Consider the following 52,756-nt stretch of genomic DNA (forward strand, 5'->3'; position numbering starts at 1 on the left):
GATTGGCGAGGCCGATACCCTGGAAAAGCTCGAAGCCCTGCTGCCATGGAACGTCCCGCTGGAGCCGATTGCAAAAAAAGTGGCGCAATACGGTAAAGGCAAGTAGGTCGATTTAACGGCGCTTACAACATCATGGCCGGGAAGCATGTTGGCGTTGTGGATGGGCGTCAGCACCCGGGATCCTGTGGTTTGGCATCGATGAAGTGGCGGGCGGGAACGGTTTGGGGCGTGCAGGCAGCGGTCGGAAGATGGGGTGACGAAGAGAGGAGGGCAGAGAGCCAGCCCTGGGCCGGCTCCCTCTTCGCTGCACTCAAACGGGGTCTGAGGAGAGATACTGGCTCAGCCAGGGCAGCGCCTCTTTCTTGCGGCTGACGGCACCAGCCAGATGGGTTGGCTGCTCGGGCAGTATGCCGTTGCTGGCGAAGTAGAGCAGGCTGCCGCCCTTGGCCAGATCGGTCAGCATCAGCACATAGGCATCCAGCTCATCTTGCTCCAGCCGGTCTTGCATAGCCTGCGCCAGCTCGGGCTGGCGGGTGTGGATCAGCGCCGGGTCCATCACGCAGATCTGGCTGACATAGAGCTTGTAGCCGGCGATCTGGTACGCCTTCTCATCGGCGACGAGCAGTTCTGTCATAGGGGCGTCACCAATCTGGGTACGCTGCTCCAGCAGGGTCTGGGCGAAGGGTTCCAGCGCCAGATCGGCCAGGGGCAACAGCGCATTGACGGCGGCTCGGTCACGGGCCGTGGTGGTCGGCGAGGTGAGGTTGAAGGTATCGCTGATGATAGCCCCCAGCAGCAGCCGAGCCTGGGGGCGGGAGAGGGTGTCATAGCCCATCAGCTCAAGCAGGACGGTGGCGCTGCACCCCACTGCGCGGATCCAGGCATCGAGCGGGCCCCGGGTGATGAGCGTGCCGATTCTGTGGTGATCGATCAGCCCCTGCACGTCGGCCTCAGCCAGCCCCTCAGGTCCCTGCTCCAGCTCGCTGAAATCCACCAGAAACACAGATTTGTTGGCCACGCTGCCCTGCAACAGGGGAGGGGCATCGACCCCGGCGGTTTCAAGAATGAAGCGGGTTTCGGCAATGGGTTCACCCAGGGCATAGGCCTGGGCCTGTCGGCCCTGACGATTGAGCCAGTCAGCGGTGACCAGAGCAGTGCAGATGCTGTCGCTATCGGGGTTCTTGTGGCCAAATACATGGAGCATGCAGACATTCCTGATGTTGGAGACTTGGCCGAGATCGCGATGACGCAAGTCGGGCAGGAGACGTGGATAAGATGGCGAACAGGAGTGCGATCGTGCCCCCCAGTCGGGTGACACTCTATGCGCCTATGCTGCTTGTGGCAACCAGGCTGGCCCGATCGCTCCTGCTGTGTGGAGCAGGCCAGGCGAGCACCATGTTGCAGCCCAGACCCAGGAACCGGGCTGTGGCTCCGGTGTTGCTTGGTTCACCGCTGGCGCCAGTGCCCGAACCGGGTCAGAGAGGCTCCTCTGATGTTGGCTGGCCAGGGGGCTGGGTGAGAAAAAGAGCATGGGCAATGAGGGGGAGCAATAAAAAGAAGAAGCACCCAACCCTGTGGGTCTGACCCTCCCTTTTGTTGCTTGCCCGGACATGGTTGATCAGGTGGCCAGCAGCTCGCGGGCGTTGGCCAGGGTATTGTCCGTGATATGGTCGCCGCCCAGTAGGCGAGCCAGCTCCTTGAGGCGGGATCCCTGATCCAGCGCTTGCATCTGGGTCTCCGTGGTCTTGCCATCAGTGTGCTTACTCACCACCATATGCTGGTGACCCTTGCCCGCCACCTGCGGCAGGTGAGTCACCACCATCACCTGAGTGGATTCACCGAGCTGGCGCAGCAGACGACCCACCACGGCGGCAGTGGGGCCGCTGATCCCCACATCCACCTCATCGAAAATCAGGGTGGGAGTGGAGACCTTACGGGCGCTGATCACCACGATGGCGAGGCTGATCCGCGACAACTCACCGCCGGAGGCCACCTTGCCCAGCGGCTGGATAGGTTGCCCCGGGTTGGTGGTGACCATAAATTCCACTCTATCTATGCCAAGGGGCGAGAGGCTGCTCTGGGCATCCGGTCGCACCTCGATGGCGAAGCGGCCATCGGGCATCGCCAGCTCGTGCATGCTGGCGGTCACCTTGGTGCCTAGCTCCTGGGCGTAACGTTGACGGCTCTGGCTCAGGGCTTCGGCGGCCTGGACGAAGGCGAGGCGGGCCTCGGCCAGTTCATCTTCCATGCCTTCTAGGCGCTCTTCGTCGGAGTTGAGGCGGGCGAGATCACTGGCAAGATCCTGATGGTGCAGGGCCAGCTCGGCCGGTTTGACATGGTGCTTGCGGGCCAGATTGATGGCTTTGGAGAGGCGGGATTCGAGCTCGTTGAAACGCTCGGGATCCAGCTCCAGCCGATCGAGGTAACTGCGCAGCTCGCTGTGGCTCTCCTGCACGCCTATCATCGCCTCGTTCAGCATCTGCAGCACAGGGGTGAGCCGGCTGTCCATGCCCACCAGGCTCTCGGCCTTGTCGACGGCGACCTGCAACAAGCCGGCGATGGTGGTCTCTTCGTTGTCATAGAGCAGATCGAGACAGGCGCCGCACTCTTGCATCAGCTCTGTGCCGTTGGCGAGCCGCTGGTGTTCCTCTTCGATCGCCTCGAACTCTCCCGGTTGCAGGGCAAATTCGTCCAGCTCCTGTACCTGATATTCGATGAGCTGACGGCGAGCCTCCCGCTGTTGCTGTTCAGCCTTGAGGCGGTTGAGTTCATTTTGCAGCTGGCGCCATAACTGATAGTGCTGGCGCACTTCGTCCAGCAGCAGGTGATGGCCGGCATAGCCATCCAGCAAGTTGAGTTGATAGTCGGGTTTGAGCAGAAGCTGATGGGCGTGCTGGCCGTGGACGTTGACCAGCAGTTGGCCCAGGTTCTTGAGTTGGGTCAGGGGGACGGGCACGCCGTTGATGTAGCTGCGGGAGCGCCCTTCGGCAGAGAGTACCCGCCGCACTATGCATTCGCCTTCGTTGTCCAGCTCGTTGGCAGCAAGCCAGGCGCGGGCGGCGGGGTTGCCGTCCAGCAGGAAACGGGCGCTGACCTCTGTCTTGTCGCTATCGGGGCGCACCATGCTGGCTTCGGCCCGCTCGCCGAGGCAGAGGCCGAGCGCGTCGATGGCGATGGATTTACCGGCGCCCGTCTCACCCGTGATGCAGGTCATGCCGGGTTGCAGATCGAGTTCGAGAAACTTGACGATGGCGAAGTTGTTGACGGTCAGCTGGGTCAGCATGGTCTCATCCTGTATGGGCCAACATTACTGTGTATGCATCCAGTATATACTGGTCTTATATACAGTAAAGAGGGCGCCGCCATTTTTAACGAATAGAGGCCACCAGAGCGGTGGCCTGCGGGATTGCAACAAGGAGCATGTCAGTGAAAGGCCGACATCAGATCCGGATGGGCGGCAATCACCTCGTCCAGCGCCTGTTCCAGCCGACTGCCGCTGGTGATGAGCGGGTTGAGCACCAGGGCACGCCAGGCGGTATGGCGGCTGCCGGTGATGGCGGCCTCGATGGTGAGCTGCTCGAACTCCTTCATCAGCTGCAGCAGCCGCAGGGTGTCTTGCGGGAAGGGGGCTACGTTGAGCGGGAGCGGGCCCGACTTGGTGATGAGGGCGCTGACCTCCACGGCGCATTCGTCCGGCAGACCGTTGATGGCGCCGTTGTTGCGGGTGTTGACGTGCATGATGATGCGCTTGTCGTTGTGGATGGCGCTCATCAGCTCGCATGCCGCTTCCGAATAGTACTGGCCGCCGCGTCCTTCCAGCGCCTTGGGTTTCTCGGCGAGATCCGGGTTGCGATAGAGATCGAACAGTTGCTGTTCGATGGCCTTGACCACCTCGCCCCGGGTTCCTTCGCCACTGGCCTCACCGAGCTCCTGCTTGAGGATATCGTCGCTCATGTAGTAGTAGCGCAGATAAGCACAGGGGATCATGCCCAGATTGGCCAGCAGATCCTTGGGCCAGGCAAAGGGGGGAATATTGCGCGGCACCAGCGGATCATGCCCTTGCGCGAGCCGGGCAATCACCTCGCCAAGCTTATCCTCGCCCTGATGCTGGATCTGGCGCACGAAGATAAAGTGGTTGAGTCCGGCTACCTGCATGATGAACGCCTGCTCATCGCGGGTCTCCAGCAGGGTGGCGACCCCTTTTTGCATGATCACCGGCACGTTGCACAGCCCCACCACCTTGATCTTGCTGTGACGCAACACGGCTTCGGTCACCATGCCCGACGGATTGGTGAAGTTGAGCAGCCAGGCATCGGGGCAGAGACGCTCCATGTCGGCGGCGATCTGCAGGGCGATGGGGATGGTCCGGCAGGCGTTGGCAAAGCCGCCCAGTCCGTTGGTCTCCTGACCGATCAGACCATATTTCAATGAGATCCGCTCATCGCTGATGCGGGCTTCCAGACAACCGGCGCGGAACTGGGAGCAGACGTAGTCGGCGTCGCACAGTGCCTCTTCCCGTTCCAGCCGGGTTTCAACCTGTACCGCCAGCCCGGCTTTGGCAAGCATGCGGCGGGTGAGGGCGGCGATGATCGCCATCTTTTCGCGGCCATCGTCGATGTCGACCAGCCAGAGTTCACGCAGTGGCAACTCGTGCTGACGCTGGATCAGCCCCTCAATGAGCTCCGGGGTGTAACTGGAGCCTGCGCCGATGACCACAATCTTGAGTCCGTTTTTCATTGTCCACCTCATGAACAGGGATAGGGATTGACCCTATTAAAGGGGGGGCGTCGCGGGCAGACAAACGAAATAAGAGGGGGTATGGATTAGCCTGTTTAATGCATGAGGGGAAATGGCATACTGATGACCCGCACCGTAATGAGCGTTATAACGAGGTTATCCATGCTGGTACAACAAAATACCCTGGCCCTGCTGCATACCTTCGAGAGCACGGCCCGTCACCTCAGCTTTACTCGCGCCGCCGAGGAGATGAACCTTACCCAAGGGGCCATCAGCCACCGTATTCGCCATCTGGAAGGGCTGCTGGGTTTTCGTCTGTTTATTCGCCTGACTCGCAAGCTGGCATTGACGGAAGAGGGGGGGCGACTGCTGGCAACCCTGAGCCACTCCCTGCGCCAGATCAACGAGGAGATTGAAGATATCCGGGCTCAGGATCTGCGAGGCACGCTCCATGTGGGGGCTGCACCGACGCTGGGGCTCAACTGGTTGATGCCAAGACTGCCCCGCTTCCAGCAACGCTGGCCCGGGTTGAACGTGATGATGCGGGTACGGGCAGGGGCGGTGGATTTCAACGAAGAGCGGGTGGATCTTGCCATCTACTACGGCGCGACTCGCTGCAGTGATCTGCACCGGGAGCTGTTGATGGAGGAGCGTCTACTGCCTGTCTGCTCCCCGGCCTATGCCGAGCGGCTGGGATTGCTACAGGAGCCGGCCCGGCTGGCGGAGGCCTGTTTTATCCATGCCTCGGAATCGACCGATGTCCAGCAGCTCTTCTCTGAGTGGCGCCTCTGGTGCGATGGTGCTGGCATGACATTGCCCCATGAACAGCGTCACTATGGCTTCAATCACTATCAGATGGCCCTGCAAGCGGCTCAAGGGGGCATGGGGGTTGCGATGGGGCGGGAGGTGCTGGTGCGTAACTTGCTGGAGCAGGGAGCGCTGGTGGCGGTGGGAGGCCCAGCGGTGGCGGCCGGGCGCAATTACGAGCTGATCTCACCGCGGGAGAACCGTGAGCGGCCGCGCTTTCGTGCCTTTAGCGACTGGCTGCGCAGCGAGGTGGCGCTCAGCCAGTCCGGCACTGTTCTTGTCCTTTAGAACAGTTTGCTGCCCCAACCGAGCTTATTGCGCAGCACGTGAAAGTAGCTGTAATCGAGCGGGTGTACCAGGTGCAGCTTGTGGCTGCTCTTCTTGATGAGGATCTCGTCCCCCGGATGCACCGCCAGGGTTACCTGACCGTCGCAGCTGACCTGTATGGCGTCATCCTGATTGTCTGGCGAGACCAGCAGCCGCACCTCGCTGTCCGCATCCAGCACGATGGGGCGGCTGCTGAGGGTGTGCGGAAACATAGGCACCAGCGTGATGGCGTTGAGCTTGGGGGTGAGGATGGGGCCGCCTGCTGACAGCGAGTAGGCGGTGGAGCCGGTCGGGGTGGCCACTATGATGCCGTCTGATCGCTGACTGTACATAAAACTGCCATCGATGTAGACCTCAAACTCGATCATGTGAGCGATCTTGCCCGGGTGCAGCACGGCTTCGTTCACCGCCAGATTGCGCGATTTGCGCTCCCCATGGCGATAGACGGCGGCTTCCAGCAGGAAGCGGTGTTCACTCTTGTAGTGGCCGGAGAGCACCTGCTCCAGTGGCAGCAGGTAATCCTGCGGCGACAGGTCGGTTAAAAAGCCGAGATTGCCCCGGTTCACGCCGATCACCGCCACATCAAACCGTGACAGCACCCGGGCCGCCCCCAGCATGTTGCCATCCCCGCCGACGACGATGGCCAGATCCGCCAGCTCACCGAGTTGGACCAGATCCATCACGTTCTCATCCATGATGCCGAGGGTGTGGGCCACCCGGCTCTCTACCAGCACCCGAAAACCTCGGGTAGTGAGATATTGATGCAAGCCGGTCAGGGTCTGGTTAGCCCCTTCGTGGTGGGGTTTGCCAATCAGGGCAATGGTATTGAACGGAGAATCCATATGCTGTCGGGTCTGGGATGAGTATTGGGGGAGTATACCGCGCTTTGTGGGGGATTTGTCTGCTGCCAGCGTATCCTGGTGGGCATAGCGCCATGAAAAGTGGCAATTTACCCGTTAGCTCGGCTCATTGGCGACGATAGCGCCCTTTTCCCCTTGAAAGCCGAGGCTGCGTCCCCATAATAGCGCCATTACAGGGTCTGTTATCGACTTGTCGCGCACCCGGATGTCAACAGACCCTAACAAGCAACCCTGAAATTGGAGATGTCATGAACCACGAAGAACAAAAAGTTGAAGCGATGGAGCAAGTGGAAGTCCAGCCAGTCGAGCCGACCGATGTAGACAGTGAAGTGACAGCCGAGCAGGCCCGCATTGCCGAACTGGAAGCGCAGCTGGAAGCTGCCCAGCAGGCCTCCCTCGAAGAGCGTGAGCGCGCCATTCGCGCCGTCGCCGAGATGGAAAACCTGCGTCGCCGTGCCGCTCAGGACGTGGAGAAGGCTCACAAGTTCGCGCTGGAGAAATTCGCTGGCGAACTGCTGCCGGTGCTGGACAACCTGGAGCGCGCCATCGAGTTGGCCGACAAAGAGAACGATGCCCTCAAGCCCATGATCGAAGGGGTTGAGCTGACCCTCAAGTCCATGCAGAGCTCGGTGGGCAAGTTTGGTCTGAATCCGCTGGATCCGCTCAATCAGCCGTTCGATCCCAACGCCCATCAGGCGATGAGCATGGTGCCGAGTGCCGATGTGGCACCGAACACCGTCATCGCTGTGATGCAGAAGGGCTACGACCTCAACGGTCGGGTGATCCGTCCGGCCATGGTGATGGTCTCCAAGGCACCGGCCTGAGTACCATTGCTGTGCTGAGCCCGCCGCTCGGCGGGCTTTTTATTCGTCTCGGCGCCATTATGCGTATTAAATGGCGCCATTTGGCAAGCATTTGCCCGTAAACAGGGCAAGAATGCGTGGTTTTTTGAGGGCGGGGCTTGAAGCGTCAACTTGAGACCCCATATAGGTTGCAAGGTCGCGGCGGCACAAAAAATTTGATGCCGGGAGCTTGAAAGCCACACTGGCTGCCCCCACCTAGCCGTTAACGCATTAAGGCGAGTACCTCGCCAGTTTATTCAAAGTATTTGGAGATTCGTCAAATGGGTAAAATCATCGGTATTGACCTGGGTACTACCAACTCCTGCGTCGCTATTCTGGATGGCGACACTGCTCGCGTGATCGAGAACGCAGAAGGCGATCGTACTACTCCGTCCATCATTGCCTATGCCGATGATGGCGAGATCCTGGTTGGTCAGCCGGCCAAGCGTCAGGCCATCACCAACCCGAAGAACACCCTGTTCGCCATCAAGCGTCTGATCGGTCGCCGTTTCGAAGATGAAGAAGTTCAGCGTGACCTGAAGATCATGCCGTACGCCATCGCCAAAGCTGACAACGGCGACGCTTGGGTTGAAGTAAAGGGCAAGAAAATGGCACCGCCGCAGATCTCTGCCGAAGTGCTGAAGAAGATGAAGAAGACCGCCGAGGATTACCTGGGCGAGCCTGTGACCGAAGCCGTTATCACAGTGCCAGCCTACTTCAACGATGCCCAGCGTCAGGCGACCAAAGATGCCGGTCGCATCGCGGGTCTGGATGTAAAACGCATCATCAACGAACCGACTGCTGCTGCTTTTGCTTACGGCGTGAACAAGGTCAAGGGCGAGCGCAAGGTTGCCGTATATGACTTAGGTGGCGGTACTTTCGATATCTCCATCATCGAGATCGACGAAGTCGAAGGCGAGACCACCTTCGAAGTCCTGGCGACCAACGGTAACACCCACCTGGGTGGTGAAGACTTCGACAACCGTGTCATCAACTATCTGGTCGACGAGTTCAAGCGTGAGCAGGGCATCGACCTGCGCAACGACCAGCTGGCTCTGCAGCGTCTGAAAGATGCCGCCGAGAAAGCCAAGATTGAGCTCTCTTCTGCCCAGCAGACCGACGTGAACCTGCCGTATATCACTGCAGATGCCACAGGTCCCAAGCACATGAACATCAAGGTGACCCGCGCCAAGCTGGAATCCCTGGTGGAAGATATGGTGAGAGACTCGCTCGAGCCGGTTCGTACCGCCCTGAAAGACTCAGGTCTGGCCGTTGGCGATATTGACGACGTTATCCTGGTAGGCGGTCAGACCCGCATGCCGATGGTGCAAAAGACCGTTGCCGAGTTCTTTGGCAAAGAGCCGCGTAAAGACGTCAACCCGGACGAAGCCGTGGCCATGGGTGCTGCCATCCAGGGTGCCGTACTGTCCGGTGAGAAGACCGACGTACTGCTGCTGGACGTGACCCCGCTCTCTCTGGGTATTGAAACCATGGGCAGCGTGATGACGGCGCTGATCGAGAAGAACACCACTATCCCGACCAAGAAGTCCCAGGTGTTCTCCACTGCCGAAGACAACCAGTCTGCCGTGACCATTCACGTGCTGCAGGGTGAGCGCAAGCGCGCCAGCGACAACAAGTCCCTGGGCCAGTTCAACCTGGAAGGTATCCGTCCCGCTCAGCGTGGCCTGCCGCAGATCGAAGTGACCTTCGACATCGATGCCAACGGCATCCTGCACGTCTCTGCCAAAGACAAGGAGACCAACAAGGAGCAGAAGATCACCATCCAGGCTTCCTCCGGTCTGTCTGATGAAGAGATCGAACGCATGGTACGCGAGGCGGAAGCCAACGCGGCTGAAGACAAGAAGTTTGAAGAGCTGGTGCAGACCCGCAACCAGGCTGACGGTCTGGTCCACTCGGTCCGCAAGCAGGTAACCGAAGCCGGTGACGCCCTGCCTGCCGACGACAAGACCAAGATCGAGACTGCATTGAGCGAGCTGGAAGCCGTCATCAAGGGTGACGACAAGGCAGTCATCGAAGCCAAGCAACAGGCGCTGATGGAAGCCTCCCAGAAGCTGATGGAAATTGCCCAGCAGCAAGCCCAGGCTCAGGGTGCTGGCGCCGATGCCGGCCAGTCCTCTTCTTCTGCCAAGGCTGACGACGACGTGGTCGACGCCGAGTTCGAAGAAGTGAAAGACGAGAAGAAATAAGCCACACCCAGATGGGTAGAGCTCGCTCTACCCATCGGCTTGAACGATGAATTTACGGGCGTTGGGTGACCAACGCCCGTCTGCATAACTGTTTACGTAGCAACAGGATCAGTATGTCAAAGCGCGATTTCTATGAAGTGCTCGGGGTATCGAAAGATGCCGATGAGCGCGAGATCAAGAAGGCGTACAAGCGTCTGGCGATGAAGTTTCACCCGGATCGCAACCAGGGTGATGCCGTATCCGAAGAGAAGTTTAAAGAGGTCAAGGAAGCCTATGAGGTCCTGACCGACGAAAATCTGCGGGCCCGTTATGACCAGTACGGTCATGCTGGCGTGGATCAGAGCCAGGGTGGCGGTGGCCACGGTGGCTTTGGCGGTGGAGCCGATTTCGGTGATGCGTTCGGCGACATTTTTGGCGACATCTTTGGTGGCCGCAACGGCGGTGGTCGTCGTGGTCCTGCCCGGGGTTCAGACCTGCGCTACACCATGGAGCTGACCCTGGAAGAAGCGGTGCGCGGTGTCTCCAAGGAGATCAAGGTACCGACTCTGGTCCACTGCGAGGTCTGCAACGGCTCGGGTGCTCACACCGGCAGCCATGCCCAGACGTGCCCGACCTGCCACGGTGCCGGTCAGGTGCAGATGCGTCAGGGCTTCTTTGCGGTGCAGCAAGCCTGTCCGCACTGTCACGGTCGCGGCAAGATCATCAAGGATCCGTGCCGCAAGTGCCATGGCGATGGTCGCTACCAGAAGACCAAGACACTGTCAGTGAAAATTCCGGCGGGCGTCGATACCGGTGATCGCATCCGTCTCTCCGGCGAAGGAGAGGCGGGGGAAGCTGGCGCACCGGCCGGGGATCTCTACGTTCAGGTACACGTCAAGGAGCACGAGATCTTCGTGCGTGACGGTAACAACCTTTACTGCGAAGTGCCCATCAGCTTCACCGCCGCCGCGCTCGGCGGCGAGATTGAAGTGCCGACCCTGGATGGTCGCGTCAAGCTGAAGGTCACTCCCGAGACCCAGACCGGCAAGATGTTCCGCATGCGGGGCAAGGGCGTCAAGTCCGTGCGCTCCGGCCAGGTGGGGGATCTGATGTGCAAGGTGGTGGTCGAGACCCCGGTCAAGCTGACCGAGTCCCAAAAAGAGCTGCTGCGCCAGCTGGACGAGTCGTTCAGCGGTGCCGCTGCCAAGACCCACAAGCCGAAATCGGAAGGTTTCTTTGAAGGGGTGAAACGCTTCTTCGACGATCTGACCCGCTGATCTCAGCGCATTCCAGCAAAGCCGGCCTCTGTGCCGGCTTTTTTTGCGCCTCCTTACGGCGCGCCTCATTGTTCAATCCGTGGTGCTGGCGCGCCAGAACACCTGCTTGATATGGGGATGAATGGCCAGTTTCACCATCAGGGCATCCAGCTCATTGCCGTCGATGGAGGTGGCCAGCAGCACAGCGGAGATCTCCAGATCCTGTTCACCGAACGGCTCTATGTCCAGCTCGCTCAAGGGGTAGTTGGCCTGTTCCATCATCTCTTCGAGCCAGTGCAGCACCTCCTTCTGATACCCGCGCTCGGCGAGGGCCGTGACCCTGTAAGTCACCTCTGTATCGGTATTGTCCACCGGACGGCGGTTGATCTGGTTGACCAGGGGGCTCAGCAGGGTGTTGGCGGCCAGCACGAAGAGGGCGCCGAGCACTGCCTCCATCGCAAGCCCGGCCCCGCTGGCTGCCCCCACAGCCGCCACGCCCCACAGGGTGGCTGCTGTGTTGATGCCGCGGATATTGCCCGACTCACGCATGATGACACCGGCGCCGAGAAAACCGATGCCGGAGACGATATAGGCCACCACATGGACCACGTTGTAGCTGCCGCCGTACAGGTCATAGATGCGCTGGGCCAGACTGACGAACAGGGCTGCCCCCACGGCGACCAGCACGTTGGTGCGAAGGCCCGCGGTACGTTGGCGGTACTGACGTTCCAGCCCGACCAGGCAGCCCAGCACAAAGGCCAGCACAAAGGCCAGCAGGAGGCTGGCCAGGGTGTCGAGCAGGGAAATCATGTCAAGTTGCTGCCACATTCTCATGGCGTACTCCTTCTGGTTTGAGATGGCCTTCGGCATGCAGGATAGGAGGCCCAATGGGCATGCCTGATGAATCGCAGAGGTGCGCGCGGTGAAGGCCATCATGGGAAATGACAACGGGCGCACGGTCAAACAGGCCCGCGCACTCTGAATGGCGTGCAGATAGCCGGGTCAGATGTAAAGGGGCCAGCATGGCTGGCCCCGATATACCCCATCCCGGTTAGTTGAGCAGGGGCTCGGCGTCGTGACGGGGATGCAGCTCCCAGCGCACCGGATGGGCGACCCCGACCTGGTGCACGAACTGCACCAGGTAACGGCGCTGGGGCGGTGTGCAGTACAGATTGAGCACCAGCTCCCTACCCCCGCTGCGCCCTGGCCTCAGGGACTGCATGGGACGCAGCCCGGCCGGTTGCAGGGTATGAGTCACCATGTCGAGCACTCGCTCCATGTCGGCGCGATCCTGACAACGGATCTGCAACCTGTAGTGGTGCTGATCCGGTTTGGGGCGCAGCCAGAGTGGCCACAAACCACGGCCGAGCTTGCTCAGCAGGGGACGAGTCTGAGTAGATCCAGATTTGGTTGAAATAAAACGCATAGCAGCCTCCTTGTGGGAAGCAGAAACTATGCAGGCAAGGTGTCCAGGCCTGGGCTTGGGTCACCTGACGTCAAGTGTAAAAAGAGAAGAGGGGAGTGGATTTCCGCTTCTCGCAGGGTTGCGAGAGCGCGGCAGAGGAAGACCTGCGGCTATCTCGCGACCAGGGTGCCGACTGATTGGGTCGGTCTACAACTGTCACTTGATGAATTGCCCACTGATGGTCTCCGCTGTTGATGAACGGCCAAATGGTACTCATCCAGAGCAATGAGGTAAAGCCTTATCCACGTTCAGCAATATTTAGATACAAGTTTGTCAATAATCTGAGTCGCTTGGCTACCTCCATACCTGCCCGGCCAAGGTCTTAACCACCCCAGGAGTCAGCCATGATCCAGGGCCATGCCGACGGTTCACGCCCTTATAAAATTAGATGTTGCTAATTTAGATTTTATTTATAGAATGAAGCTTAATATAAGCAACTGCTAATTTATGCCAATGCACACTGTCGATGAGATGACTCGGTATGCCAGCGAGGCGGTGAATGTGCTGGCCCTGTTGCGCACCCATTTTTGCCACCCCCAAGACGACGAGGTGTCCTGATGTATGAAACCCAATGGTTGCTTGCCCTGGCCGGGGGCATGCTGGTGGGGCTCTCCGCCCTGATGCTGATGCTGTTCAACGGCAAGGTGGCCGGGATCAGCGGCATGCTGGCGGCAGCCATGGAACACAGGCACGCCTGGTGCTGGCTGTTTCTGCTGGGATTGGGGGCGGGTGCCTGGCTGGCGTTTCGCCTGAACTGGGCCCGGCTGCCGAGCCTCGATATCCTGCCGGCCTGGCCGCTGGTGTTGCTGGCGGGGCTGCTGGTCGGGGTCGGTACCCGTCTTGGCAATGGTTGCACCAGTGGTCATGGCATCTGTGGCATGGGGCGGCTCTCGGTGCGATCCATCCTTGCCACCCTCACCTTCATGGCAACCGGTGCCCTCACCGTGTTTGTCACCCTGCATCTGTTGTAACGAGGCGATGAGATGAAACTCTTTATCAGTCTGTTGGCCGGTCTGCTGTTCGGGCTCGGCCTTGCCATCTCCGGCATGGTGGATCCGGTGCGGGTCATCGGCTTTCTCGACGTGGCGGGCACTTGGGATCCCAGCCTGGCCTTCGTGATGGGGGGCGCCCTGCTGGTGTTCATGCCTGGCTACTTTCTGCTGGTCAAACCGAGCCGCCAGAGCCTGCTTGGTGAGCCATATTCGTTCAGCCTGGCTCGGCAGGTGGACAGTCGCCTGATAGGTGGCTCGGCCCTGTTCGGCATCGGATGGGGCTTGGCGGGCATCTGTCCCGGGCCAGCCTTGAGTCTCATTTCCAGCGGGCAGCCCATGATATTGTTGTTTGTGGCGGCCATGGTGAGCGGGATCCTGCTGGTGGACAGGGTATGGATCACGCTGCGGCAAGCCCGCAGCACCTGATCCCTCGGCGCCATGATCCCGCCGTCCCGGCACCCGTGCAGGGGTCAGGAAGGCGCAATCGCGAGAGGGCCACCCGGGTGGCCCTCTACTGTCACACCTTCAGGTGGTGGGCGCGCTGAGTCCGCGTCCTTTCATCAGTGGGAAGTAGCGTCGGTCGGCCTGGCTCATGTGGCCGACAACCAGCTCCTGAATGATGAAGTTGAGCAATTCGTCGTTGCCAAGCTCGCCTGCCCTGGCGGCGGTCATCAGCTGGCTTGCTCTGTGCAGCAGCCGCTGGTGGTCCTGCTGGTGGCTGGCCAGCTCGGCATAGTCCAGCTCGGCCAGCACCTGCTCCTCGAAGGCGAAGTGGTGGCGCGCCATCTCAAACAACCCTTCCAGACTTTCCAGATAGAGGGCGGGGTGCTCGCAGTTGTCTTTCATGCGCTCCAGCAGCCGGTTGGTCAGCACGAAGAGCTGGCGATGCTCGGCATCGATGCGGGGATGGCCACACTCGTGGCTGTTTTGCCACAGCAGTGAACCCAGTTCGGGATCCAGCCCGGCGGTAAACAGGCAGACCCGGCCACGGCCCCGTCCCTTGGCCTGATACATGGCCTGATCGGCATGGTGCATCAGGGTCTTCGGATCCGTGCCATGTTCCGGGTAGAGCGCCACCCCTATGCTGCTGGAGATCCGCAACTCCTGCTCTTCATCCATCCGGAACGGATGACGCAGGCTCTGATGCAGATGATCCGCCACCGCCAGCGCCTCGTCACGGGTATCGGGCAGCAGGATCACGAACTCATCTCCCCCGAGACGGGCCACCAGATCCTGTTCCCGCACGCAGTGGCGCATGCGTTCGGCCACCATGTTGAGCAGCACATCCCCGGTCTCATGACCAAAGGTGTCATTGATCGGTTTGAAGTGATCCAGATCGATGAACATCAGCGCCAGCTCTCTCCCCTCATCGGCCATGGCCTCTGTCAGCCGCAGTTGCAACAGGCGACGGTTGGGCAGGTTGGTGAGCGGATCATAGAAGGCGAGACGATGCATCATCTCCTCGCTGGCGGCGCGTTCCGTGATGTCGCGGGTGACCCCCAGGATGGCATCGGGCTGGCCTTGCTCGTTGCCGTGCAAGGTGGTGATGGTCTCGGTCGCCACCAGATGTCCCTCCTTGTGCCTCACCTGGGTGCGGATCACGCAGCGGGTCTGCTCGTGGTCGCCCCGTTGCCAGGCGGCGAGGGAGTCACTGAGCTCATCGCGCAGCTGTTTTCTGGAGGTTTCCGGGATCAGCAGCTTGAGGGGCAGGCCGAGGATGTCGAGCGCCTCATAGCCGCTCAGGGGCTGGATGGCCGGGCTGACATAGCGAAGGCGCAGAGTGGCGGTATCCATGGTCCAGATAACGTCTGCGCTGTTCTCCGCCACGAACCGGTAGTGCTCTTCGCTCTGGGCCAGTTCACGGGTGAGCCGCAGCCGATCCCGGGCCTCCTGACGCAGACGCAGATAGAGATGGCAGAAGATGCCGAGCAGAGTCAGCAGGGTGAAGGTGATCAGCATGGCGACGGCCACGCTCTTGTCGAACAGCAGCCGCAGCTGGCGCATGCGCTCCCGGTCCGGGTTGTAGAGGAAGCGCTCCAGATCGGGCAGGGAGCTGAGCAAGCCCGCCTCCAGATAGGTCCTGGCGATCTGCTGCCATCGCTCGGGTTGCATGTAGCCGGGCGCGATAAGATCTGGCTGCATCAGCTCCCTGGTTTCACGGGCTTCGAACTCCAGCTGCTCACGGCCGTAACCGCTGGGATAGTTCTCCATGATCCAGTTGATCATCTCCTCCGGGTTTTCCATGGCGTAACGCCATCCCTTGAGGCTGGCCTGCTGGAACGCATAGACCCGCTCCGGCCTGCTCGTCAGCTCATGCTCCGAGGTAAACAGATTGTCGCCGTAGAAGTCAACGTCGATATCGCGGGGGGAGAACACCCGGTAGGAGAGCCCCATCTGGGCTAGCTGGAAGGGCTCTGTGGTGCTGTAGGCGCTGATGGCATCCACCTTTCCGGTCAGCAAGGCCTGCAGCCCCTGTTCATAGGGCAGTTTGGTCCAGCTGTGTGGCTGGGCATGGCGGCTGAGATAGACCAGCAACTCCTTGGATCCAGGCTCCAGCATCAGGCGTTTGCCCGCGAGCGCCGAGGGTTGCAATATGTCGGGCCGTTCCAGGGAGATCAGGACCAGCGGCGAGTGTTGCAGCATGGCCGCCAGTACCACGACCGGACGACCTGCGGCACGGGCGAGCAGCAAGTCGCTGCCGCTGATCCCGAACTGGGCATGGCCCGACACCACCTCGTTGACCACATTGGTCTGCGGCGTGGCGGCGCGCAGTGCGACATTCAGACCAGCATCACGATAAAAGCCCTTGAACTGGGCTGCGTAATAACCGGCGAACTGGAACTGATGTTGCCATGGCAGTTGCACAACGACCTGCTCTGCCGCCCTCAGGGGCAGAGAGGTGACGCTGTAGAAGATCGCCGAACCCAGCATTGGCAGATACCAGAGCAAACGATGAAGGGAGGAATTTACGCCTGTCATATACATTCTTCTCGGGAGACGGGGTCGATCCTAGCGTCAAATAATTCCTTGTTGCCCGCAAGGGGGCGAAAGGGGGCTGGAATCAGGGATCAGTGACAAAAAAAGTGATGTCTGTGTCGTTTATCACGTTTCGCTTTCATGCTCGGTATTTTTGTCAATTATACGACTAACTAAGGAGCCATATGGCCTATTAAAATGGTCGCATTTTAGTCGTATTTATCTGCTATTTACCTCAGTAATAGTGAGTGACTGCTTTTTTTTCGGCGCAATGCGTCAAGCTGTGTCGCCGTATCAAAAGAAACTTTTCTGATGCTGTGGGAATGTATCAAGATTGATCCCATTCGGTTGTTACTCGGTAACCATGGACGCAAGCTGGCAAGGATCCAAACTTGGTCGCCTGCGGTGGTATGATAAGGGCTTTACCTTCTCGCTGAGGCTCTATCATGTCCCGATTGCGTCTTTTGTTGTCTGACTCTCACGATCCCTTGTTCAACCTGGCGGTGGAGGAGTGCATCTTTCGCCAGATGGACCCGAACCAGCGGGTGCTCTTCCTGTGGCGCAACGCCAATACGGTGGTGATTGGCCGCGCCCAAAATCCTTGGAAGGAGTGCAATACCCGCCGGATGGAGGAGGACGGCGTGACCCTGGCGCGGCGCAGCAGTGGGGGCGGTGCCGTGTTTCACGACCTTGGCAACAGCTGCTTCACCTTCATGGCGGGCAAGCCCGGCTATGACAAGAGTATCTCCACCGCCATCGTGCTGGATGCGCTCAAGCGGCTCGGGGTGAGTGCCTTTGCCTCCGGGCGCAACGATCTGCTGGTGGCGACCCCGGACGGGGATCGCAAGGTGTCGGGCTCGGCCTATCGGGAGACGCAAGATCGCGGTTTTCATCATGGCACCCTGCTGCTGGATGCCGATCTGGGTCGGCTCGCCAATTACCTCAATCCAGATCCCAAGAAGTTGGCGGCCAAGGGTATCAGCTCGGTGCGCAGCCGGGTGGCCAACTTGTGCGAGTTGTTACCCGGTATCGATCACAACCAGCTGAGTCATGCCCTCTGTGAGGCTTTTTTTACCCATTACGGCGAGCGCGTTCTGCCTGAACACATCTCCCCCGAGTGGATGCCGGACCTGCCCGGATTTGCCGAGACCTTCGCCCGCCAGCGCAGCTGGGAGTGGAATTTTGGTCATGCGCCTGCGTTCAGTCATCAGCTGGACGAGCGTTTCGACTGGGGCGGGGCTGAGCTCCATTTCGATGTGGATAAGGGGGTCATAGGCCGGGCGCAGATCTTCAGCGACAGTCTGGATCCGGCGCCGCTGGATGCGCTGGCCGAACGGCTGGTTGGCCTTGCCTATCGCCGCGAGGCCATAGTGGCGCTGCTGTCGCAATTGCAGGCCGATTTCCCGGCCCAACAAGCCGAGCTGGACGAGCTATCCCGCTGGTTGCTGGCCGCGTTGCGCTGAGGTTTTTTCCTGTCCGGGCAGCACATCAAAAGAGGCGCTCAACGGCGCCTTGTTGCCGGCCGATGCCACGGCTCTGTTCGATGCCTATGCGGTGCTCAACTACCCGGGGGGAGCGCACCGTGCAGCCCACTGCCGGCACAATGTCCACTACTTCCGCTGTCGCCTTCGCGCTGGTGTGTAGCCCGGACACGGCCCACAAGGCGCGGCGGCCACTCAACACCGGCTATCACCGCAGCCTCTTTACCTGGCGCGGCAAGATGGGATTTCCACCAACCGGGTGGAGACCATCACTCCGACGACGACACGTGCGGCAAGTACACCTATATCGCAGGGGACACAGCGGTTTTCATGAACCCGGCCTGCGGTCGTGAGCAGATGGATGCCTTTATCGCGCACATTCGCGGCTGCCCCCTGACTGGCCGTCTGCCCGTCTCATGTTTCGTGTTTTTGCATTTTTTCAACAAATTGAATAATAAGGATTTACTTGCGATTTGTGCATAAAACGTGAAGCAGAGTAGGTTATGCCCACCTACATCTTATTCTGACTTATTTTTGACGCATTTTTTCAGTACGGTATGGATTCCAACAGGCTGATGTTTAGCCGTGTATACCATCAAAAGGAGCCGTTATGGACAAGTGCAGACGCAGAGTTACCCTGGGGCTGTTGAGTGCCCCCCTGGCCACCACCCTCGCCGGGTGCAACAGCAGCAACGACAGCGAAGGGATCACGGCTGACTTTAGTACCACCCTGACCGACAGGTTGACGGCCGAGCTGAAGGATGAGAACACGGCCCGCCAGCTGCGTCCCTTCATCGAGGAGGCCAATTTCAACATGACGCCGCCCTCGATTGCGATAGCAGACACCAGCACCCTGATCGCCTTTGCCTTTGGCAATCGCCCCAACGACTCCGGCAACCCGGATGAGCTGGCCAAGCCCGGCCCCATGAACGAGGCCCTGGCCGCCTGTTGCGCAGCCCTTTACCGACAAAAAGCCATGCCTATGTATGTGCAGTGGGAGATAGCCCGTTACCTCGACTCGCCCCGCTATCCGGATATTCCGGCCAGGGATGTCATCTCCATTGAGCCTTACTGGGATGCCGACGGCAAGCTGGTCTATCTGAGCACTGACGGGGTGGTCGAGGCCATCGTCAGGGATTATGCCGGTGGTGATCCCGCCACCCTCGGCACGGCGGCTGTTATCGGTCATCGCGATCACGTCAAACGCTGCATCATGACCTGCCGGGCCCGCAAGGTGGCGAGCCATGCTCCGGAGGGGATCGAACTGCCCGTCTGGTATGACGAGCAATCCGCTCAACCCTGGACCCGGCGGCGGGATCTCTATGTCTTGCAGGACATCACGGTCCAGCTGATGGGGGTGGCGCAGGCCAACATAGCCAAGGCTTACCCGAACGGGTAAATCCGCCTGCGGTGAGGGATAAGCAGGATCCGGGTGCCGGAAAGAGGACAGTAACACGGCGCAAAGATCCCGCCGTTTTACTGTTGCTGGTGTTACCGTTTCTGCAACTGGGTGACCGTCAGCTTGCCGGCCGGGTTCTCGACGCGAAAGCTCACCGCATCCCCCACCTTGAGCCCCTTGGTCAGAGCGGGATCCGCCAGCAGGAACACCATGGTCATGGGGGGCATCTTGAGGTTCTCTATCGCCTCGTGTTTGATCCCCACCTTGCCGCTGGCTTCATCGAGGCGGGTGATGACCCCTTTGGTCATCACCCGCTCTTCCATCGCCTGCATATCCATCCCCTCCATCTGGGACATATCGTGCCCCTCGTGGTTCATGGTCATCTTGGCTTGGGCCTGGAGAGAGGCAAGCCCAAGCAGTAATGTCAGGGTCAGCGTCTTGTAGTTCATGATGTTTTCCTTCAGTTGTGTATTCAAACTCTTCATTGATTAAAAAAGGGTGTGAAATCGGGTTATTCGGATTGCGGGTTCGCGCTCTTGCCAAGGCTGCGACTGCGCCACAGGTAGTAGGCGGCCGGCAGCACCAAGAGGGTCAGCACCAGCGCGCTCACCATGCCGCCGATCATCGGCGCGGCGATGCGCTGCATTACCTCTGCGCCGGTGCCCTGGCTCCACATGATGGGCAACAGGCCCGCGATGATGGTCACCACCGTCATCATCTTGGGGCGCAGGCGCAGGGCGGCGCCCTGGATCACCGCCCGGTGCAGACCCGCCTTGTCTGGTTTGCCGCTGGCCACCAGCTCATCCCAGGCGTGGTTGAGGTAGACCAGCATCAAGACGCCTGTCTCCACCGCGACGCCAGCCAGAGCGATAAAGCCCACCCCGACCGCCACCGAGAGGTTGAAGTCGAGCAGCCAGAGGGTCCAGATCCCGCCCACTACCGCCAGCGGCAAGGTGGTGAGAATGAGCAGCACCTCCTGAACGCGGCGAAACGCCAGATAGAGCAGCAGCACGATAATGGCGACCGTGAGCGGCACCACATAGGCGAGGCGCGCCTTGGCCCGCTCCATGTATTCGTACTGACCCGACCAGGTGAGGGCATAACCCGCCGGCAGCACCAGCTGCTTGTCCACCTCAGCCTTGGCCTGCGCGACGAAAGAGCCGATGTCGCGGCCGCGAATATCGACGTAGACCCAGCCGTTGAGCCGTGCGTTCTCGCTGCGCAGCATGGGGGCCTCGTCGCTGATGTAGACCCGCGCCACGTCCGCCAGCGCGATGCGCGCGCCGCTCGGGGTCACCACCGGCAGCAGCTCGAGACTGGCCACCGAGTCGCGATAGCTCTGGGGGTAGCGCAGGTTGATGGGATAGCGCTCGCGCCCCTCGATGGTCTGGCCCACCTCCATGCCGCCCACTGCGGTGGCAAGCACCGCCTGCACATCGGCGATGTTGAGGCCGTAGCGCGCCGCTTTCAGCCGGTCGATATCCACCTTCACGTAGCGGCCACCGGCCACCCGCTCGGCGTAGACGGACGCAGTGCCATCCACCTTGCCGACGATCTGCTCAAGCTGCTGGCCTAGCTGCTCAATGACATTGAGATCTGGCCCCGCAATCTTGATGCCGACCGGGGTCTTGATACCGGTCGCCAGCATGTCGATGCGGGTCTTGATGGGGGGCAGCCAGGCATTGGTGAGGCCGGGGAAGCGGATGAGGGCGTCGAGCTCCTCTTTGAGTTTCTCTGGTGTCATGCCGGGGCGCCACTGATCCCGGGGCTTGAGCTGGATGCTGGTCTCCATCATCACCAGATCGGCGGGATCGGTGGCGGTCTCGGCGCGCCCCGCCTTGCCGAACACGTTCTGCACCTCGGGCACGGTGCGAATGAGCTTGTCGGTCTGCTGCAAGATCTCCCGCGCCTTGCCCACTGAGATATTGGCCGCGGTGGTGGGCATGTACATGATGTCCCCCTCATCGAGCGGCGGAATAAACTCTGAGCCCAGATGCTTGAGCGGCCAGAAGCCCGCTACCGTCACCACCGCCGCCAGCATGAGCGTGGTTTTCGGGCGTGCCAGCACGGCCTTGAGCAGCGGAATATAGCTGCGGGTCAGCATCCGGTTGAGGGGGTTGGCTTGTTCGGCCAGCACCTTGCCGCGGATAAAGTAGCCCATGAGTACCGGCACCAGCGTGATGGATAGCCCGGCCGCCGCCGCCATGGCGTAGGTCTTGGTGTAGGCGAGTGGATGAAACATCCGCCCCTCCTGCGCCTCCAGCGCAAACACTGGCAAAAAGCTCATGGTGATGATGAGCAGGGAGAAGAAGATGGCAGGCCCCACCTCTATGCTCGCCTCTGTGATGATGCGCCAGCGGTTCTTGTCGGTGAGTGCCTCCCGCTCCATGTGTTTGTGGACGTTCTCGATCATCACGATGGCGCCATCGACCATGGCGCCGATGGCGATGGCAATGCCGCCGAGCGACATGATGTTGGCGTTGATCCCCTGCAGGTGCATGACGATAAAGGCCACCAGAATGGCGATGGGCAAGGTGATGACTACCACCAGTGACGAGCGCAGGTGGAACAGGAAGGCCAGACAGACCAGCACCACCACGGCGAACTCCTCCAGCAGCTTGCCGGAGAGGTTGTCGATGGCACGCTGGATAAGATCGGATCTGTCGTAGACGGTGACGACTTCGACCCCCTCAGGCAGGCTGCTTTTCAGCTCCGCCAGCCGCGCCTTGACCCCGTCGATGGTGTGCTGGGCATTCTCGCCATAGCGCATCACAATGATGCCACCCACCACTTCCCCCTCGCCGTTGAGTTCGGCTATGCCGCGCCGCATCTGGGGGCCGGTGACCACATCCGCCACGTCACCCAGCAGCAGCGTGGCGCCGCGCACAGTGGTGCCGAGCGGGATCTGCTTGAGGTCTTCCACGCTCTTCAAATAGCCATTCGAGCGCACCATGTACTCCGCTTCCGCCATCTCGATGACGGAGGCGCCTGTCTCCTGATTGCCCTGCTTGATGGCCGTCTCGATAAGGGATATCGGGATGCCGTAGGCACGCAGCTTGTCCGGGTCGACCCGGACTTGATACTGGCGCACGATGCCGCCGACGGTGGCGACCTCGGAGACGCCATTGACGGTTTGCAGCTCGTACTTGAGGAACCAGTTTTGCAGCGAGGTGAGCTCGCTCAAGTCATGCTTGCCGGTTCTGTCCACCAATGCGTATTGATAGACCCAGCCCACCCCGGTGGCATCGGGGCCGAGTTGGGGGCGGGCGGAGGCGGGCAGGTTGGGGGCCACCTGGCTTAAATACTCCAGTACCCGGGCGCGGGCCCAGTAAAGATCGGTGCTGTCGTCAAACAGCACATAGACGAAGGAGTCACCGAAGAAGGAGTAGCCGCGCACCGTGGTCGCCCCCGGCACAGCCAGCATGGCGGTGGTGAGCGGATAGGTGACCTGATCCTCCACCACCTGGGGGGCCTGCCCCGGGTAGGCGGTCTTGATGATCACCTGCACGTCGGAGAGATCCGGCAGGGCATCCACCGGGGTCTGCTTGACCGACCAGAGCCCCCAGGCGGTGAGCATGACGGTCAACAGCAGCACCAGAAAGCGGTTGCCCACCGACCAGCGAATGATGGAAGGGATCATGGCTTGGCTCCCATACCATGCTGGCCAGGGTCCATGCCTTCCATCTCATCCTTTGCCTGCACCGGAGCGTGGCCGCTGGCCGGGGCCTTCTCCTGATGGATGGTGGTGATGAGGTACTCATCCCCCTCCTGCATCACCTGCAGATGGAGGCTTTGCCCTTGGGCGAGCCGAGCAATGTCCACTCCATCCGCCACGGTGAACTCCATCTCCATGGCGGGCCACTGCCACTCGGGAATGGGCTGGTGGGCCACCATCAGGGTGCGGTTGGCCAGGTCGATGCTCTGTACAGTCCCTTGCGTCCACACCTGCGCCGGGCGCACCGCCGTCATGCGCTGGAAGTCCGAGTCGATGGCCGATTCCGAATCGAGCAGGAACTGGGCCGAGCGGACTATGCTGTCACCCGCTTCCACCCCTGCCTTGATGGCAACCTTGTCACCAAACTGGGGGCCCAGAGTGATGGCCACCGACTTGAAGTTGCCATCCCCCAGCGCCAGCACCAGCCTGTCCTGACTGCCGGTGCGGATCACCGCTTCGCTCGGCACCACCAACTGTGGTGCTCCTTTGCCAGTGCGGATGGCCACCTTGGCGAACATATTGGGTTTCAAAAACTCGTCCGGGTTGTCAAAGCGCAGCCGCACCTTGAGGGTGCGGGTGGCAGCATCCAGGGTCGGATAGAGGTAATCTACCCGGCCCTCCCAGCGGCGGCCGGGGGCGTAATCCAGGGTCATGGTGACCGGATCCCCCACCTTCAGCTGGGCCGCCTGCCGTTCGAACACCTCGGCACTGACCCACACCTGCTGCAGGCTGCTGATGTTGAACAGCGCCGCGGCGGGCTCCACATACTGCCCCTCGCGCACCTTGAGCTCCGAGACATAGCCGCTGCTGGGGGCATAGATGGCAATGGTGTCGCGCACCTGACGGCTGCGCTTGAGGGCGGCAATCTGATCCGCTGGTACCTGCAGGGACCTGAGCTTGCCCTCGGCGGCGCGCAGCAGCAGCGGGTTGCTGGTATTGAGCGCCATCAGGTACTCATGCTGGGCGTTGACCAGCTCCGGGGCGTAGATCTCGTAGAGTAGGGTTCCTTTGGCAACATTCTGCCCTTCGCTCTTGATGGCGAGGGTGCGGATCCAGCCTGCCATGCGGGTGTTGATCGCCTCCAGCCTGTCTTCGTCATAGCCGACGTAACCCACCGTCTCGATCTGCTGGTGGATGGGCAGCCTCTCCACCTTGGCCAGCCGCACCCCCAGGTTCTGCTGGATCTGGGGGCTGATAGTGACGGTGCCTGGTGAGCCGTTTTTCTGCTCCTCATAGACGGGGATAAAGTCCATCCCCATGTTGTCCTTGGCGGGGGCATCACGCTTGTCGCGGGGATCCATGGGGTTGACCCAATAGATCGGCGTCTGCTTTTTGGCGGTGGCACCGTCGGTTGTCTGTTTGGCTACCCAGTAGCCGCCACCGGCCCCGAGGGCGAGCAGCAGGGTAGAGAGAAGCAGTTTTTGGCTCATCGCACACCGCCTGTCTGCGGGAGGCGGATGGCACTTGATTCGGCGCAGTGCTGGGCACTGTGTCCGGGAATACGGGCAGATGACATCATATGTCTTCTCTTCTGTCAGGCCGCCGGGCTGCCGTGGTGACATGTGCCTCATGCCGTTATCACGGCAGTGCACACGGGCAGGGGCGGCAAACGGGGCGTTGCTGACGAGTCAGCGGACGCACGGCTCCCTGTTGTGACTGGCTGGGCCAGTCGTGAAAGGGTCAGGCAAGGGGGGCGCAAGCGGCAAGATGAGCCTTGCCGCGAGCACGCGAGAGAAGCGCTTTCTAATGGTGCAGCACCGACAGCATCAGATGTCGGCGTGGCCAGGAGGGAGGGTGAGTACCGCGAGATCGCAGAAAGGGATCCCGCAGCCAGTGATCGAACAGATGGCTGGCGCCCCCCAGATGGGGCAGCAGCAACAGGGGCAGAGCGAGCAGGGTCAGTAGCATGGCCAGCAGTGGCAGGCCGGCCCCTGTTGGCGAGGTGAGGCCGCCGTGCATCTGGCACTCCCCCTGGCTCATGGCATTGCCCTGCTCTCCATCATCGGATGCCATTGTGTGGCAGGCGAGCCCCTGCATCGCGGTCGCGCTCATGGTTGCGTTGTCGCTGCCGGCCGCCATGGCGGAGGAGATGACATCGATCCCGTGCCAGCTGATGCAGAGGGTGAGATTGCAAACAAGCATGAGCGCCAGCAACAGCCGGGCAATGCGCTCAGTGGGCAATCTCGATGACAGCATGGACATGTCCTGATAATGAATGGGGTCACTGTAAACCTTACCTTGATAGTAAGGTCAAGGTGAGAGCAAGCCAGTCAGCGCGGTTGTGATCCCGCCTGCGGTGTGCCTGAGGAGGGGGGCGCAGATGGGGGGGCAAAGAGGGGGGACAGATGAGCCGCGTATGCATAGAAAAGCCCCCGCATCGGCGGGGGCTGGTTAGTTTCACTGTTTCTTCTGGGGGGCAGGGTCGCGGGGGCGCTTCGATCGCTCCATGATGAGGCGGAAGAAGAGCGGGATAAAGAAGATGGCGATGAAGGTTGCCGCCATCATACCGCCGATCACCGGCCAGCCGAGGGCGTGGCGGCTGGCTGCACCTGCGCCACTCGAGGTGACGAGAGGAATACAGCCGAGGATAAAGGCGAGGGAGGTCATGATAATCGGGCGAAAACGCAGGCGCGCCGCCTCCAGTGCCGACTCGGCAATGCTCATGCCTTCCTCATGCTTCATCACCGCGAACTCGACGATCAGGATGGCGTTCTTGGCCGCCAGCCCCACCAGCGTCACCAGCCCGATCTGGAAGTAGACGTTGTTGGTCAGCCCGACTGCCCAGGTGGCGAACAAGGCGCCGAACAGGGCGAACGGCACGGCCGTGATCACCGCAAACGGCAGGCTCCAGCGCTCATACTGGGCGGCCAGAATGAGGAAGATCATCACGATGCCGAAGCCAAACGCCATGCCGGCACTGCCTGCAGACGCTTTCTCCTGATAGGCGGAGCCGGTCCACTCCAGTCTGGCATCGTTGCCGAGGGTGTTGTTGGCCACCTCTTCCAGTGCCGCGATAGCCTGACCCGAGCTGTAACCTGGGGCGGGCTGCGCCATGATCTTGGCTGCCGGGAACACATTGAAACGTTCAACAAACGCGGGGCCACTGGCATCACGTACTGTCACCAGGCTGCTGAGCGGGATCATCTCCCCCTTGTCAGAGCGAACATGGATGTTGCTAATATCCCCCTTTGTGGCGCGATAATCCGCTTCTGACTGAAGCTGGACCCGATAGGTACGACCGAACTGGTTGAAGTCGTTGACATAGACCTGACCGAAGGTGGCCTGCATGGTGTCGAACACCGCATTGATGGGCAGCCCCAATGCCTTGGCTTTTTCCCGATCAAGATCCAGATAGACCTGAGGGACATTGGCGCGATAGGTCGAGGTGACACTGGCAAATTCAGGCCGTTCTCTGGCTGCGGCCAGGAAATGTTCAACCTCTGTCGAGAAGGTCTTGGCATCGCTGCCGCTGCGGTTTTGCAGATACCCTTCCAGTCCCCCTGTGGTGGACATCCCCTGGATGGGCGGTGGATTGAATGAAGCCACAAAGCCATCCGCCAGCCCCATCAAGCTCATGCCTTGAAAGGTGTTCGCCAGGGAGAAGGAGTCCTGCCCTGCGCCTTTACGCTCGCTCCAGTCCTTGAGGGTGATGAAGCTCAGGCCGCTGTTGCTGATCACCGCACTGGAGAGAATATCGAAACCGGAGAAGGTAACGACATCCTTCACATTCGGGTTGGCCATGGCGATTTGGTCGAAGGTGTCAGCCAGTGCCTGGGTACGGGTCAGGGAGGCGGCGTCCGGCAGCATGATGGCAGAGATGAGGTAGCCTTGATCCTCATCCGGTACCAGTTCTCCCGGTACCTTCATCAACAGCAGATAACTGGCGATCAGCATGGTCACTATGATGCTGAAGGCCAGCGCCACCCGGCGATTCAGGAAGGCCACGCCACGCACATATCCTCTGGTGAGCTGGTCAAATCGGTGATTGAACCAGACGAAGAAACGAGCGGGTTCCCGATGTCCATCCTTGAGCAATACGGCACACAAGGCCGGTGACAAGGTCAGGGCAACGATGCTGGATATGACCACAGAGATGGCGATAGTGATGGCAAATTGTTTGTACATCACCCCTGTCATGCCGCCCATAAAGGCCACGGGGACGAACACGGCGCACAAGACCAGCGTGGTGGCGACAATGGGGCTGAATACCTCCTGCATGGCGAGGATGGCGGCTTGCGGCGCCGAGAGTTTTCGCTCTCGCATGCTGCGTTCTACGTTCTCCAGCACGACGATGGCGTCATCCACCACTATGCCTATGGTCAGCACCATACCAAACAGGGTCAGCAGGTTGATGGAGAAACCCAGCAACAACATGCCGGCAAAGGTACCGATCAAGGATACCGGCACCGCGATACAGGGGATCAGGGTGGCGCGGAAGTTTTGCAGGAACAGATAGACCACCACAAACACCAGCACCATGGCTTCAAACAGGGTGCGTACCACCTCCTTAATGGAGAGTGTTACGAACTCGGTGGTGTCATAGGGGATCTGATACTCGATATCCTGCGGAAAACGGGTTTGCAGTTGCGCCATGGTGGCGTGCACGGCATCCGCCACGGCAACCGAGTTGGCCCCCGGTTGCAGATAGGTGGCGATACCGATGGCAGGCTTGCCGTTGGCGCGAGCGACAATGTCGTAATCCTTGCCACCGAGCTCGACGCGGGCAATATCCTTGACCCTTATTTTTGCGCCATTTGGCATCGATCGGATGATGATGTTCTCGAACTCTTTCACATCCTCAAGGCGCCCTTTGGTCTGCACCGTATAGGTGAAGTCGGTGGGGGTCGTGGTGGGCTGGGCACCGATTTTGCCTGCCGAGAACTCGCTGTTCTGCTCACGAATGGCACCAATCACATCGCTCGGGGTGAGTTGCAACTGGGCAAGACGATCCGGGCGCAGCCAAATACGCATGGCATAGTCAGTGCCACCAAAGAGCATGGTATCGCCAACGCCAGGTACCCGCTTGAGCTCGTCGATGATGTTGAGCAGGGCATAGTTAGACAGGTAGGTCGTATCAAATGACTGGTTGGGTGACACCAGCGTGATGACCTGCAAGATGGCGGTCGATTTTTTCTTGACCGTTACCCCCTGTTTTTTCACCTCTTCCGGCAGTTGGGCCATGGCGGCCGAGACCCGGTTGTTGACGTTGATGGTGGCCTGATCCGGATCGGTGCCGATCTCGAAAAAGACGTTGAGGTTCATCTGGCCATTGGAGGCTGAGCCAGATTGCATATAGACCATCTGCTCAACCCCGTTGATCTGCTGCTCGAGGGGGGCGGCAACGGTTTGAGAGATAGCTTCAGGGGTTGCTCCCGGGTAAAAGGCGGTGACCGATACCACGGGTGGCGTGATTTGCGGATACTGCTCTACCGGCAGTGCGCGCATGGCGGCCAATCCTGCCAGTACGATAATGATCGATATCACACAGGAAAAGATGGGGCGCTCTATGAAGAACTTGGAAAACATAGGCGCTCCTTACCTGGCCGCTGGCTTGTTAGCCATCTTGTCGCTGATAGCCTTCATCTCTTGGGCTGAGACAGGTTTGACTATGCTGCCGGGTTTGGCTTTCATCAGTCCCTCTACGATGTAACGTTCACCTGCATTAAGGCCGCTGTCGATCAGCACACCTTCTGCAATGGCCGGACCAAGTCTGACCTGGCGTGGCACTACCTTGTTATCGCCATCCACCACCATCACCATGCGGTCTGCCTGAGATTGCACAATCGCTCTGGCTGGCACCACGATGGCATTTTTACGAATACCCAAGTCGATGGTGATTCTGGCAAATTGACCTGGCAGCAGTGCGCCCTGTTTATTGTCGAAAATGGCACGGGCACGGATAGTACCGGTCTGGGGATCGATCCGATTATCAGAGAAGTTGAGCTTGCCCGTCTCGGGATAGACGGAGCCGTCAGAGAGACGGATATGGGTACGCCAGTTGGTGGTGTCTTTGGCCTCAATCAACCCGTTACGCACCGAGTTTTCAAAATTGAGGTGATCCTGCTCAGAGTACGAAAAGTTGACGTAGAGCGGATTGTACTGGGTGATGGTTGTCAGCAAGCTGCTGTCACCGCTGGTGGAGATAAGGCTACCCTCGGACTGGGCGCTTTTGCTCGCCATGCCATCAATGGGCGCAGTGACCTGGGTGTAGCTGAGGTTGAGCGCTGCCTCCTTCACCTTGGCCTGAGCGGCCTGATGACTGGCGATGGCGGCTTCATAGTTGGCGATGGTGTCGTCATAGTCTTTGCGGCTCACCACCTGGCGTTTGAACAGGGGGATGATGCGATCGCGGTCGGCACGGGCCTTGTTGAGACGAGCCTGCTCCTGGGCAAGTATGCCTCTGGACTGCTCCAGTGCCACCTTGTAGGGCTCGGGGTCGATGAGAAACAGCTCCTGGCCGGCGGTGACCGGCTGGCCTTCCACATAGGTACGCTTGAGCAGTATGCCGTTCACCCGGGAGCGTACTTCGATCTCGCGAAAACCGGCGGTTTCACCCACCATCTCGGTGGTCAGGGGCACATCGGTCGGCTTGACCTCGGCCGCCACCACCGGCAGGGGAGGCAGCGCTTGGGCACCGGCGGTCCGCTCGTCACCGCAGGCGGTCAACAGGCTGGCCAGTGCCAGAGCAAGACCACAACGCTTGAACATCTCTTCCCTGACGTTTTGCACTTTCATCATCACACTCCTGTTGGATGGACAGCGATCGCCGTGCACACCTTTCTTCTGAACTGACATCATCAACAGCATGGTTACAAATTTAACTCATTGGATTAATGACAATTTTTAATGATAGATCGCGAATATTGAACCCAAGCTGCTCGGGGATGCAAGTTATTAGTGCTCATGGCGGCAGAAAGGCGAGCCAGCGACAATTGGTGTCCCGGCGGTGGATACATTGACTATAAGCGTTGCGCGCGGCGGGGGGCGCTTTTTGGGTATGAGCGGGTAGCATGTCAGGCATGCTAAACAGGAAAAGGGCGGGGAAGCGGGGACGTCAAACGTCCCCACTGTCTGCATTCATCAGGCAAAGCAGGCCCAGATGGGGGCGTGGTCCGAGGGTTTTTCGATACCGCGCAGCTCGTAGTCGATGCCGGTCTCGGTGACCGTGTCCTTGAGGGCGTCGGAGGCCATGATGAGGTCGATGCGCAGGCCGCGATTCTCGTCAAAGCCCTTGGAACGGTAGTCAAACCAGGAGAAACGCTCGCACTCTGTGGGGTTGGCGGCGCGGAAGGTGTCGGTCAGACCGAACCCTTTCAGCCGTTCCATCCATTCGCGCTCTATGGGCAGGAAGGAGCACTTGCCATCGCGCAGCCAGCGCTTGCGGTTCGCCTCGCCAATGCCGATATCGAGATCGGTGGGGGAGATGTTCACATCCCCGATCAGCACCAGCGGGTCGTTCGGGGTGTGGTGGGTCTCCAAATATTGTTGTAAGTCCTCGTAGAACTTCTGCTTGGCCGGGAACTTGGTCTCGTGATCCTGGCTTTCACCCTGCGGGAAGTAGCCGTTCATTACCTTGATGAGGGAGCCATCTTCGCGCTCGAAGGTGGCCATGATCATGCGGCGCTGGGCATCCTCCGGATCCGTGGGGAAGCCTTTTTGCACCTCGACGGGTTTCTGCTTGCTCATGATGGCCACCCCGTAGTGGGCCTTCTGGCCGTGGAACGCCACGTGATAACCCATGGCCTCCACATCCGCCAGCGGGAAGGCCTCGTCGTGCACTTTGATCTCCTGCAGGCCGATCACATCTGGCTGGTGTTTGTCGATGATGGCTTGCAGCTGATGAAGGCGGGCGCGCAGGCCATTGATATTGAAAGAGATGATCTTCATGTCAGGGATGCTCATGTCATTTTTATAAGTCGCTATTGGACTAGGAATCGGCGGTGGATGCAAGTTCCGGGGGCGGTGCCCGGCGCAGCTCCCGAGCCGGGTATCTGGCTATCGGCAATCTGATCACGGCCTCGCAGTAAGATAGTGGACAGGTTTTTAGCGGGTCATCTTCTTGACGAACACCACCACGAACAGCGCCAGCGTGAAGCTGCCGGTGAAGGCCTCGAAGGCGGCGAAGATCCGCGACAGGCCTATGGGGGTGAAGTCCCCGTAACCCAGGGTGGTGAAGGTCACCACGCTGTAGTAGAGGCATTCGAGCAGGAAGATGGCGTTCTGCTCCAGGGGGGCGCCGGGCTGGTAGATGAGGTGGTTGCCGTTGAAGCTCAGACCGAAGAAGAAGTAGAAGATGCTACAGATGAAGATGAGCAGCAGAGAGAAGAGTACCACTCGCATGGGCGCTTCGCCGTAGCCGCAGAAGAGATCGACAATCCAGGAGGTGAAGCGCTGGGTCGACCAGCGCGGCAGTTGCAGCCGGCGCATGGTCAGCTCCTGCTGGATGTAGCGGCCGGACATGGTGAAGATGCCCTGCGCCTCCGAGGCCTTGCGCAGATCCCGGTAGGTCTCCTCGGCCTCTTTCAGCCAGATGCGGGCCTGTACCGGATCCCGCTCTTTGCGTCCGCGTCGCTCCTGCATCAGCCGTTTGCCGGTGCTGAGGTTGTCGAGTCGGGTGTTGTGCCAGCGAATGCCGAGCAGGTTGACGTCGTCGAGCTCGGCGCAGTGCAGGTTGGCGTCGCTGAGATCCGCTTTCATCAGGCTGCCGCCCTTGATACGGATACCGTAGAGGTGAGCCCCCTGCAGGTTGGCCCGATAAAAGTTGCACTGCTCCAGCAAGAAGCCCTGCGCGGCCCCTTTTTTGACCAGATTGAGGCCGGCCAGGTTAGCGCGGGCCAGTTGCAGGCCGTGGCACAGGCCGCCTTGCTGGATGTAGTGCTCCAGCTCGCGAGCGGTATGGGGCTCCTGATGATTGGCGTGGGGATCGTGCCAGCGGCACAGTTCGTGCTCCCCAGCCTCCTCACAGCAGTGGCGGCCGTCCGCCACCAGATATCGACACATGGCCATCGTCTGTTTCTTCCCCTCGCCGAGTCTGTATCAGCATAGGCGAGCGGGACAGCCTGTGGGTCAGCTGAGCTGGGTAAACTCCTGACGCAGCTTGCGAAAACGATCCTGCTGCGCCGGGTTCAAAGGGATGCCGTCCAGTACCTCCAGCGTCTCCTTGCACTCGGTGCCAAACTCCGGGCTCTTGCGGTTCTTCTGCATCAGTTGCAGCAGCACCTGGATCTTGTTGAGGGCGGCACCGGTATTGGCGGGCGCCCGGCGCAGCGCCTCGCGAAAGTGGCCGAGGGCCTGCTCCAGCTCGCCGCTCTGGTAGGCTTTGATGCCCAGTTCGTTGAGCTGCTGGTAACGCTGGCGCCGCTCCAGCACCGTCTTGTCGTCGCGGGTGGCCTGGATGCAGGTCGTGAGCAGCCTGTCTTCATCCTCCGCCAGCAGCGCCTGCAGGCTCTCGGCATATTCGAATTCGCCGAGCTGGTAGAGCGCGAGTATGGTTTCGCCCAGCAGGCTGGGGGGCATGGTGTCCGGCTGATCGAGCCAGTTCTGGTTGGCGCGATATAGCATCTTCTTGCCCTTGAGCAGCTCGCCCAGCGCGATCTGCACCCTGGCCTGGCAGATCTGCTCGAACACCGGGTAGTTGAACTCCGACATCATCAGCGAATCGCGAATGCGCGACAGCGCCGAGTTCACCTGCTTTTGCAAATTGGCGATGTGGTAGATGTCGTTGCTGTTGAGGGCATACAGGGTCAGCGCCTGGATATAAGCCCCCAGATAGTGAGGGGTGCGATGGATGGAGTTGCGCGACATGTCGATGAGCGACAGCAGCACGTCCTTGGCCTGGGCATAGTCGTGGCGCAGCAGACATACCTCCGCCAGCCGGCGGGAGAGCTGCACCGACTGGGGGGATATGTCCACCGCGCGTTTGAGCTCCTGCTGGGCCTGCTCGTCATTGCCGAGCGCCAGCTGGGACTCCGCCAGCCAGAGGTGTGCCTCCACCATCAGCGGGGTGTTTCTGAGGGTCGCCTGCAGGTGGCTAACGGCCTCTTCGTTGAGCCCCAGGGTATGGCACGCCTTGCCCAGGGTCAGCCGGGCCCAGCTGTTCTCCTGGCCGGCCAGCAGCTGGCGCATCAGGCTGCGGGCCTCCTTGGCCTGCCCCAGTTTGAGTTGGGTATCGGCCTGCAGGCAGCGGCAAAAGTTGGCAAAGCGTGGCACTGCATCGGCCCGCTCGGCGCAGGCGGCCAGCAGGGTGGACAGATCGTCCTGGGCGAGGGCGCGGAACACGCTCTCCAGTGCCAGGCGACGGGCGAGGGCGCGTTTGAGGCGAAACGAGAACTGCTCCTGAGAGAAGGGCTTCATCAGGTATTCATCGGGTTCGGCCTCCAGCGCGCTCAACACCATGGCGCGGGAGCTGTCGCCGCTCACCATGATCACCACGCTCTGGGGGGGAATGAGTGTCTGATCCCGCAGGCTCTCCAGCAGTTGGCGCCCGTTCTCGCCGCCCCCCAGTTCATAATCGAGCAGGTAGATGTCAAAGGTCTCTTTCTGACAGCGACGCCTGGCCTCCTCGGCCGAGTTGACATAGGTGATGCGATTGATGCCGATGTTGATCAGCATCGCCTTCATCATCACCTGAAAGGATCGCTGTTCGTTGACCAGCAGGATGCGCTTGGGCTTGGGCGGGGCTTTTTTTTCTGGTTCGGATTCCGGTGTCTGCATCGGTCAGGGTCAGGGCGCTACGGGCGGATAACAGAAGTGTGCCACCAAAGCGCGCAGACAGGCAATTGAACATGGAGTGGCCCCGCCGTTTTTCGGCGAAGCCCCGCCATTCATGGCCTCTTCTGCACCAGATAGGGGGCAAATTGCGGACTGTATTCGGCCCGAAAGCCCTGCTCCGTCTTGATGATGAGGTAGACCGCCAACTGGTGTGCCCTGGCAAACGCCATCGCCTGCTCGGGTCCCATCACCATGAGCGCCGTGTCGAGGGCGTCGGCCTCCAGTGCGGTCGGAGTGATCACGCTGGCGGAGACCAGCTTGTGGGTCACAGGCGCGCCCGTGGCGGGATCTATGATGTGGGAGTAGCGCTGGCCATCGAGCTCGTAATAGTTGCGATAGCTGCCAGCGGTGCTGAGCGCCATGCCGTTCGGGCTCACCACATCAGAGAAGGCACCCGGTTGATCGGAAGGCTCGACAATGGCCACCCGCCAGGGGTTGCCCTTGCTGTTGTTGCCCTTGCTGCGCACGGCGCCCGCCACTTCGATCAGGTAGTTGTGTACCCCCTTGCTCTCGAGCAGGGTAGCGATTTCGTCCGAGGCCGCGCCCTCACCCAGGGTGGAGAGATCGAGGTAGAGCGCCGGGATGGTCTTGCCGAGCAGGAAGTGATCCCCCTCTTGCATCAGGCTCAGTTTGTTTATGCCTACCTTCAGGCGGGCTGCGTCAATTTGCCTGGCATCTGGCCGCTTGATCGGGCGCTTGTCCGGGCCGAATCCCCACAGGTTGACCAGCGGGCCCACGGTGACGTCCAGCTTGCCCTGGGTGAGGTGCCCGGCATCTATGCCTTGTTGCACTATCCTGGCCATGGCCGCTGGAATGACAGTGGGCTGCTTGCCCGTGCTCTGATTGAAGCGGGAGATGAGGGAATTCGGGTCGTAGGTGGAGATCTCCCTGTTCATCCGCGCCAGCAGGGTATCGACTTCCTGTTGCAGCGCGGGTTCTCCCCCCGGGAAGGGATCGCTCACCGTCACCACATAATAGGTACCCATTGTCTTGCCCTGAATGCGGGTGTGGGTCGGCGCAGGTTGGCAGGCGGTCAGCACCAGCACCAGGGTCAGCAAGAGGCCGCGCAGGGCCAATACCGGGGGAAACGACATAAGCAATATCTCTATCTTGAACAGGGCCTTGTGCCATGGGCCGCCAGCTTAGCGAAGCGGTTGGTGGCTGGCGAGTGGTCGGTGTGCAAAATAGCGGGAGAAAATTAAACAGGGGTGGGCCGGGAGAGAGGTTGTGCGTATCCGTTCAGGTTAAGTGTCTGTGATGAATAAGGTCAATCTGGTGACCTGACCCGCAGCTTTGCGCTAAAGCCATAGCCGATTGACAACATTTGAGTAGAATAAGGTCGATTTTGACAGCATCTTTGCCAGTCGCTGGCGCGAGCCTGCAGGCAATCGTGTTGCCATCTATTGCCAATCAAAGGAGAGGATGATGAAAAAGGCGATTACCCTGCTGTTTCTGAGTACCCTGGCTGCCCCGGCGCTGGCCGATGAGTGCGCGTTGGTCATCGAAGGCAATGATGCCATGCAGTACAACCTCAAAGAGATGAGCGTACCGGCGACCTGCAAAGAGGTGACAGTGACCCTCAACCATACCGGCAAGATGCCGGTGACCGCCATGGGCCACAACTGGGCACTGGCGAACACCGCCGATTATCAGGCTGTCGCGACCGCCGGCATGAGCGCCGGTGCTGACAACAGCTACCTGCCAAAAGATGATCCGCGGGTGCTGGCCCACACCAAGATGATTGGCGGCGGCGAGAGCACCAGCGTTACCTTCAAAACCGATGGCCTGGCCGGTAAAGACCTCACCTTCTTCTGTTCCTTCCCCGGCCACTTCGCCATGATGAAGGGCAGCTTCAAGATCGGTTAAACCGCGTGTCTGGGTGGTCATGAAGCAAAAAGCCGGGTTGCCCGGCTTTTTTTATGATGCACAAACCTTGTATCGAACGCGCGGTGCAGAGGAGCCAAGCGATTGAATAAATGGTTCATTTCGTGATCTGGCGAGGAGTGGTCGCGCCTTGAGAGGGGTAAAATAGGCTGCAATTGGGGCTTTTTGGCCCGGACACTGAATGGATGTGAGTGATGAGCGCAGTCAAATGGGTGGTCAGCGGTTGCCTGATGCTGGTGTGCGCCCTGGCGCTGGCGGCAGAGCCCCCGGTCAAGAAGAGCCGCAACGGCATCTGCCACCCCCAGGGTGGCACCTACTACAGCCGCACCAAGCATTATGTTCCCTACGATACCATGCAGGCTTGTCTCGACAGCGGGGGCCGCGCCCCCAAACGTTGAGCACGACACCAGGGTCTGCACGGGTCTCTTCCTTATCGCGCTTGCAGGGTAAAGAAGGCGATGGCCGTCTTCTTCTGGCACTCCAGCCTGATGCTATCTTCGCCGCTGACCACCAGGGTCTCGTTGATCGCCACGGCCCGATCCTGCACCGTGAGCTGACCGCTCAGCAGGTGGCAGAGGTAGGTCTTGTCCGCCTCCAGGGTGAGGGTGAGCGGGAAGGGCAGATTCAGCACCCGCACGTTGGCACTGATGCGCGAGGGATCATAGATGAGCCCCAGATCCGTCACCTCTTTTTTCAGCAGCTCGCAGTGGGTCTCGTCATCCCCGCTGAAGTGGGCCGCCTCGAAGGTGGCATAGGGGTGGCCGTTGAGCACGAAGCCGGCGCCGCTGATGGGCAGCAGGATGCGCTGATAGCCGGGAAATTTGGAGAAGGGACCGGCGCCCTTGATGGGGGCCGAGCTCAACCGGTAGTCAAAGTCGAGCTTGTCCAGGGTCGCGCTGCTGGGGGCGATGAGGATCTGGGCTGTGGTGCCCTGCTTGTTCTTCCAGGGCATTTTCAGCTGGTCAGACTCTTTAATCAGGGTGATCACGATGGCGCCTCGGCAGTGGGGTGAGATAAGTGGGCAATGAGGCCAAGTGATACCATCCCCCAGGCCAGCTCACAAGGCGGCGGCTATTCGCTTTCGTCCGGTTGGCCATTATTTAGCCGCATTGGCCTGTCTGCCTACCGCCTTGCTCAATATGCAGCCACTCGACGGGGCCGGTTCGGGCGAAACCCTCAGGCTGTGATCCCTGTGCTGTAAAACGGGCGGGAGGCCGTTACACTGGCAACTCTCTTGCTGTCTGGAGGCCCCATGGCCCACAAAATCATTCTGGATACGGATCCCGGTATCGACGACGCCATGGCAATACTGTTTGCCGAGGCGCACCCCGCCATCGATCTGCTCGCCATCACCACTGTGTTTGGCAATGCCACCATAGACAACGGCACCCGCAATGCGCTCTGGCTCAAGCAGAAATACGGCATGAAGGCGGACGTGGTCCGGGGGGCCGTGGCACCGCTGCGCCGCGAGCCGGTGGGGCCGACCACGGTCGTGCATGGCCCGGGCGGGCTGGGGGACGTGGAGGCCGGGGAGGTGACCATCACGGCGGATCCCAGACCTGCCTGGCAATATATCGTGGAGACGGTGACGGCCGCGCCTGGCGAGATCACCCTGGTCACCATAGGGCCGCTCACCAACCTGGCGCTGGCACTGCAGGAGGCGCCTGAGATCACCACCCTGGTAAAGCAGGTGGTGGTGATGGGGGGCGCCTTTGGCGTCAACGGCCATCGTGGCAACGTGACCCCCTATGCCGAGGCCAATATTCACGACGATCCCGATGCTGCAGACCGGGTGTTTACCGCCGACTGGCCTGTGGTGATCATCGGGCTGGACGTGACCCAGCAGAGCTTTTTCAGCAGCGCCTATCTGGATGCGCTGCGCGATGACGCAGGCGAGCCGGGTCGTTTCCTGTGGGAGGTGAGTCGCTTCTACCTGCGCTTCTATTCGGAGCGCATCGGTCTGGATGGCTGCCACGTGCACGATCCCTCCGCCATCGCCTACGTGATAGATCCTACCCTCTTTACCCTGCGGGAAGGGCCGGTGCGGGTCATCAACGAGGGGCCCGCCATCGGTCATACCCTGCAAAAATTCGATGGCAGGTCCCACCCCCACGACGGCTGGGCCGACTATCGTGCCCAGCAGGTCGGGGTAGCTGTGCGTGATGAGGCGCTGCTGGCGCTCTATCGCGAGACGCTGGTGGCCTGGGGCAAAGATTGCTGAGCAGCGCTTGGATGGTGCTCACATAACGCGGCGGCTGTGATCCCCGCCAAATAATCGGGGTCAATGGCGGCTTATACTGGCAACCATGGCGCGGTCTGGAGGGCACAAGATGGCCTGACCCGCGCGGGGATATCGAGTCGTTAGGAGGAAAATAGATGGCCTGGTTATCGTTGTTGGTAGCGGTTGCCCTGATCTGGTGGTTAATGAAGCTGGGACGGGGCGCCCTGTTCGAGATCCGGTTGCAGCCTGGCAAGGTGGTGGTCAAGCGGGGCAAGGTATCTCCCGCATTCATTGAGCATGCCAAACAGATACTGCGCCATGAGACGGTGCGGGGCCGCATTCTGGGTCAGCGCGATGGCGACGGCGTCAAGCTGATCTTCTCCCGCTCCATCCCCGAGCCGGTGGCCCAGCGTTTTCGCAATGTCTTCCCCTATGCTGATTACCGCCAGACAGCGGCGCCCCTGCCTGGGTCAAAACCACGCAAGGGTTGATGCCCTGCTCGCACACAGCAAACGGGCCTCCAATGGAGGCCCGTTTTTTATGGCAGTGGTGACACGGCGCTGGCTTATTCGTGCAGCGCGCGCTGGGCCTTGACGGTGGCCGGCTTGATGGCTACCCCTTCATTGCCCCAGGAGGCGCGCAGGGTGTTGACCAGATTGGCCACCTGTTCGTCGTTGAGAGTCCAGCCATAACCCGGCATATGGTAGCCGATATGACCCTGCGTAATGGGCGTCTCGGCGCCGTACAGCAGCACATTGAGCAGGCTGGCGGGATCGTCGGCCAGCACAGTCTGGTTGCCCACCAACGACGGAATGACGTGGTCATTGCCCTGACCGTTGACGCCATGGCAAGTGGAGCAATACATGGCGTAGTCCGCCTTGCCGCTGGCACTGGCATAGGCACGGGCCCCTTGCTCCGCCACCGGCTCATCTTTCAGGTCGGTGAGATAGGTGGCGATGCTGGCCAGATCTGCGTCGCTGAAGTACTGGCTGCTGTGAGTGATCACTTCTGCCATGGGACCTGCGACCGCCTGATGCTGGCTGCGGCCGGTTTTCAGCAGGTCGATCAGCGCCTGCTGGCTGTAACGGCTGCCGCGAATGTCGGGGGCATACCAGCCATCCAGGGTGGCGCCGCTCAGATAGAGGGGATCTGCCTCGGTCAGCGCGTTCTCCTGCATGCCGAGCCCGCGCGGGGTGTGGCAACTGCCGCAGTGACCGGCACCCTGCACCAGATAGGCGCCGCGATTCCACTGCTCGCTCTTGCCCGCCACCGGGGTGAAGCGGCTGTCATCGTGATAGACCCAGTTCCAGCCCATCAGCGGCCAGCGGATGTTGAGCGGCCAGGGGATGTCGCTCGCCTTGTTGGCGATGGCCAGCGGCTGTACCTCCTTCATCAGATGGTGATAGAGATCTTCGAGATCCTTATCGCTCATCTTGGCGTAGGCGGTGTAGGGCATGGCCGGGTAGAGCCGATGCCCGTCGCGGGCCACCCCTTCGCGCATCACCTTGATGAACTCCGGCAGGCTGTAGTTGCCGATGCCGTGGGTCTTGTCGGGGGTGATGTTGGTGGCAAACACGGTGCCGATGGGGGTCGGGAACCCTTTGCCGCCCGCCAGCGGCTTGCTGGTCTCGCTGGTGTGACAGGCGGCGCAATCCCCGAGCTTGGCCACGTATTCACCCGCCGACATGGCGGGCGCAGCGTGAGCGGCAAGGGCGGGCAGGGCCAGCAGCAGGGCGCAGGCCGTCAGTGACAGGGCGCGGCTCATTGGGCACCTCCCTTGCTGATGACCACCAGCTCGTTGACGGCGCGCCACGCTTCGTCGATGGCGGCATGGGCGTAGGGGCTCCAGCCTGCATCGGAGTTGGCGATGGTGATGTTGCCAATTGGCTGGCGACCCAGCTCAATCCATTTTTCGCACTGCGCTTCGTCATCAAACAGGGTGTTGGTGACATAGGAGTAGCCGTGAGACCAGCGGTTGACCGTGATGGCGAGGATATCCTGCTCATGGTTGAAACCGGCGCTGCCCAGCATCCCCTGTAGCTGTTCGCGGATCATCTGTTCATGCTGCTCGAACGGCATGCCGAGGATCATGGCGCGCCCCTTGCGGGACTGCTCGCGGGCCGAGAGGCCGCTGCCCGGCAGGGTCGGCACATAGACCATGTGCAGGCACATGGGCTGATCCGGGCTCTTGGGATGCTCGTAGCCACCCATGCTGACCGGATAGTCGAGTTTGACCCGGCTGTAGGGGGCCGCGGGGGAGTAGACCTCGTGTACCCCCAGCTTGACGAAGGCGTGCCAGTTCTTGATCACCACCTTGGTGTAGACCAGCGGCGCCTTGGCATTCTGGCGCAGCGCCTCCTTCTGGGGCTCCGGCATCTCGGGCACCATGTAGGGGATCATCATGTTGTAGCCCGCCATGATCGACTGCTTGGCCCGCACCCGATGCAGTTTCCCCTCTTTGATATAGGTGACATCCACCGCCAGCTTGCCGTCGGCGAGGCGCACGTTTTTGGCCTGCAGCGCCGTGCTGCCAAGGCGCAGCTGCACCTTGTGCTCAGGCAGGTCGAGTTTGCTGTAGTCAAACTTGGCCAGCACCACGTCCTGCATGGTATGACCCGGCGCCACCTGCGGAATGAGCTTGCGCACCATCAGGCGGGTGAGGCCGGCGTTGCCGTCCGGGAAGTGGAAGATGTAAGGATCGTCCAGCTCTGCCTGCTCCTCGGCATCGAGTGGAGTGAGATCCAGCCCGTCGAAGCCCGGCAAGGCGCAGAGGCGCGCATCGGCGCAGGCGGTGGCGTCGATGCCGACCGCCTGGAAGTCGTTGGTGCGCTGCTGGAAGTAGGTGATCGCCCGCTCGCTGAGGCCCACTTTATCGCGCAGGAAGCGGGTGTAGCTGTTGCGGGTCACCCAGAGGTCTTTCTCTTCGCGGGTCATGCCGCTCAGGTAATCGATCTTCGCCTCGTGCAGCGCCAGCAGGGCGGCCTTGTCGGCATCATCGAGGGGGAAGTCACCGATAAACTCTGCCAGCGGACGGCCGTTCAGGCGATCGCGCGGGATGTCGTCCGCCACGTTGTGGCCCGGATCCCCGTTCACTATCTTGTTGACGCCAAAATGCTGCTCGTCGAAATAGACGCCGCGGCTAAGCCCCAGGTCCGGATAGAAAGTCTGCTGGAACCCTTTGGCCAGCTCGTCGATGTTGACCTCCAGCGCCTTGAGCAGCCCCAGCGCCACCGGGCTGTAGACCGAGCGCGGCGATTGCAGGGATTCGCTGCCGCCATAACCCAGCCGCAGGCCATCGGGGGTGGTGAACTCGTTGCGCTTGGCGTGACCGCCAAAGTCGTCGTGGTTGTCGAGCAGCAGGATCTTTTTATCCGCCCCGAGCAACTGCTGATAGAAGCAGGCGGCGGCCAGGCCGCTGAGCCCGGCGCCGACGATCACCAGATCCACCTCCCCCTCAAGGGGGACATTGGCGAAGTCATACTGCTTGCCGTCACGGGCGATGTTGTGGGCCGGTTCGAAAGAGCCCGGGTGGTTGCCGCGCAGGCCGGTGAGGGCGGGCGGGTAGGCAAGCGTCTTGTCGGCCAGCGTGTTGCCGCTTTGCGCCGCTTGCAGCAGATTGATGGGGGCGACACCGGCTGCAATCGCTATGGCTACGCCGTTGAGAAAGTCTCTGCGTGTGATACTCATGGCAATCCCTGTTGTATTAAGAGTCAAATGGGAAGTGGGATAAGGTTGAATTCGTGACTGGCTTGGTAACGAAGGGGCGCAACCTAACGCGATATCCAGATGGAGTCCATGGCTTTGATGATAACTTATTAAGCAAAATGATGAGTCTGGTGATGGATTCGGCCCCTGGCAATGCATGCAATATGCTTCTTTGCGGACAATGGCCCCATCAAATCCATGGAATTAATTAGAGTTTAATTTGATTAATTATGGCCCTGATTGAGTTCTTCTTGATAGCCGGTCTGTTCGCTGGTGGCGCTGAAAATAGCGCTGATATTTTATACAAAGAGCAATGAAAGGGGCATTTTAACCCTGTCAAATACAAGGGCAAGTCGCGCTCTGTCTATTCAATTAACAATATTTGGGTGAAATGAAGTCAGCAGATGATGAATTGGTTATTTATCCTCTTTGATAAATACCTTGCCGTCAAGTTATTAACATGCTTCACAGGTCAATTCCAAACCGAACACAAATTCGGGATTAATTTTTCATGTTGTTCACATCCCCCCCCGATGCAATAGAATGCTGCGTTTTTATTACAACTTTACGCCTTGCGAAGATGAGGACACGGCATGAGACCTGATGTAAAAAGGGGCTTGGGCGCCTTGCTGTTGCTCGCGACCACTGGCTTGCTCAGTGGTTGTGACATGGCTCTAATGAGCCCCAAAGGGCAGATTGGTCTGGAACAGAAATCACTGATATTAACGGCCATCGGGCTGATGTTAATTGTGGTGATCCCTGTGATTATTATGGCAGTGGCATTCTCTCGTAAATACAGAGCATCCAATACCAACGCCAAATATACCCCGGATTGGTCTCACTCCAACAAGATTGAAGCGGTCGTCTGGACCGTACCCGTCATTATTGTCGCCATTCTGGCGGTTATTACCTGGAAAACGTCCCACTCGCTGGATCCTTATAAACCGCTGGAATCAGACGTCAAGCCGATTCAGGTCGATGTTATTTCCCTCGACTGGAAGTGGCTGTTCGTCTATCCGGAATTGGGGATCGCCTCCGTCAATGAACTGGCCTTCCCAGTCAATACCCCGGTCAATTTCCGGGTGACCTCAGACACAGTGATGAACTCCTTCTTCATTCCCCAGCTGGGCGGTCAGATTTACGCCATGGCTGGCATGCAGACCAAGTTGCATCTCATCGCCAACGAGGCGGGCCAGTACAAGGGGATCTCCGGCAGTTACAGCGGCGCCGGTTTCTCAGGCATGAAGTTCCAGGCCATCGCGACGCGGGATCAGGCCGACTTCGATGCCTGGGTCGCCAAGGTAAAACAGTCACCCAATATGCTCACCACCATGGCCGAGTTCGAGGCCCTGGCCAAGCAGAGCCAGAACAATCCGGTGGCGTATTTCGCCAGTGCCGACCCGGCCCTGTTCGTCAATGTGATCAACAAGTTCATGGGTGACATGACACCGGCTGAGCACCAGGGTATGGCGCACGAGGGGGCCATGCAGCATGGCGACGCCATGGATCATCACGCAATGGACCATGACAAGATGACCCATGATGCACCCATGGATCATGCCGGGCATATGGCCATGCCGATGGATGACAAGAGTGTGAAAGCAGGATCCGAGGAATAATTGATGTTTGGAAAATTAACGCTCGACGCTGTCCCGTACCATGAACCCATTATCATGGTCACGATAGTCGCTATCTTATTGGGCGGGCTGGCCATCGCCGGGCTGATCACCTATTTCGGCAAGTGGCAGTATCTGTGGAAAGAGTGGTTCACCTCTGTGGATCACAAGCGTCTCGGTATCATGTATCTCATCCTGGGGATGATCATGCTGCTGCGCGGCTTTGCCGATGCAGTCATGATGCGTACCCAGCAGGTGATGGCCTCGGCCGGTGGCGAAGGCATATTGCCGCCCCACCACTACGACCAGATCTTCACCGCCCACGGCGTCATCATGATCTTCTTCGTGGCCATGCCACTGGTGATCGGCCTGATGAACATAGTGGTGCCGCTGCAGATCGGTGCCCGTGACGTGGCTTTTCCCTTCCTCAACAACCTGAGCTTCTGGTTTACCGCTGCCGCCGTGGTGCTGATCAACGTCTCCCTCGGGGTCGGTGAATTTGCCCAGACCGGCTGGCTGGCCTATCCGCCCTTGTCGGGCAAGGAGTTCAGTCCCGGGGTCGGGGTCGATTACTGGATCTGGAGTCTGCAGATCTCGGGGTTAGGCACCCTGCTGACCGGCGTCAACTTCTTTGCCACCATCATCAGGATGCGTGCCCCCGGCATGACCATGATGCGGTTGCCGGTGTTCACCTGGACCGCGCTGTGCGCCAACATACTGATCATCGCCTCCTTCCCGATCCTGACCGTCACCATAGCCCTGCTCACCGCAGACCGTTACCTGGGTACCCATTTCTTTACCAATGACATGGGTGGCAACATGATGATGTACATCAACCTCATCTGGGCCTGGGGTCACCCCGAGGTGTATATCCTGGTGCTGCCGGTGTTCGGGATCTTCTCCGAAGTGGTGGCGACCTTCTGCAAGAAGAAGCTGTTCGGTTACACCTCCCTGGTGTGGGCGACCGTGGCCATTACCGTGCTCTCCTTCGTGGTCTGGCTGCACCACTTCTTCACCATGGGATCGGGCGCCAACGTGAATGCCTTCTTCGGCATCACCACCATGATCATCTCCATCCCGACCGGGGTGAAGATCTTCAACTGGCTGTTCACCATGTATCGCGGCCGCATCGAGTTCACCTCACCCATGTTGTGGACTGTCGGCTTCATCATCACCTTCACCGTGGGTGGCATGACCGGGGTACTGCTCTCGGTGCCGGCCGCCAACTTCGTGCTGCACAACAGCCTGTTCCTGATCGCCCACTTCCACAACGTCATCATCGGCGGCGTGGTGTTCGGTTGCTTTGCCGGTATCACCTACTGGTTCCCGAAGGCGTTCGGCTTCAAGCTGGATGAGGTCTGGGGCAAGCGTGCCTTCTGGTGCTGGATCACCGGCTTCTTCGTGGCCTTCCTGCCGCTCTACGTGCTGGGCTTCATGGGCATGACCCGTCGGGTCAGTCAGAACATAGATCCCGAGTTCCACGGCTGGCTGGTCGTGGCTGCTTGCGGTGCCGGCCTGATTGCCATCGGTGTCCTGTGTCAGGCGATCCAGGTGGTGGTCAGTATTCGTGACCGCGAGAAGAACCGCGATCTGACTGGTGATCCTTGGGGTGGCCGTACCCTGGAGTGGTCGACCTCTTCACCGCCGCCCTTCTACAACTTCGCCATCGAGCCGAAGATCACCGGCCTGGATGCCTTCTGGGAAGCCAAGCAGGATGGGTCTGCCTATCAGCAACCCAAGCGCTATGACCCGATCCACATGCCGAAAAACTCGGGGGCCGGTGTCATTATCGCTGCCTTCAGTGTGGTGTTCGGTTTCGCCATGGTGTGGCACATCTGGTGGATGGCCATCGCCGGCTTCGTCGGCATGATAGCCACCTGGATCATCCACAGCTTCAATGACGACGTGGATTACTACGTGCAGGTTGACGAGATCGAGCGGATCGAGTGTCAGCATTTTGAAAATTTCAACAAGGTGGCTTAATTCCATGGCGACTGACGTTCTACATCACACTCACGGCGCCCATGACGATCATGGGCACCATGATGCCGGTGCCACCAAGGTGTTCGGTTTCTGGATCTACCTGATGAGTGACTGCATCCTGTTTGCGACCCTGTTCGCAACGTATGCGGTCCTGGTCAACGGCACCGCCGGTGGCCCCAGCGGCAAGGATATCTTCGAGCTGCCGTTCGTGTTTGGTGAAACCATGCTGCTGCTGTTTAGCAGCATCACCTTCGGTTTTGGCATGCTGGCCATGAACAAGAACCAGGTCTCCGCCGTCAATGGCTGGTTGCTGGTCACCTTCCTGCTCGGCGCCGGCTTCATCGCCATGGAGATCTACGAGTTCCACCACCTGATCGCCCAAGGTTTCGGCCCGCAGCGCAGTGGTTTCCTCTCCGCCTTCTTCACCCTGGTCGGTACCCACGGGATCCACGTGACCAGCGGCCTTGTCTGGATCATCGTCATGATGGTGCTGGTGAACAAGAAGGGGCTGACCGAGCGCAACCGTACCCGTCTGATGTGCCTGAGCCTGTTCTGGCACTTCCTGGACGTGGTGTGGATCTGCGTTTTCACCGTGGTCTATCTGATGGGAGCGATGTAAATGAGTACTCATGCAGTTGATAAGCACGGCGCCAGCCACGGCAGCGCCAAGAGCTATCTCATCGGTTTCGTGCTGTCGGTTATCCTGACCGCGATCCCCTTCTGGATGGTGATGGATGGATCCGCTTCCCATGCCATGGTGCTGGGCACTGTGGTGGCCATGGCGGTGGTGCAGATCTTTGTGCATCTGATCTACTTCCTCCACATGAACACCTCCTCAGAGGAGCGCTGGAACCTGGTGGCACTGGTGTTTACCGTGCTCATCATCGCCATCGTGGTCGTGGGTTCCCTGTGGATCATGTACAACCTCAACGTCAACATGATGGTTCACTGAGCGGCTTGATGTGATGATGAAGCAATACCTGCAAGTGACCAAGCCGGGCATCATTTTCGGTAACCTCATCTCGGTGATCGGCGGATTCCTGCTGGCCTCCAAGGGGAGCCTGGATGTGCCCCTGTTCATCCTGACCATGGCGGGTGTCTCCCTGGTGGTGGCCTCCGGTTGTGTGTTCAACAACTACATCGACCGGGACATCGACTGCATCATGGAGCGCACCAAGAACCGCGCCCTGGTGAAGGGGCTCATCGCCCCCGGCGTCTCGCTCTGGTATGCGAGCGCGCTCGGCGTTGCGGGCATTGCACTGCTCTACTTTGCGGCCAATCCGTTGGCTGCCTTGTTGGCCGTGCTGGGCTTCCTGGTCTATGTGGGGGTCTATAGCCTCTACATGAAGCGTCACTCCGTCTATGGTACCCTGGTCGGCAGCCTCTCCGGCGCCGCGCCACCCGTCATCGGCTACTGCGCCGTGAGCGGTCAGTTCGACTCGGGCGCCTTGATCCTGCTGGCGATCTTCAGCCTGTGGCAGATGCCGCACTCCTATGCGATTGCCATCTTCCGCTTCAAGGATTATCAGGCGGCCAACATACCCGTGCTGCCGGTGGTGAAGGGGATTGTCGTGGCCAAACACCACATTACCCTCTACATACTGGCCTTTATGGTGCCGACGTTGATGCTGTTTTTAGGCGGTTACGCCGGTTACAAGTATCTGATCGTGGCGACGGCGGTCAGCGTCTGGTGGCTGGGCATGGCGTTGTCGGGTTACAAGCAGGCGGTCGATGACTCCCTCTGGGCCCGCAAGCTGTTCATGTTCTCCATCGTCACCATTACCTGCCTGAGCGTGATGATGTCGGTGGATTTCCAGCCGGATGCGACGCCGGTATTGGTGAGCATGCTGCCCTGACCCTGAGGCGGAGATGTTCTCCAGCGTCGTCATCATCTTCACCTGCCTGAACGTGATGATGTCGGTGGATTGCCAGCCGGATGCGATGCCGGTATTGGTGAGCAGACTGCGCCGATAGTGAGAGCTGCGCCCCTGAATGCATGAAATCCAGAGCCGGGAACCTTCCCGGCTCTGTTATTATGGGGCCCGCCCTGCGGGGCACGTTTCCCGTTGTTCGGGGGTGGCGCGCCTTGCGTCATCCACCCCTTGCATCTCTTTTCTCTTTGACCTATCGAGGCCTTCATGAATGATTTCACCATGACGAGGGGCGAGCGCCGCGCGACCTGGGCGCTCGGCTCCGTCTTCTCCTTGCGCATGCTGGGCATGTTTATGGTGCTGCCGGTGTTGACCACCTACGGCATGTCCCTGGCGGGCGCCTCCGAAGCCCTGATCGGCCTTGCCATCGGTATTTATGGCCTGACCCAGGCGCTGTTCCAGATCCCGTTCGGCTTGCTCTCCGATCGCATCGGCCGCAAGCCGCTGATCGTCGGCGGTCTGCTGATGTTTGCGCTGGGCAGCGTGGTCGCAGCGCTGACCCACTCCATCTGGGGTGTCATTCTCGGCCGCGCCCTGCAGGGCAGCGGTGCAATCTCCGCCGCCGTGATGGCCCTGCTCTCGGATCTCACCCGCGAGCAGAACCGCACCAAGGCGATGGCTTTCATCGGGGTGAGCTTTGGCATCACCTTCGCCATCGCCATGGTGACGGGCCCCCTCATCACCCATGCGCTGGGGCTCTCCGGCCTGTTCTGGCTCATCGCTCTGCTGGCGCTGGGGGGCATCGCCATCACCCTCTGGCTGGTGCCGACCCCGACCGGCCACCTGCTCAATCGCGAGTCCAGCATGGTCAGGGGCGGGATGCGCACCGTGCTTACCAATCCGCGCCTGCTCAAACTCAACCTCGGCATCCTCTGCGTGCACACCCTGCTGATGTCGAGCTTCGTGGCGCTGCCGCCGCTGCTCGAACAAGCTGGTCTGCCCCGCGACAGCCAGTGGCAGGCTTATCTGGTCACCATGCTGGTCGCCTTTGTCAGCGTGGTGCCCTTCATCATCTATGCCGAAAAACGCCGCCAGATGAAGCGTGTATTCCAGCTCTGCGTGTTGGTGATGCTCATCGCCGAAGTGGTGCTGTGGCAGGCCGGGCTGCAGTTGTGGGGCCTGCTCGCCGGGTTGCAGCTCTTCTTCATCGGCTTCAACGTGATGGAGGCGCTGCTGCCGTCGCTTATCAGCAAGGAGTCGCCACCGGGTTACAAGGGCACCGCCATGGGGGTCTACTCCACCAGCCAGTTCATCGGGGTCGCCATCGGCGGCAGCCTGGGGGGCTTGCTCTACAGCCTGGGCGGCGGCGTGCTGGTGTTTGGCAGTTGCGCCCTGCTGGCGCTGGCCTGGCTGGGGGTCAGCCTCACCATGCAGGAGCCCCCTTATGTGAGCAGCCTGCGCATTGTGCTGCCGGCAGGGGTGGCGGCGAGCCCTGCGCTGGAGCAGCGGATCCGCGCCTGTGACGGGGTGAGCGATGTGCTGCTGGCGCCTGCCGAGCATTCACTCTATGTGAAGGTGGACAGCAAGCGCCTCACACGCAGCGATCTGGAGCGGCTGATAGCCGCCTGATGCATTGCCATCAACAAACTGCCCGCCAATCTGGCGCAATGTGGATCAGCGTTCGATCAGCGGGGCCGAGCGATAGCTCCACAGGCCGTAGGTGCGCAGCGCATCGCGGTAGATGCCGAGCAGCTCGCTGTCGCTCACCTTGGCCAGGGCCGAGAGCGGTTTGTCCGGGTAGCTGACGCTGTCTATCTGGATCCCGGCCGGGCCGCTCTGCCAGCTGGCGATCTCCAGCAGGGTCTGACCCCGGCGGACATGGCTGGCCGAGCTCACCAGCGTGGCGTGCTGGATCTGGTGGCGGGCGAGGGCGTAGCTGCTGTAGAGGGCGTTCTCCACCGTACTGGTGGCGTAGTTCTCCTCTATGATGCGCGAGCGATCTATGCCCTTCTTCACCAGCCAGTTCGCCATCAGCTTGCCCTCGGTCTGGCGGTTTTGGGGCACGCCGCCGGTCAGTATGATGAGCGCAGTCGGGTTGGCCTGGGCCAGGGTGCGGGTGGTCTCCAGCCGGCCCAGCAGGATATCGTGCATGCTGCCATCGGGGTTGAGGGCATAGCCCAGGGTGACGATGGCCCGGTTGCCCGGCTTGGGTGAACTCTCCCCCTGCTCCTTGAGCGGGGTGGCGTTGACGCGGGCCACCGTCTCCAGGATGCGCTGCAGATCGGCGTCGCGGCCGGGGTTGAGTGTCGCCAGTTTGCTCTGGTATGCCTGGGCGGCACTGGGGTTTTGCTTGAAGGTCTGCCAGGTGGCCAGGTAAGTGAGCAGATCTATATCGTCCGGCGCCGTGTTGAGCGCCTGCTCGAACAGGCGGATGGCCTTGTCCACGTTGCCGTTGTAGATCTGGGCGTTGGCCGCCGAGATGAGCAGGTCGGTGCGGTAGGGTTCGAGCTGATAGGCCTGCAGCAGCAGTGCGGTGACCTGCTCCATGTTGCTCGGCATCTTGGCGGTGAAGCCCGCGGTGGAGATGCGAGCCGGTGACTTGAAGATCTGCCAGGCATCCGCCAGCAGCTGATCCACCACCTGGCGCTTGCTGATGTACTGGTCGTAGTTTTGCTCCTTTTGCAGGGAGCGCACCGGAGCAGCCCAGGCATGAGTGGAGACAAACACTGGCAGGGCCAACAGGCTGGCCAGGGTCAGGGCAATCGCAGTTTTCTTCATCATGGGGTTCCACCTAGGGTGAGAGGTGCGATGCCATGGCATGCCCCTCTGGAGCCTTTTTCAATTAAAACAGGCGCTTGGTAATGGCCTACTCTACTCCTTTCCAGATGAAAAAAACGTGAACCACTTCGGTTATCCCAGTGACCCCCTAGCGCAGAGCCAGGCGTTCGTGAAGAAACGCCAGCCAGGCCTCCACCTTGGCGGGCAGGTGGCGACGGCGGGGGTAGAGGCACCAGATGCCGTGCTCGGGCAGGGCATGGTCTGGCAGCAGGGGCACCAGCCGGCCGGTGGCGAGATCCCGCTCCACGATAAAGTCCGGCATGTTGCCAATGCCGAGCCCTGCCAGCAGCGCGGTGTGGATGGCGTCGCTGTTGTTGACCTCGAAGTTGCCCCGCGGGGTGATGGCAACCTCTCCCTCCGGGCCTTGTAGGCGCCACTGGGTGCCGCCGCGAAACAGGGAGTAGAAGAGGCAGTTGTGGGCCTCGAGATCGGCCGGGGTACGGGGCGTGCCGGCCCGCGCCAGGTAGGTGGGGGCGGCGCACAGGGTGCTGTGACAGGGGGCTAGGCGGCGGGCGACCAGGTTTGAATCTTCCAGCTCGCCGATGCGCACCGCCACGTCGAACCCCTCGGCCACCAGATCTTGCTGGGCGTCGCTCATCTCCAGCTGCAACTGCAGCTCGGGATAGAGGGCGAGAAATTCGGGGATAAGGGGGGCTATGTGGCGCCGGCCATAGACCATGGGCACAGTCACTCGCAGCAGGCCGCGCGGCGCCGACTGCAGGGCGCCGATGGCATCTTCCCCGTCACGGGCCAGACGCACCGCATGGTGCACCGTCTCGAAGTAGCGCTCCCCTGCCTCTGTCAGGGTGAGGGAGCGGGTGGTGCGGTAGATGAGCTGGCAACCGAGCTGCTGCTCAAGCTGGCTCACCTTCTTGCTCAGTACCGACTTGCTGAGGCCGAGCTGGCGGGCGGCGCCGGAGAAAGTGCCTGCCTCCACCACTGCGACGAAGGCGGGGATCAGGGCGAAGGCATCCTGGTTCATGTTGTTCTCAATATGGAAACAATGTTGTTCCTAAATGGTAGATTATTCCCATATCTAAAACAATTTACCCTGCTCCTCTGTTCAACCAAGGAGTGACCCCATGATCCCCCCTCTTATTGACCGCCGCCCCGGACGCCTCCAGACAATCGGCGCCCTGGCCGCCTTCGCCGCTGGCCTGCTGCTGGCGCTGATGATCGCCCAGAACGGTGCCCTGGCCCGCGCCACCGATCCCTGGCTCGCGAGCTGGCTCGCCCACGGGGTCGGCAGCCTGGTGGCCGCGCTCTTGTGGTGGCTGGCCCCACGGCCCCAGGGGCCGCAGTCTGCTCCGCCCTGGGCGTGGCTTGGCGGCCTGCCGGGGGCGCTCACTGTGGTGCTGGCGGCCCTGTGTCTCAACTCGCCGCTGGGCATGGCGGGCACCCTCGCCCTGCTGTTGCTGGGCCAGTTGCTGTTTGGCGCCCTGTGCGACGCCAGAGGCTGGTTCGGGCTGGTTCGCCGCCGCCCATCAGGGAAGGACGTGCTCGCCGCCCTGCTGGTGATGATCGGCGCCCTGCTGATCGTGCTGCGTTAGGAGAGAACCATGACCCTCTTGATCCTGCTGGGACTGCTCAACGGCGTGGCGGTTAGTCTGTCGCGTACCCTCAATGGCCGCCTCGCCAGCGCCCGGGGCGCCATGACGGCCTCCCTCGCCAACCACCTGCTCGGCTTCGTGCTACTCGGCGCCCTGCTCATCCTCAAGGGGGCACCCTGGGGGAATCTGGCCGGGCTCGATCCCTGGCTGCTGCTCGGCGGCGTGCTGGGGGCGCTGTTCGTTGCCATCAGCAGCTGGGCCATAGGCCGGGTTGGGGCCCTGGTCTGCGCCTTGCTCATCGTCGCGGGCCAGTTGGCGGGAGGCGTGTTGCTCGATGCCTTGGCCGGACGGCTGGAGGGGAGCGATCTGCTCGGCACCCTGCTGGTGCTGGCCGGTGCCGGACTGCAACGCTGGCAGGCGGGCAAGCCGCACCCCTGAACAGGCGCTGGCACCTGAAAAGCAGAACACCGGCACTAGGCCGGTGTTCTGGGATAGCAAGGTCGCGCCCCTGCTCGGGGCATCGTTGCTATAGGCAGCTTAGGCGTAGAAGGCCTCGACGGTGATCAGCATGGGGTTGCCATAGCGATCCTTGGCCTTGGGGGAGGGGATTTTCACCCAGCCTTCGCTGATGCAGTACTCCTCGACATTGTTGCGCTCCTTGCCGTTGAGGCGAATGCCGATCTCGTGCTCGAAGCAGGCAGCCACATGGTACGGGCTGCGCAGGTTGGCCGCCAGACGGTCGGGCAGTGCGGGTTTGTTGTCGCTCATCTCTCTAACCTAAGGCAGATAAATAGTGGGGCGGTAGGCAATGCCTATCAAAACTGAGACACCTACTTTTGTGTGCTGGCGATGCAGCAGCTTGCTCAGAAAGGTGAGTGTCCTCACTTTTCATGAGTCTGTATCGGTGCTGCTGTTTAAGGAGTCGGCATGGCACAACCGGCTCAAGGGGGGCGTGACAGGCCGGACAGCCATTGCAGACGGGGTGGTTCCCGATATTAGCTGCAGTGATGCATCGTACTATGGGTGAGATCAGTGAGCGGCTGGCGTGGGCTTCAGTTTGTTTGGCTAAAAACGCCTGGTTGACCAAGCAGAAAAAATCGATACAAAACAATACGTTGAAACGCATTTTAAATAATGCATTTTCTTAAGGGAGTTATGGTCATTTCTGGTGTACGGAGGGATAGAAGAGGTGGCGTATCCTGCTGATTGATTCCCGCGAAGAATCTCAATCAACAGAGGTGATACGCCATGACTAATTCTACCCTCAGAGCCCTG

At 60.4% G+C, this 52,756-nt stretch carries 43 protein-coding genes and 1 pseudogene; 21 read left to right on the forward strand and 23 right to left on the reverse strand.

Annotated elements, in window-relative coordinates:
- Positions 1-310 precede the first annotated feature (310 nt).
- The 3 genes from GWQ22_RS10215 to GWQ22_RS10225 all read right to left on the reverse strand — a co-directional run bounded on the left by GWQ22_RS10215 (position 311) and on the right by GWQ22_RS10225 (position 4,737).
- Positions 311-1,204 (reverse strand): DHHA2 domain-containing protein, encoded by an 894-nt coding sequence (locus GWQ22_RS10215; RefSeq protein ID WP_212514318.1) that lies wholly within the window; start codon positions 1,202-1,204, stop codon positions 311-313.
- Between the two features lie 414 nt (positions 1,205-1,618).
- Positions 1,619-3,283 carry a DNA repair protein RecN gene (recN, locus tag GWQ22_RS10220; protein WP_275930220.1) on the reverse strand — a complete coding sequence of 555 codons (1,665 nt, stop codon included), beginning with the start codon at positions 3,281-3,283 and terminating at the stop codon, positions 1,619-1,621.
- Between the two features lie 140 nt (positions 3,284-3,423).
- Positions 3,424-4,737 carry a 6-phospho-beta-glucosidase gene (locus GWQ22_RS10225; RefSeq protein WP_275930221.1) on the reverse strand — a complete coding sequence of 438 codons (1,314 nt, stop codon included), beginning with the start codon at positions 4,735-4,737 and terminating at the stop codon, positions 3,424-3,426.
- 162 nt (positions 4,738-4,899) lie between these two features.
- Here GWQ22_RS10225 and GWQ22_RS10230 point away from each other — a divergent pair, with 162 nt between their 5' ends.
- Positions 4,900-5,832 carry a LysR substrate-binding domain-containing protein gene (locus tag GWQ22_RS10230; protein WP_275930222.1) on the forward strand — a complete coding sequence of 311 codons (933 nt, stop codon included), beginning with the start codon at positions 4,900-4,902 and terminating at the stop codon, positions 5,830-5,832.
- Here GWQ22_RS10230 and nadK read toward each other — a convergent pair.
- On the reverse strand, positions 5,829-6,713 hold the full coding sequence (gene nadK, locus GWQ22_RS10235; protein WP_042033830.1) for an NAD(+) kinase: 885 nt from the start codon (positions 6,711-6,713) through the stop codon (positions 5,829-5,831). The two genes, GWQ22_RS10230 and nadK, sit on opposite strands and share 4 nt — an antisense overlap.
- 266 nt (positions 6,714-6,979) lie before the next feature.
- On the opposite strand from nadK, the gene grpE reads away from it, so the two are divergent.
- From grpE to dnaJ, 3 genes are all read left to right on the forward strand, one after another.
- Positions 6,980-7,555 (forward strand): nucleotide exchange factor GrpE, encoded by a 576-nt coding sequence (gene grpE, locus GWQ22_RS10240; RefSeq protein ID WP_042033829.1) that lies wholly within the window; start codon positions 6,980-6,982, stop codon positions 7,553-7,555.
- Positions 7,556-7,854: 299 nt separating this feature from the next.
- A complete protein-coding gene (gene dnaK, locus GWQ22_RS10245) occupies positions 7,855-9,780 on the forward strand; it encodes a molecular chaperone DnaK (protein ID WP_275930223.1) in 1,926 nt (641 codons plus the stop codon).
- A gap of 113 nt (positions 9,781-9,893) precedes the next feature.
- Positions 9,894-11,036, forward strand: coding sequence for a molecular chaperone DnaJ (gene dnaJ, locus GWQ22_RS10250; RefSeq protein WP_042033827.1), 1,143 nt, complete (start codon positions 9,894-9,896; stop codon positions 11,034-11,036).
- Between the two features lie 72 nt (positions 11,037-11,108).
- Here dnaJ and GWQ22_RS10255 read toward each other — a convergent pair whose 3' ends face one another.
- On the reverse strand, positions 11,109-11,849 hold the full coding sequence (locus tag GWQ22_RS10255) for an MgtC/SapB family protein (protein WP_275930224.1): 741 nt from the start codon (positions 11,847-11,849) through the stop codon (positions 11,109-11,111).
- A gap of 217 nt (positions 11,850-12,066) precedes the next feature.
- Positions 12,067-12,441: a hypothetical protein gene (locus GWQ22_RS10260; RefSeq protein ID WP_212514313.1), complete on the reverse strand. Its 375-nt coding sequence runs from the start codon at positions 12,439-12,441 to the stop codon at positions 12,067-12,069.
- 596 nt (positions 12,442-13,037) lie between these two features.
- Between GWQ22_RS10260 and GWQ22_RS10265 the strand changes: the two genes are divergently transcribed.
- The gene (locus GWQ22_RS10265) at positions 13,038-13,451 is read left to right on the forward strand and encodes a YeeE/YedE thiosulfate transporter family protein (protein WP_275930225.1); all 414 of its coding nucleotides are present in this window, start codon (positions 13,038-13,040) and stop codon (positions 13,449-13,451) included.
- Between the two features lie 12 nt (positions 13,452-13,463).
- Entirely contained in the window at positions 13,464-13,898 is a 435-nt protein-coding gene (locus tag GWQ22_RS10270; protein WP_275930226.1) for a YeeE/YedE family protein, read from the forward strand.
- A 99-nt stretch (positions 13,899-13,997) separates the two neighbouring features.
- On the opposite strand, the gene GWQ22_RS10275 is transcribed toward GWQ22_RS10270, so the two are convergent.
- Positions 13,998-16,451, reverse strand: coding sequence for a diguanylate cyclase (locus GWQ22_RS10275; protein WP_275930227.1), 2,454 nt, complete (start codon positions 16,449-16,451; stop codon positions 13,998-14,000).
- A gap of 443 nt (positions 16,452-16,894) precedes the next feature.
- Between GWQ22_RS10275 and GWQ22_RS10280 the strand changes: the two genes are divergently transcribed.
- Both GWQ22_RS10280 and GWQ22_RS10285 read left to right on the forward strand, forming a co-directional pair.
- Entirely contained in the window at positions 16,895-17,911 is a 1,017-nt protein-coding gene (locus GWQ22_RS10280) for a lipoate--protein ligase A (protein WP_275930228.1), read from the forward strand.
- Between the two features lie 628 nt (positions 17,912-18,539).
- Positions 18,540-19,328: a hypothetical protein gene (locus GWQ22_RS10285; RefSeq protein WP_275930229.1), complete on the forward strand. Its 789-nt coding sequence runs from the start codon at positions 18,540-18,542 to the stop codon at positions 19,326-19,328.
- A 92-nt stretch (positions 19,329-19,420) separates the two neighbouring features.
- Here GWQ22_RS10285 and GWQ22_RS10290 read toward each other — a convergent pair whose 3' ends face one another.
- From GWQ22_RS10290 to GWQ22_RS10335, 10 genes are all read right to left on the reverse strand, one after another.
- Positions 19,421-19,777 carry a copper-binding protein gene (locus GWQ22_RS10290; protein WP_275930230.1) on the reverse strand — a complete coding sequence of 119 codons (357 nt, stop codon included), beginning with the start codon at positions 19,775-19,777 and terminating at the stop codon, positions 19,421-19,423.
- A gap of 62 nt (positions 19,778-19,839) precedes the next feature.
- Positions 19,840-22,968: an efflux RND transporter permease subunit gene (locus GWQ22_RS10295; protein ID WP_275930231.1), complete on the reverse strand. Its 3,129-nt coding sequence runs from the start codon at positions 22,966-22,968 to the stop codon at positions 19,840-19,842.
- Complete coding sequence (locus GWQ22_RS10300) at positions 22,965-24,473, reverse strand: efflux RND transporter periplasmic adaptor subunit (RefSeq protein ID WP_275930232.1); 1,509 nt, start codon at positions 24,471-24,473, stop codon at positions 22,965-22,967. The genes GWQ22_RS10295 and GWQ22_RS10300 overlap by 4 nt, the downstream gene beginning before the upstream one ends.
- Before the next feature lie 313 nt (positions 24,474-24,786).
- Entirely contained in the window at positions 24,787-25,239 is a 453-nt protein-coding gene (locus GWQ22_RS10305; RefSeq protein ID WP_275930233.1) for a hypothetical protein, read from the reverse strand.
- 201 nt (positions 25,240-25,440) lie between these two features.
- A complete protein-coding gene (locus GWQ22_RS10310) occupies positions 25,441-28,569 on the reverse strand; it encodes a multidrug efflux RND transporter permease subunit (RefSeq protein ID WP_275930234.1) in 3,129 nt (1,042 codons plus the stop codon).
- 9 nt (positions 28,570-28,578) lie between these two features.
- Positions 28,579-29,778 (reverse strand): efflux RND transporter periplasmic adaptor subunit, encoded by a 1,200-nt coding sequence (locus GWQ22_RS10315; protein ID WP_275930245.1) that lies wholly within the window; start codon positions 29,776-29,778, stop codon positions 28,579-28,581.
- Between the two features lie 345 nt (positions 29,779-30,123).
- Positions 30,124-30,930 (reverse strand): exodeoxyribonuclease III, encoded by an 807-nt coding sequence (gene xthA, locus GWQ22_RS10320; protein ID WP_212514303.1) that lies wholly within the window; start codon positions 30,928-30,930, stop codon positions 30,124-30,126.
- 156 nt (positions 30,931-31,086) lie between these two features.
- Positions 31,087-32,049, reverse strand: coding sequence for an ion channel (locus GWQ22_RS10325; RefSeq protein ID WP_275930235.1), 963 nt, complete (start codon positions 32,047-32,049; stop codon positions 31,087-31,089).
- 60 nt (positions 32,050-32,109) lie between these two features.
- Complete coding sequence (locus GWQ22_RS10330; protein ID WP_275930236.1) at positions 32,110-33,756, reverse strand: tetratricopeptide repeat-containing response regulator; 1,647 nt, start codon at positions 33,754-33,756, stop codon at positions 32,110-32,112.
- A 110-nt stretch (positions 33,757-33,866) separates the two neighbouring features.
- On the reverse strand, positions 33,867-34,907 hold the full coding sequence (locus GWQ22_RS10335; RefSeq protein ID WP_275930237.1) for an FAD:protein FMN transferase: 1,041 nt from the start codon (positions 34,905-34,907) through the stop codon (positions 33,867-33,869).
- Between the two features lie 331 nt (positions 34,908-35,238).
- On the opposite strand from GWQ22_RS10335, the gene azu reads away from it, so the two are divergent.
- Positions 35,239-35,679 carry an azurin gene (azu, locus tag GWQ22_RS10340; RefSeq protein WP_042038461.1) on the forward strand — a complete coding sequence of 147 codons (441 nt, stop codon included), beginning with the start codon at positions 35,239-35,241 and terminating at the stop codon, positions 35,677-35,679.
- A gap of 212 nt (positions 35,680-35,891) precedes the next feature.
- Positions 35,892-36,095, forward strand: coding sequence for a hypothetical protein (locus GWQ22_RS10345; protein ID WP_108535849.1), 204 nt, complete (start codon positions 35,892-35,894; stop codon positions 36,093-36,095).
- A gap of 32 nt (positions 36,096-36,127) precedes the next feature.
- Here the strand turns inward: GWQ22_RS10345 and GWQ22_RS10350 are convergent, their stop codons facing one another.
- Positions 36,128-36,685, reverse strand: a complete 558-nt coding sequence (locus GWQ22_RS10350) for a HutD family protein (RefSeq protein ID WP_275930238.1) — start codon at positions 36,683-36,685, stop codon at positions 36,128-36,130.
- A gap of 264 nt (positions 36,686-36,949) precedes the next feature.
- Here GWQ22_RS10350 and GWQ22_RS10355 point away from each other — a divergent pair, with 264 nt between their 5' ends.
- Together GWQ22_RS10355 and GWQ22_RS10360 are read left to right on the forward strand one after the other, a co-directional pair.
- Complete coding sequence (locus tag GWQ22_RS10355) at positions 36,950-37,918, forward strand: nucleoside hydrolase (RefSeq protein ID WP_275930239.1); 969 nt, start codon at positions 36,950-36,952, stop codon at positions 37,916-37,918.
- A 155-nt stretch (positions 37,919-38,073) separates the two neighbouring features.
- Positions 38,074-38,409: a DUF3634 family protein gene (locus GWQ22_RS10360; RefSeq protein WP_275930240.1), complete on the forward strand. Its 336-nt coding sequence runs from the start codon at positions 38,074-38,076 to the stop codon at positions 38,407-38,409.
- 74 nt (positions 38,410-38,483) lie between these two features.
- Here GWQ22_RS10360 and GWQ22_RS10365 read toward each other — a convergent pair whose 3' ends face one another.
- Positions 38,484-39,683 carry a cytochrome c gene (locus GWQ22_RS10365; protein ID WP_275930241.1) on the reverse strand — a complete coding sequence of 400 codons (1,200 nt, stop codon included), beginning with the start codon at positions 39,681-39,683 and terminating at the stop codon, positions 38,484-38,486.
- Complete coding sequence (locus GWQ22_RS10370) at positions 39,680-41,605, reverse strand: NAD(P)-binding protein (protein ID WP_275930242.1); 1,926 nt, start codon at positions 41,603-41,605, stop codon at positions 39,680-39,682. The genes GWQ22_RS10365 and GWQ22_RS10370 overlap by 4 nt, the downstream gene beginning before the upstream one ends.
- Positions 41,606-42,216: 611 nt before the next feature.
- Here GWQ22_RS10370 and cyoA point away from each other — a divergent pair.
- The 6 genes from cyoA (at position 42,217) to GWQ22_RS10400 (ending at position 48,722) form a co-directional block, all read left to right on the forward strand.
- Complete coding sequence (gene cyoA / locus GWQ22_RS10375; protein WP_212514297.1) at positions 42,217-43,242, forward strand: cytochrome o ubiquinol oxidase subunit II; 1,026 nt, start codon at positions 42,217-42,219, stop codon at positions 43,240-43,242.
- A gap of 3 nt (positions 43,243-43,245) precedes the next feature.
- The gene (gene cyoB, locus GWQ22_RS10380) at positions 43,246-45,222 is read left to right on the forward strand and encodes a cytochrome o ubiquinol oxidase subunit I (RefSeq protein ID WP_042038453.1); all 1,977 of its coding nucleotides are present in this window, start codon (positions 43,246-43,248) and stop codon (positions 45,220-45,222) included.
- Positions 45,223-45,226: 4 nt separating this feature from the next.
- Complete coding sequence (locus GWQ22_RS10385) at positions 45,227-45,841, forward strand: cytochrome o ubiquinol oxidase subunit III (RefSeq protein ID WP_108536105.1); 615 nt, start codon at positions 45,227-45,229, stop codon at positions 45,839-45,841.
- Entirely contained in the window at positions 45,842-46,174 is a 333-nt protein-coding gene (locus GWQ22_RS10390; RefSeq protein WP_108536106.1) for a cytochrome o ubiquinol oxidase subunit IV, read from the forward strand.
- 10 nt (positions 46,175-46,184) lie between these two features.
- A complete protein-coding gene (gene cyoE / locus GWQ22_RS10395; RefSeq protein WP_042038449.1) occupies positions 46,185-47,078 on the forward strand; it encodes a heme o synthase in 894 nt (297 codons plus the stop codon).
- Positions 47,079-47,360: 282 nt separating this feature from the next.
- Positions 47,361-48,722, forward strand: coding sequence for an MFS transporter (locus tag GWQ22_RS10400; protein ID WP_275930243.1), 1,362 nt, complete (start codon positions 47,361-47,363; stop codon positions 48,720-48,722).
- Between the two features lie 45 nt (positions 48,723-48,767).
- Here the strand turns inward: GWQ22_RS10400 and GWQ22_RS10405 are convergent, their stop codons facing one another.
- Both GWQ22_RS10405 and GWQ22_RS10410 read right to left on the reverse strand, forming a co-directional pair.
- Positions 48,768-49,871 carry an ElyC/SanA/YdcF family protein gene (locus GWQ22_RS10405; RefSeq protein WP_275930246.1) on the reverse strand — a complete coding sequence of 368 codons (1,104 nt, stop codon included), beginning with the start codon at positions 49,869-49,871 and terminating at the stop codon, positions 48,768-48,770.
- 148 nt (positions 49,872-50,019) lie between these two features.
- Positions 50,020-50,913 (reverse strand): LysR family transcriptional regulator, encoded by an 894-nt coding sequence (locus GWQ22_RS10410; protein ID WP_275930244.1) that lies wholly within the window; start codon positions 50,911-50,913, stop codon positions 50,020-50,022.
- 100 nt (positions 50,914-51,013) lie between these two features.
- On the opposite strand from GWQ22_RS10410, the gene GWQ22_RS10415 reads away from it, so the two are divergent.
- Both GWQ22_RS10415 and GWQ22_RS10420 read left to right on the forward strand, forming a co-directional pair.
- The gene (locus tag GWQ22_RS10415; protein WP_139424150.1) at positions 51,014-51,481 is read left to right on the forward strand and encodes a DMT family transporter; all 468 of its coding nucleotides are present in this window, start codon (positions 51,014-51,016) and stop codon (positions 51,479-51,481) included.
- A gap of 9 nt (positions 51,482-51,490) precedes the next feature.
- Positions 51,491-51,919 (forward strand): DMT family transporter, encoded by a 429-nt coding sequence (locus GWQ22_RS10420; protein WP_139461017.1) that lies wholly within the window; start codon positions 51,491-51,493, stop codon positions 51,917-51,919.
- A 99-nt stretch (positions 51,920-52,018) separates the two neighbouring features.
- Here the strand turns inward: GWQ22_RS10420 and GWQ22_RS10425 are convergent, their stop codons facing one another.
- Positions 52,019-52,249: a DUF3297 family protein gene (locus GWQ22_RS10425; RefSeq protein ID WP_108535861.1), complete on the reverse strand. Its 231-nt coding sequence runs from the start codon at positions 52,247-52,249 to the stop codon at positions 52,019-52,021.
- A 139-nt stretch (positions 52,250-52,388) separates the two neighbouring features.
- On the opposite strand from GWQ22_RS10425, the pseudogene GWQ22_RS10430 reads away from it, so the two are divergent.
- A pseudogene (locus GWQ22_RS10430) lies at positions 52,389-52,629 on the forward strand (IS4 family transposase); the annotation flags it as partial.
- Between the last annotated feature and the right edge of the window lie 127 nt (positions 52,630-52,756).

The organism is Aeromonas sp. 1HA1, assembly GCF_029237385.1.
In the GTDB taxonomy this organism is placed as follows: Bacteria; Pseudomonadota; Gammaproteobacteria; order Enterobacterales; family Aeromonadaceae; genus Aeromonas; species Aeromonas popoffii.

What these genes read in the sequence shown, in the direction of transcription:
- GWQ22_RS10355 (WP_275930239.1), top strand. Translation starts at nt 36,950, where the DNA reads ATGGCCCACAAAATCATTCTGGATACGGATCCCGGTATCGACGACGCC.
- GWQ22_RS10285 (WP_275930229.1), top strand. Translation starts at nt 18,540, where the DNA reads ATGGACAAGTGCAGACGCAGAGTTACCCTGGGGCTGTTGAGTGCCCCC.
- cyoB (WP_042038453.1), top strand. Translation starts at nt 43,246, where the DNA reads ATGTTTGGAAAATTAACGCTCGACGCTGTCCCGTACCATGAACCCATT.
- GWQ22_RS10385 (WP_108536105.1), top strand. Translation starts at nt 45,227, where the DNA reads ATGGCGACTGACGTTCTACATCACACTCACGGCGCCCATGACGATCAT.
- GWQ22_RS10215 (WP_212514318.1), bottom strand. Translation starts at nt 1,204, where the DNA reads ATGCTCCATGTATTTGGCCACAAGAACCCCGATAGCGACAGCATCTGC.
- GWQ22_RS10370 (WP_275930242.1), bottom strand. Translation starts at nt 41,605, where the DNA reads ATGAGTATCACACGCAGAGACTTTCTCAACGGCGTAGCCATAGCGATT.
- xthA (WP_212514303.1), bottom strand. Translation starts at nt 30,930, where the DNA reads ATGAAGATCATCTCTTTCAATATCAATGGCCTGCGCGCCCGCCTTCAT.
- GWQ22_RS10225 (WP_275930221.1), bottom strand. Translation starts at nt 4,737, where the DNA reads ATGAAAAACGGACTCAAGATTGTGGTCATCGGCGCAGGCTCCAGTTAC.
- cyoA (WP_212514297.1), top strand. Translation starts at nt 42,217, where the DNA reads ATGAGACCTGATGTAAAAAGGGGCTTGGGCGCCTTGCTGTTGCTCGCG.
- GWQ22_RS10230 (WP_275930222.1), top strand. Translation starts at nt 4,900, where the DNA reads ATGCTGGTACAACAAAATACCCTGGCCCTGCTGCATACCTTCGAGAGC.
- GWQ22_RS10290 (WP_275930230.1), bottom strand. Translation starts at nt 19,777, where the DNA reads ATGAACTACAAGACGCTGACCCTGACATTACTGCTTGGGCTTGCCTCT.
- GWQ22_RS10325 (WP_275930235.1), bottom strand. Translation starts at nt 32,049, where the DNA reads ATGGCCATGTGTCGATATCTGGTGGCGGACGGCCGCCACTGCTGTGAG.
- dnaK (WP_275930223.1), top strand. Translation starts at nt 7,855, where the DNA reads ATGGGTAAAATCATCGGTATTGACCTGGGTACTACCAACTCCTGCGTC.
- GWQ22_RS10295 (WP_275930231.1), bottom strand. Translation starts at nt 22,968, where the DNA reads ATGATCCCTTCCATCATTCGCTGGTCGGTGGGCAACCGCTTTCTGGTG.
- GWQ22_RS10315 (WP_275930245.1), bottom strand. Translation starts at nt 29,778, where the DNA reads ATGAAAGTGCAAAACGTCAGGGAAGAGATGTTCAAGCGTTGTGGTCTT.
- GWQ22_RS10255 (WP_275930224.1), bottom strand. Translation starts at nt 11,849, where the DNA reads ATGAGAATGTGGCAGCAACTTGACATGATTTCCCTGCTCGACACCCTG.
- GWQ22_RS10360 (WP_275930240.1), top strand. Translation starts at nt 38,074, where the DNA reads ATGGCCTGGTTATCGTTGTTGGTAGCGGTTGCCCTGATCTGGTGGTTA.
- GWQ22_RS10270 (WP_275930226.1), top strand. Translation starts at nt 13,464, where the DNA reads ATGAAACTCTTTATCAGTCTGTTGGCCGGTCTGCTGTTCGGGCTCGGC.
- GWQ22_RS10390 (WP_108536106.1), top strand. Translation starts at nt 45,842, where the DNA reads ATGAGTACTCATGCAGTTGATAAGCACGGCGCCAGCCACGGCAGCGCC.
- GWQ22_RS10365 (WP_275930241.1), bottom strand. Translation starts at nt 39,683, where the DNA reads ATGAGCCGCGCCCTGTCACTGACGGCCTGCGCCCTGCTGCTGGCCCTG.
- GWQ22_RS10400 (WP_275930243.1), top strand. Translation starts at nt 47,361, where the DNA reads ATGAATGATTTCACCATGACGAGGGGCGAGCGCCGCGCGACCTGGGCG.
- azu (WP_042038461.1), top strand. Translation starts at nt 35,239, where the DNA reads ATGAAAAAGGCGATTACCCTGCTGTTTCTGAGTACCCTGGCTGCCCCG.
- GWQ22_RS10275 (WP_275930227.1), bottom strand. Translation starts at nt 16,451, where the DNA reads ATGACAGGCGTAAATTCCTCCCTTCATCGTTTGCTCTGGTATCTGCCA.
- GWQ22_RS10310 (WP_275930234.1), bottom strand. Translation starts at nt 28,569, where the DNA reads ATGTTTTCCAAGTTCTTCATAGAGCGCCCCATCTTTTCCTGTGTGATA.
- GWQ22_RS10405 (WP_275930246.1), bottom strand. Translation starts at nt 49,871, where the DNA reads ATGAAGAAAACTGCGATTGCCCTGACCCTGGCCAGCCTGTTGGCCCTG.
- dnaJ (WP_042033827.1), top strand. Translation starts at nt 9,894, where the DNA reads ATGTCAAAGCGCGATTTCTATGAAGTGCTCGGGGTATCGAAAGATGCC.
- GWQ22_RS10415 (WP_139424150.1), top strand. Translation starts at nt 51,014, where the DNA reads ATGATCCCCCCTCTTATTGACCGCCGCCCCGGACGCCTCCAGACAATC.
- GWQ22_RS10335 (WP_275930237.1), bottom strand. Translation starts at nt 34,907, where the DNA reads ATGTCGTTTCCCCCGGTATTGGCCCTGCGCGGCCTCTTGCTGACCCTG.
- grpE (WP_042033829.1), top strand. Translation starts at nt 6,980, where the DNA reads ATGAACCACGAAGAACAAAAAGTTGAAGCGATGGAGCAAGTGGAAGTC.
- GWQ22_RS10425 (WP_108535861.1), bottom strand. Translation starts at nt 52,249, where the DNA reads ATGAGCGACAACAAACCCGCACTGCCCGACCGTCTGGCGGCCAACCTG.
- recN (WP_275930220.1), bottom strand. Translation starts at nt 3,283, where the DNA reads ATGCTGACCCAGCTGACCGTCAACAACTTCGCCATCGTCAAGTTTCTC.
- GWQ22_RS10420 (WP_139461017.1), top strand. Translation starts at nt 51,491, where the DNA reads ATGACCCTCTTGATCCTGCTGGGACTGCTCAACGGCGTGGCGGTTAGT.
- GWQ22_RS10260 (WP_212514313.1), bottom strand. Translation starts at nt 12,441, where the DNA reads ATGCGTTTTATTTCAACCAAATCTGGATCTACTCAGACTCGTCCCCTG.
- GWQ22_RS10410 (WP_275930244.1), bottom strand. Translation starts at nt 50,913, where the DNA reads ATGAACCAGGATGCCTTCGCCCTGATCCCCGCCTTCGTCGCAGTGGTG.
- GWQ22_RS10265 (WP_275930225.1), top strand. Translation starts at nt 13,038, where the DNA reads ATGTATGAAACCCAATGGTTGCTTGCCCTGGCCGGGGGCATGCTGGTG.
- GWQ22_RS10300 (WP_275930232.1), bottom strand. Translation starts at nt 24,473, where the DNA reads ATGAGCCAAAAACTGCTTCTCTCTACCCTGCTGCTCGCCCTCGGGGCC.
- GWQ22_RS10330 (WP_275930236.1), bottom strand. Translation starts at nt 33,756, where the DNA reads ATGCAGACACCGGAATCCGAACCAGAAAAAAAAGCCCCGCCCAAGCCC.
- GWQ22_RS10280 (WP_275930228.1), top strand. Translation starts at nt 16,895, where the DNA reads ATGTCCCGATTGCGTCTTTTGTTGTCTGACTCTCACGATCCCTTGTTC.
- GWQ22_RS10305 (WP_275930233.1), bottom strand. Translation starts at nt 25,239, where the DNA reads ATGCTGTCATCGAGATTGCCCACTGAGCGCATTGCCCGGCTGTTGCTG.
- GWQ22_RS10345 (WP_108535849.1), top strand. Translation starts at nt 35,892, where the DNA reads ATGAGCGCAGTCAAATGGGTGGTCAGCGGTTGCCTGATGCTGGTGTGC.
- nadK (WP_042033830.1), bottom strand. Translation starts at nt 6,713, where the DNA reads ATGGATTCTCCGTTCAATACCATTGCCCTGATTGGCAAACCCCACCAC.